58 protein-coding genes and 1 pseudogene (2 of these 59 running past the window's edge) are annotated in these 57,671 nt (G+C 36.6%); 15 read left to right on the top strand and 44 right to left on the bottom strand.

Annotated elements, in window-relative coordinates; translation table 11 throughout:
• The 14 genes from SCI76_RS26425 to SCI76_RS26360 all read right to left on the bottom strand — a co-directional run.
• On the bottom strand, positions 1-917 hold the 5' portion of the coding sequence (locus SCI76_RS26425; protein ID WP_102194808.1) for a pyrimidine-nucleoside phosphorylase. It extends 385 nt beyond the left edge of the window; 917 of the gene's 1,302 nt are visible here — the first part of the coding sequence; the start codon lies at positions 915-917; its stop codon lies beyond the left edge, outside the window.
• 182 nt (positions 918-1,099) lie between these two features.
• Positions 1,100-1,240 (bottom strand): hypothetical protein, encoded by a 141-nt coding sequence (locus SCI76_RS26420; protein ID WP_407544796.1) that lies wholly within the window; start codon positions 1,238-1,240, stop codon positions 1,100-1,102.
• Positions 1,241-1,246: 6 nt separating this feature from the next.
• Positions 1,247-1,423, bottom strand: a complete 177-nt coding sequence (locus SCI76_RS26415; protein WP_407544794.1) for a hypothetical protein — start codon at positions 1,421-1,423, stop codon at positions 1,247-1,249.
• Positions 1,424-1,428: 5 nt separating this feature from the next.
• Positions 1,429-2,379 (bottom strand): sugar-binding transcriptional regulator, encoded by a 951-nt coding sequence (locus SCI76_RS26410; RefSeq protein ID WP_407544792.1) that lies wholly within the window; start codon positions 2,377-2,379, stop codon positions 1,429-1,431.
• Positions 2,380-2,580: 201 nt separating this feature from the next.
• Positions 2,581-2,964 (bottom strand): hypothetical protein, encoded by a 384-nt coding sequence (locus tag SCI76_RS26405; RefSeq protein ID WP_221814556.1) that lies wholly within the window; start codon positions 2,962-2,964, stop codon positions 2,581-2,583.
• A 119-nt stretch (positions 2,965-3,083) separates the two neighbouring features.
• Positions 3,084-3,884, bottom strand: coding sequence for a hypothetical protein (locus SCI76_RS26400; protein WP_231504516.1), 801 nt, complete (start codon positions 3,882-3,884; stop codon positions 3,084-3,086).
• 20 nt (positions 3,885-3,904) lie between these two features.
• Entirely contained in the window at positions 3,905-7,339 is a 3,435-nt protein-coding gene (locus tag SCI76_RS26395; protein ID WP_407544790.1) for a hypothetical protein, read from the bottom strand.
• Positions 7,336-8,214: a DUF4007 family protein gene (locus SCI76_RS26390; protein WP_407544788.1), complete on the bottom strand. Its 879-nt coding sequence runs from the start codon at positions 8,212-8,214 to the stop codon at positions 7,336-7,338. Before SCI76_RS26390 ends, SCI76_RS26395 begins: the two co-directional genes overlap by 4 nt.
• Before the next feature lie 96 nt (positions 8,215-8,310).
• On the bottom strand, positions 8,311-13,419 hold the full coding sequence (locus SCI76_RS26385) for an FtsK/SpoIIIE domain-containing protein (RefSeq protein ID WP_407544786.1): 5,109 nt from the start codon (positions 13,417-13,419) through the stop codon (positions 8,311-8,313).
• Entirely contained in the window at positions 13,416-14,993 is a 1,578-nt protein-coding gene (locus SCI76_RS26380) for a hypothetical protein (RefSeq protein ID WP_221814560.1), read from the bottom strand. The genes SCI76_RS26385 and SCI76_RS26380 overlap by 4 nt, the downstream gene beginning before the upstream one ends.
• Positions 14,994-15,005: 12 nt before the next feature.
• Positions 15,006-16,691, bottom strand: coding sequence for a hypothetical protein (locus SCI76_RS26375; RefSeq protein WP_221814561.1), 1,686 nt, complete (start codon positions 16,689-16,691; stop codon positions 15,006-15,008).
• Positions 16,692-17,057: 366 nt separating this feature from the next.
• Positions 17,058-17,378, bottom strand: coding sequence for a phosphoribosyl-ATP pyrophosphohydrolase (locus SCI76_RS26370; protein ID WP_407544783.1), 321 nt, complete (start codon positions 17,376-17,378; stop codon positions 17,058-17,060).
• A gap of 365 nt (positions 17,379-17,743) precedes the next feature.
• Positions 17,744-18,055: a hypothetical protein gene (locus SCI76_RS26365; RefSeq protein ID WP_028412954.1), complete on the bottom strand. Its 312-nt coding sequence runs from the start codon at positions 18,053-18,055 to the stop codon at positions 17,744-17,746.
• A gap of 306 nt (positions 18,056-18,361) precedes the next feature.
• Positions 18,362-18,550 carry a hypothetical protein gene (locus tag SCI76_RS26360; RefSeq protein WP_016764545.1) on the bottom strand — a complete coding sequence of 63 codons (189 nt, stop codon included), beginning with the start codon at positions 18,548-18,550 and terminating at the stop codon, positions 18,362-18,364.
• A 467-nt stretch (positions 18,551-19,017) separates the two neighbouring features.
• On the opposite strand from SCI76_RS26360, the gene plsY reads away from it, so the two are divergent.
• The gene (gene plsY, locus SCI76_RS26355) at positions 19,018-19,605 is read left to right on the top strand and encodes a glycerol-3-phosphate 1-O-acyltransferase PlsY (RefSeq protein ID WP_063247784.1); all 588 of its coding nucleotides are present in this window, start codon (positions 19,018-19,020) and stop codon (positions 19,603-19,605) included.
• Between the two features lie 172 nt (positions 19,606-19,777).
• Here the strand turns inward: plsY and SCI76_RS26350 are convergent, their stop codons facing one another.
• Together SCI76_RS26350 and SCI76_RS26345 are read right to left on the bottom strand one after the other, a co-directional pair.
• Complete coding sequence (locus SCI76_RS26350) at positions 19,778-20,455, bottom strand: DUF1129 family protein (protein WP_028412952.1); 678 nt, start codon at positions 20,453-20,455, stop codon at positions 19,778-19,780.
• A complete protein-coding gene (locus tag SCI76_RS26345) occupies positions 20,445-20,783 on the bottom strand; it encodes a PadR family transcriptional regulator (protein WP_028408974.1) in 339 nt (112 codons plus the stop codon). The genes SCI76_RS26350 and SCI76_RS26345 overlap by 11 nt, the downstream gene beginning before the upstream one ends.
• Positions 20,784-21,034: 251 nt before the next feature.
• On the opposite strand from SCI76_RS26345, the gene htpX reads away from it, so the two are divergent.
• Complete coding sequence (gene htpX, locus SCI76_RS26340) at positions 21,035-21,907, top strand: protease HtpX (RefSeq protein WP_063247783.1); 873 nt, start codon at positions 21,035-21,037, stop codon at positions 21,905-21,907.
• 42 nt (positions 21,908-21,949) lie between these two features.
• Here the strand turns inward: htpX and SCI76_RS26335 are convergent, their stop codons facing one another.
• Positions 21,950-22,936: an MBL fold metallo-hydrolase gene (locus tag SCI76_RS26335; RefSeq protein ID WP_063247782.1), complete on the bottom strand. Its 987-nt coding sequence runs from the start codon at positions 22,934-22,936 to the stop codon at positions 21,950-21,952.
• A gap of 307 nt (positions 22,937-23,243) precedes the next feature.
• Between SCI76_RS26335 and SCI76_RS26330 the strand changes: the two genes are divergently transcribed.
• The gene (locus SCI76_RS26330) at positions 23,244-23,567 is read left to right on the top strand and encodes a YnfA family protein (RefSeq protein ID WP_014459650.1); all 324 of its coding nucleotides are present in this window, start codon (positions 23,244-23,246) and stop codon (positions 23,565-23,567) included.
• 63 nt (positions 23,568-23,630) lie between these two features.
• On the opposite strand, the gene SCI76_RS26325 is transcribed toward SCI76_RS26330, so the two are convergent.
• From SCI76_RS26325 to SCI76_RS26305, 5 genes are all read right to left on the bottom strand, one after another.
• The gene (locus SCI76_RS26325) at positions 23,631-23,831 is read right to left on the bottom strand and encodes a hypothetical protein (protein ID WP_081213998.1); all 201 of its coding nucleotides are present in this window, start codon (positions 23,829-23,831) and stop codon (positions 23,631-23,633) included.
• 133 nt (positions 23,832-23,964) lie between these two features.
• Complete coding sequence (locus SCI76_RS26320) at positions 23,965-25,278, bottom strand: suppressor of fused domain protein (RefSeq protein ID WP_221833004.1); 1,314 nt, start codon at positions 25,276-25,278, stop codon at positions 23,965-23,967.
• 175 nt (positions 25,279-25,453) lie between these two features.
• Complete coding sequence (locus tag SCI76_RS26315) at positions 25,454-26,737, bottom strand: ABC transporter substrate-binding protein (RefSeq protein WP_221833006.1); 1,284 nt, start codon at positions 26,735-26,737, stop codon at positions 25,454-25,456.
• Positions 26,738-26,807: 70 nt separating this feature from the next.
• On the bottom strand, positions 26,808-27,635 hold the full coding sequence (locus tag SCI76_RS26310; RefSeq protein ID WP_013057493.1) for a carbohydrate ABC transporter permease: 828 nt from the start codon (positions 27,633-27,635) through the stop codon (positions 26,808-26,810).
• A complete protein-coding gene (locus SCI76_RS26305) occupies positions 27,635-28,597 on the bottom strand; it encodes a carbohydrate ABC transporter permease (RefSeq protein WP_057244664.1) in 963 nt (320 codons plus the stop codon). Before SCI76_RS26305 ends, SCI76_RS26310 begins: the two co-directional genes overlap by 1 nt.
• Positions 28,598-28,827: 230 nt before the next feature.
• On the opposite strand from SCI76_RS26305, the gene SCI76_RS26300 reads away from it, so the two are divergent.
• Positions 28,828-29,667 (top strand): SDR family oxidoreductase, encoded by an 840-nt coding sequence (locus SCI76_RS26300; protein WP_063247779.1) that lies wholly within the window; start codon positions 28,828-28,830, stop codon positions 29,665-29,667.
• A 70-nt stretch (positions 29,668-29,737) separates the two neighbouring features.
• On the opposite strand, the gene SCI76_RS26295 is transcribed toward SCI76_RS26300, so the two are convergent.
• The 7 genes from SCI76_RS26295 to SCI76_RS26265 form a co-directional block, all read right to left on the bottom strand.
• Entirely contained in the window at positions 29,738-31,069 is a 1,332-nt protein-coding gene (locus SCI76_RS26295) for a TIGR00366 family protein (RefSeq protein WP_407544778.1), read from the bottom strand.
• Between the two features lie 127 nt (positions 31,070-31,196).
• Positions 31,197-31,682 carry a GNAT family N-acetyltransferase gene (locus tag SCI76_RS26290; protein ID WP_028412945.1) on the bottom strand — a complete coding sequence of 162 codons (486 nt, stop codon included), beginning with the start codon at positions 31,680-31,682 and terminating at the stop codon, positions 31,197-31,199.
• Positions 31,683-31,786: 104 nt separating this feature from the next.
• Positions 31,787-32,020 (bottom strand): hypothetical protein, encoded by a 234-nt coding sequence (locus SCI76_RS26285; protein WP_063247778.1) that lies wholly within the window; start codon positions 32,018-32,020, stop codon positions 31,787-31,789.
• Between the two features lie 100 nt (positions 32,021-32,120).
• Complete coding sequence (locus tag SCI76_RS26280; RefSeq protein ID WP_013057499.1) at positions 32,121-32,306, bottom strand: DUF4083 family protein; 186 nt, start codon at positions 32,304-32,306, stop codon at positions 32,121-32,123.
• A 92-nt stretch (positions 32,307-32,398) separates the two neighbouring features.
• Entirely contained in the window at positions 32,399-33,505 is a 1,107-nt protein-coding gene (locus tag SCI76_RS26275; protein ID WP_014459640.1) for a CapA family protein, read from the bottom strand.
• Between the two features lie 313 nt (positions 33,506-33,818).
• A complete protein-coding gene (locus SCI76_RS26270; protein WP_063247777.1) occupies positions 33,819-35,063 on the bottom strand; it encodes a YeeE/YedE family protein in 1,245 nt (414 codons plus the stop codon).
• Positions 35,064-35,235: 172 nt separating this feature from the next.
• Positions 35,236-36,273: an EAL domain-containing protein gene (locus SCI76_RS26265; RefSeq protein ID WP_407544774.1), complete on the bottom strand. Its 1,038-nt coding sequence runs from the start codon at positions 36,271-36,273 to the stop codon at positions 35,236-35,238.
• Positions 36,274-36,472: 199 nt separating this feature from the next.
• On the opposite strand from SCI76_RS26265, the gene SCI76_RS26260 reads away from it, so the two are divergent.
• The gene (locus SCI76_RS26260) at positions 36,473-36,805 is read left to right on the top strand and encodes a hypothetical protein (RefSeq protein ID WP_063247775.1); all 333 of its coding nucleotides are present in this window, start codon (positions 36,473-36,475) and stop codon (positions 36,803-36,805) included.
• Between the two features lie 36 nt (positions 36,806-36,841).
• Here SCI76_RS26260 and SCI76_RS26255 read toward each other — a convergent pair whose 3' ends face one another.
• Together SCI76_RS26255 and SCI76_RS26250 are read right to left on the bottom strand one after the other, a co-directional pair.
• Positions 36,842-38,014 (bottom strand): iron-containing alcohol dehydrogenase, encoded by a 1,173-nt coding sequence (locus tag SCI76_RS26255; protein ID WP_048019087.1) that lies wholly within the window; start codon positions 38,012-38,014, stop codon positions 36,842-36,844.
• Between the two features lie 85 nt (positions 38,015-38,099).
• Positions 38,100-38,990, bottom strand: a complete 891-nt coding sequence (locus SCI76_RS26250) for a LysR family transcriptional regulator (RefSeq protein WP_048019086.1) — start codon at positions 38,988-38,990, stop codon at positions 38,100-38,102.
• 218 nt (positions 38,991-39,208) lie between these two features.
• Here SCI76_RS26250 and SCI76_RS26245 point away from each other — a divergent pair, with 218 nt between their 5' ends.
• Both SCI76_RS26245 and SCI76_RS26240 read left to right on the top strand, forming a co-directional pair.
• Positions 39,209-39,355: a hypothetical protein gene (locus SCI76_RS26245; protein ID WP_013057506.1), complete on the top strand. Its 147-nt coding sequence runs from the start codon at positions 39,209-39,211 to the stop codon at positions 39,353-39,355.
• Between the two features lie 167 nt (positions 39,356-39,522).
• Complete coding sequence (locus SCI76_RS26240; protein ID WP_033579347.1) at positions 39,523-40,434, top strand: DMT family transporter; 912 nt, start codon at positions 39,523-39,525, stop codon at positions 40,432-40,434.
• Positions 40,435-40,620: 186 nt separating this feature from the next.
• On the opposite strand, the gene SCI76_RS26235 is transcribed toward SCI76_RS26240, so the two are convergent.
• From SCI76_RS26235 to SCI76_RS26225, 3 genes and pseudogenes are all read right to left on the bottom strand, one after another.
• The gene (locus SCI76_RS26235) at positions 40,621-41,358 is read right to left on the bottom strand and encodes a hypothetical protein (protein ID WP_394556320.1); all 738 of its coding nucleotides are present in this window, start codon (positions 41,356-41,358) and stop codon (positions 40,621-40,623) included.
• 27 nt (positions 41,359-41,385) lie between these two features.
• Positions 41,386-41,547, bottom strand: a pseudogene (locus tag SCI76_RS26230) (GNAT family N-acetyltransferase); the annotation flags it as partial.
• Entirely contained in the window at positions 41,544-42,776 is a 1,233-nt protein-coding gene (locus tag SCI76_RS26225) for an MFS transporter (RefSeq protein ID WP_407544771.1), read from the bottom strand. The gene SCI76_RS26225 and the pseudogene SCI76_RS26230, both read right to left, overlap by 4 nt.
• Before the next feature lie 128 nt (positions 42,777-42,904).
• On the opposite strand from SCI76_RS26225, the gene SCI76_RS26220 reads away from it, so the two are divergent.
• Together SCI76_RS26220 and SCI76_RS26215 are read left to right on the top strand one after the other, a co-directional pair.
• The gene (locus SCI76_RS26220) at positions 42,905-43,306 is read left to right on the top strand and encodes a hypothetical protein (RefSeq protein ID WP_014459632.1); all 402 of its coding nucleotides are present in this window, start codon (positions 42,905-42,907) and stop codon (positions 43,304-43,306) included.
• Between the two features lie 43 nt (positions 43,307-43,349).
• Positions 43,350-44,018, top strand: a complete 669-nt coding sequence (locus tag SCI76_RS26215; protein WP_048019082.1) for a glyoxalase — start codon at positions 43,350-43,352, stop codon at positions 44,016-44,018.
• A gap of 82 nt (positions 44,019-44,100) precedes the next feature.
• Here the strand turns inward: SCI76_RS26215 and SCI76_RS26210 are convergent, their stop codons facing one another.
• Positions 44,101-44,613, bottom strand: a complete 513-nt coding sequence (locus SCI76_RS26210) for a topology modulation protein (protein ID WP_034268848.1) — start codon at positions 44,611-44,613, stop codon at positions 44,101-44,103.
• 253 nt (positions 44,614-44,866) lie between these two features.
• Between SCI76_RS26210 and SCI76_RS26205 the strand changes: the two genes are divergently transcribed.
• Positions 44,867-45,097 carry a hypothetical protein gene (locus SCI76_RS26205; protein ID WP_033579352.1) on the top strand — a complete coding sequence of 77 codons (231 nt, stop codon included), beginning with the start codon at positions 44,867-44,869 and terminating at the stop codon, positions 45,095-45,097.
• A 42-nt stretch (positions 45,098-45,139) separates the two neighbouring features.
• On the opposite strand, the gene SCI76_RS26200 is transcribed toward SCI76_RS26205, so the two are convergent.
• The 4 genes from SCI76_RS26200 to SCI76_RS26185 all read right to left on the bottom strand — a co-directional run bounded on the left by SCI76_RS26200 (position 45,140) and on the right by SCI76_RS26185 (position 48,064).
• The gene (locus tag SCI76_RS26200) at positions 45,140-45,499 is read right to left on the bottom strand and encodes a hypothetical protein (protein ID WP_328174979.1); all 360 of its coding nucleotides are present in this window, start codon (positions 45,497-45,499) and stop codon (positions 45,140-45,142) included.
• 62 nt (positions 45,500-45,561) lie between these two features.
• The gene (locus SCI76_RS26195) at positions 45,562-46,323 is read right to left on the bottom strand and encodes a glucose 1-dehydrogenase (protein ID WP_047750660.1); all 762 of its coding nucleotides are present in this window, start codon (positions 46,321-46,323) and stop codon (positions 45,562-45,564) included.
• Positions 46,320-47,351, bottom strand: a complete 1,032-nt coding sequence (locus SCI76_RS26190; RefSeq protein ID WP_168760943.1) for a zinc-binding dehydrogenase — start codon at positions 47,349-47,351, stop codon at positions 46,320-46,322. The genes SCI76_RS26195 and SCI76_RS26190 overlap by 4 nt, the downstream gene beginning before the upstream one ends.
• Before the next feature lie 80 nt (positions 47,352-47,431).
• Positions 47,432-48,064, bottom strand: coding sequence for a GntR family transcriptional regulator (locus tag SCI76_RS26185; protein ID WP_228307259.1), 633 nt, complete (start codon positions 48,062-48,064; stop codon positions 47,432-47,434).
• 211 nt (positions 48,065-48,275) lie between these two features.
• On the opposite strand from SCI76_RS26185, the gene SCI76_RS26180 reads away from it, so the two are divergent.
• Positions 48,276-48,734: a hypothetical protein gene (locus tag SCI76_RS26180; protein WP_033579356.1), complete on the top strand. Its 459-nt coding sequence runs from the start codon at positions 48,276-48,278 to the stop codon at positions 48,732-48,734.
• Positions 48,735-48,804: 70 nt separating this feature from the next.
• On the opposite strand, the gene SCI76_RS26175 is transcribed toward SCI76_RS26180, so the two are convergent.
• Positions 48,805-48,936 carry a hypothetical protein gene (locus SCI76_RS26175; RefSeq protein ID WP_269201618.1) on the bottom strand — a complete coding sequence of 44 codons (132 nt, stop codon included), beginning with the start codon at positions 48,934-48,936 and terminating at the stop codon, positions 48,805-48,807.
• 134 nt (positions 48,937-49,070) lie between these two features.
• Positions 49,071-49,952 carry a M23 family metallopeptidase gene (locus tag SCI76_RS26170; protein ID WP_275211020.1) on the bottom strand — a complete coding sequence of 294 codons (882 nt, stop codon included), beginning with the start codon at positions 49,950-49,952 and terminating at the stop codon, positions 49,071-49,073.
• A gap of 263 nt (positions 49,953-50,215) precedes the next feature.
• Between SCI76_RS26170 and SCI76_RS26165 the strand changes: the two genes are divergently transcribed.
• On the top strand, positions 50,216-50,752 hold the full coding sequence (locus tag SCI76_RS26165) for a histidine phosphatase family protein (protein ID WP_033579359.1): 537 nt from the start codon (positions 50,216-50,218) through the stop codon (positions 50,750-50,752).
• 47 nt (positions 50,753-50,799) lie between these two features.
• Here the strand turns inward: SCI76_RS26165 and SCI76_RS26160 are convergent, their stop codons facing one another.
• Positions 50,800-52,833 carry a Na+/H+ antiporter gene (locus SCI76_RS26160; protein ID WP_063247770.1) on the bottom strand — a complete coding sequence of 678 codons (2,034 nt, stop codon included), beginning with the start codon at positions 52,831-52,833 and terminating at the stop codon, positions 50,800-50,802.
• 269 nt (positions 52,834-53,102) lie between these two features.
• Here SCI76_RS26160 and SCI76_RS26155 point away from each other — a divergent pair, with 269 nt between their 5' ends.
• The gene (locus SCI76_RS26155) at positions 53,103-54,416 is read left to right on the top strand and encodes a hemolysin family protein (RefSeq protein ID WP_033579360.1); all 1,314 of its coding nucleotides are present in this window, start codon (positions 53,103-53,105) and stop codon (positions 54,414-54,416) included.
• Here the strand turns inward: SCI76_RS26155 and SCI76_RS26150 are convergent, their stop codons facing one another.
• Positions 54,417-54,863 (bottom strand): DUF4385 domain-containing protein, encoded by a 447-nt coding sequence (locus SCI76_RS26150; protein WP_034268877.1) that lies wholly within the window; start codon positions 54,861-54,863, stop codon positions 54,417-54,419. It abuts the gene before it with no gap.
• Positions 54,864-55,036: 173 nt separating this feature from the next.
• On the opposite strand from SCI76_RS26150, the gene SCI76_RS26145 reads away from it, so the two are divergent.
• Complete coding sequence (locus SCI76_RS26145) at positions 55,037-56,356, top strand: DUF2254 domain-containing protein (protein ID WP_407544765.1); 1,320 nt, start codon at positions 55,037-55,039, stop codon at positions 56,354-56,356.
• Between the two features lie 282 nt (positions 56,357-56,638).
• Positions 56,639-56,935: a hypothetical protein gene (locus tag SCI76_RS26140; protein WP_028412920.1), complete on the top strand. Its 297-nt coding sequence runs from the start codon at positions 56,639-56,641 to the stop codon at positions 56,933-56,935.
• A gap of 64 nt (positions 56,936-56,999) precedes the next feature.
• Here the strand turns inward: SCI76_RS26140 and SCI76_RS26135 are convergent, their stop codons facing one another.
• A protein-coding gene (locus SCI76_RS26135) for an ABC transporter ATP-binding protein (protein ID WP_033579363.1) crosses the window boundary here: on the bottom strand, positions 57,000-57,671 show its 3' portion. It continues 99 nt past the right edge of the window; only the last 672 of its 771 coding nucleotides appear in the window; the start codon falls outside the window, past its right edge; it ends in the stop codon at positions 57,000-57,002.

Here is a 57,671-nt window from a genome sequence, read left to right as displayed (position 1 = left end):
AATGCTTTTCCGTTTTTAATTACTTCTTGAAGCATTGCACGCGCTTCATCTAAGCTGCTTGCTTTTTCAGCAAGTACAACCATGTGACTTCCTAATGTTAAGCAAAGCTCTGTTAAATCTTCAGGACCTTCGCCTTTTAACGTGTCGATAGCTTCTTTCACTTCAAGCGCATTACCAACCGCAAATCCTAGAGGCTGGCTCATATCTGAGATGATTGCTTTTGTGTTTCGGCCTACGCCTTTTCCGATTTCAACCATTGCTTTTGCTAATTCTTCAGCGTCTTCAAGCTTTTTCATAAATGCGCCGTTCCCCGTTTTTACATCCAAGCAAATAGCATCTGCTCCAGCTGCAATTTTCTTACTCATAATTGAGCTTGCAATTAACGGAATCGAATCAACTGTTGCTGTTACATCACGAAGCGCATAAAGTTTTTTATCCGCTGGCGTTAAGTCTCCGCTTTGACCGATAACGGCAATTTTATTTGTATTTACTAAACGAATGAATTCTTCGTTTGTAATTTCAACGTGGAAGCCAGGCACTGCTTCTAGTTTATCAATCGTACCGCCAGTGTGTCCTAAGCCGCGGCCAGACATTTTGGCAACCGGTACATCAACCGCAGCTACTAAAGGTCCTAATACAAGTGTTGTTGTATCACCTACGCCGCCTGTGCTGTGTTTGTCTACTTTAATACCTTCAATTTTTGATAAGTCGATTTGATCGCCTGATTCAACCATTGCTTGCGTTAAATTTACGCGTTCTTCCTGCGTCATTCCTTGAAAGTAAATGGCCATCGCAAATGCCGATAGCTGATAATCAGGTAAATCCCCTTTTGTATAACCTTCGATAATAAAATCGATTTCTTCTTTATTTAATTCATGTCCATTACGTTTTTTTTCAATTAAGTCAACCATTCTCATGACGTTTTCCCCCTAAAAGTATCTGCATATTGTGCATCCACTAAAACGTTTTCAACAACTTACACCCTTACTATATAATAGCTTTGAACAATTGTAAACAGATATATTTACATTTGTTCAAAAATATTTATAGCTGCTGTTTTAGTGAATAAAAAAAGACTTCCGCACTCGGAAGTCTTCCCTTATTTTTCAGCTTTTATCACAAATGACAACACGATTCGGTACTTATTCTTTACCTTTTTATAAGGAATTAATACATATGGCTGATCAGGCGGCGTAAATCGTTCAATTCCTTTTTGATTAGGATCAGGAGAAAAGTACATTCTTCCCTACCGTTTAATGATATAGCCCGTGGTTCCTTTGGCAATCACTCCGTCTTTTGAAACGTCCCCTTGAAAAGGATACCGGTTTCGCTGTGCCTGCAGAGACGACACGGAATAAGATACAATATCTTCTACTATTTCAATTCGATGAAGCTTTTGCTCTTGAAAAAACAGCGTCTTCATCTCCTTTACTCTTGTTTATCTAATAAAAAGCGCGCCGTGAACTGATCAGTAACGAGTACATTTGCAAATTTCCCTTGCAGCGCTCCGTAAATGCTGTCGATTTTCTGATCCCCGCCAGCTACTAAAATGGCGTACTCTTTCTTCTTCAGCTCCTCCAAATCAAGTCCAAGCGTCCGTTCATCCAGGCTTTCATTGCAAATTTGTCCATCCTTATCAAAAAAGCGTGAACAAATGTCTCCTACTGCTCGCGAGGAAATCATCTCTACATCTTGTTCGGAAAAGTAGCCAAGCTGAAAAAGCAGCGAATCCGTTTTAATGGGGCCCGTAGTAAACACGGCAATGTTGGCTTGCTTGCCTAAATCTAAAATGCGCTTAATATGACGGTCTGTTTCCATTGCTTTTTTGACTACCACATGATCAACAATCACAGGCAACGGAAGATGCATAGGAGGCGTATTGTATGCCTTTCCAAATAAGTACATAATTTCAGAAGCATATGTGCTCGTTTCCGAATGGCTTACGCCGCCTTTTAACTGCACAACCTGCACGTCATTCACATACTTTTGTTTTAAATCGATGGCCACTTGATAAAGAGTTGTTCCCCACGTCACCCCAATAATATCTCCATCTTTTACGATGTCATAGAGATAGTCAGCTGCTGCCACGCCTAGATGACTTTTAATAATGTGATTTTCATATTGAGGCACCGGTGTGACGATTACTTTTTTTAGATTGAATTTTTGTTCAAGCCGAGAAGACAATTTTTCACTATTGATAGATGAATCCACAATTTTAATTTGAACAATGCCTTCTTCTTTTGCTGTCTGCAGCAATCGAGAAACCGTAGGCCTTGATACACCAAGTTTTTTTGCAATTTCACTTTGATTATAATCAAGAATATAATACATCCTTGCCGCTTCAATCACCTTATTAAATTTCTCTTGATCCATCTCCATCGACTTGTTCTCCCTTACCTCATGAATTTCTTATCCCAATTTTACCAAACTTATGTCTTTAGTTTACTTGTTTGATGAACAAAATTTCAAGAGGGGATTTTATAAAAAGAAAAAAGAACTTCATCTTACAAAATAAGATAGAAAGTTCTTTCTAATTTTATATTCATTTTGATCATTCTAATATTAGAGTTCTTTCATTTTTTAATTTTTAGCATAACACTTATTATGAATTAAAAAACAAGATTTACATTCGTCTATTTCTTCATGAGTTAATGATATTACAAATTTTTCTGTAGTATATGGATTATAATATATATACTCATATTCATCTGAAACTTCAGTTTTAATCCCTGCAAATTCACCTACCACAAAGGCATGAACGCTTTTTTGCTGAGTCTTACGAACTTTATCTTGGCCCTTTTTTTGAACACGAAACTTTGCATTTTCCAACAGTATCCCTTCTCCATATCCAATAACCCTTTGGGTAGTAGCATCCTGAATAGAAAACATATTTTTATGCAAGTTTCTATACACTCTTATTTTCTGACCTATTTCAATAGTTTGCTCTTCTCTAAGATGTATCATATATTCACCTACCACTACTAAGTTCTTTATAAAGTAGCTTGTCCATATGTAGAGAAAATATATATATCTATATAAAAAAACATAAGTTGCACAAAAGCTTGCTTTTGTGCAATTTATGTTTAAGAAAATGAACACACGCATGGTACCGTTTCATCTGAAGTTTTTAAGAATTTGTCTATTCCTTCGCAATCCATCTGTTGTCTATATTGTTTTAATGTATAAGGTCCACCGTTCTTTTTCAGAATGGAAACATCTTTGTCAAAATGTTTACGGAAATTCTCTTCCATTTCTTCTTGCTCCGCGTAACGTTCGGGCCAAATTTTATACAATTGTGCATAATGTTGAAAACCTCCTCGAACACATCTTCCTCCACAGTTAGCGTGAGAGAAGCCTAGCTCATACATACGAGGTAATTTAATACCCCATTCATTCTCAATAATTGATTTAGCATCAATATCTTCACGAAAAGTATCAACCATTGGAAAACGTGTTTCGATAGGCTCTAAAGGATAATGCTTATAAAACTCCGTTAAATTATCGGAACGATGAGTTTCATGAGGACCAATTCCAAAATACAAAATTGGCTCTAGATTATGTTTATCGCGAAGCTCTTCTAAGAAAACTATCGTTTGATATACCTTCAACTCCTCCGAACACTTCGCCAAACGAGAATTCCCTAAAAAGCGGTAATCGTAGAAGACTTCTTCTGGCGTTCTCCCATCGATTCTTTCAGTAATCTCAAGACCTATATAGTCAGACACTTCATCCATAAACCGGTAATTATCTTCATCTTCCCATAACGTATTAGTAAAGAATAAAATACAATTTTCTTTTCCATAAGTTTGTACCATTTGGTAAGCTACATATGCACTAGCAGCTCCACCACTAAACATTGCAACATGGACAGGTTTTCTTTCCATAACTAGCACCACCTAATTTTCTACTCTATAATTTCTTCTAATAATTTATAAACTAAATATTCCACTTCTTCTCTTGGTACATTTCTCCCTGCATTTCTAATCATACGATTTATATTGTTGTATATAGTTTGAGACTTAGTAGACAATTCCACATTTGTAATAGATTTCACTTTATTATTGTACTTAATTTCTATTGACTTTTCATCAATTCCGCTTGAGTTGCTTACAGATTTATATTCGTTTGCTAATTGTTGATTAAATACCTCACTAGTTCTGTCGGACCAATTCTCAATTTCTACACCTGAAAAAGTTGATATGAATTCTTCGATAGGCTTTTTAGCTCCACTAGTCTTTAACAAACTTTTTACTAAGGAATTTCTTTTTTGAATAGCTGGTTCTTGCTGCATTGCCCAGTTTCTTGCATCCTCAAAGCTTTCAACTTTAATTACTTTATTTACTTCTTTCTCTATTGAATTTAGATACATTGGGAAGTGAATTTCTAAAGATTTTTTATTTCTTGTAACAAACTCAATATCCTCTTTATATAGAGCAAAAAGTTTCTTTAATGTATCCTGCGGGTTAATCTCGCTTTTTCTAATCAATTCTTTAAAGGTACGTTGTTCTTCACTCATATTATTTGAAATCTGTGTAATACGAGGTAAGCTTCTAAGCCACGTCAACATACCACTACTTAGGCGAATAACCCTTGGTTTTTTACTCACTAGCTCATTTTGATAGCTACTAAATTGTGATTCTAAATGCATAAAGAAGTTATCATATTCTTCACTAAATCGATAGTAAACATATTGATATTCGGTTGCTTCTTCAAACATTTTATAGAGGGTTTCACCGTCAATTCCAGCCACATACATATCATTTCTATAAAACATTAATTGATCCCATTTGTCTCTTAAAAGCGCTACTAATATGATAGGAATTAAAGGTTCTCTTAATCCGTAAGGGTCATTAGTCATCACTTCAATAAATTGTTGTAGATTTCCTTGAATATTATTTTCCAAATAATTCAAAAGATCTTCTCTTAAACTTGCTAGCTCCACACTTTGCAAATTATCTAAATTGTTAAGGTCAAAGTGATTATTTTTGAAAATAGTAGCATAGATCAAATACTCTGGACCTTGCCCTTCAATACCTAAATTATTTTGATCATAACTGTTCAAGATATGATCTAATACTTTATAACCTGCTTTTCTTTGCATGTTATTAACTGTTTTTCTATTAAATGAATCATTACGAACTTCAAGAGTCAATGGATATTTCGAAAACATGATGTCACTTAATAACTTTTCTAAATTAATTTCATTTGCTACATCAATCTCTTTCTGATTATATATCCAATCGCAATCATTATTATAGGCTGTATATTTACTAATGAACTCTTGAATTATATAAACTACATCTTCTCTTTTTAAAGTCAATTCACCTTTTAAATTTTTATCCTGGTTTAGGAGTTCAACATCTTTTAATAAATCGTCAATTACTTGCAGTTCGATTACTGCCTCTTTTACAATGTTAAATGAATACTTACTTATACAAAAAATACTCATGTCATCTTTAATTTCTTTAATTTTACTTACTAGTTCATTATAGTGATGACTTGATTCTAAAATTACATAATATAAAGTTGCATCTGCTTTATTAGAAGTTCGGTTTCCGATAAAATCAATGTTTTCATCTAGGATATCTTGTTCAAATACAAATTGGACTTCAGCATACCTAGTCATACTTTTTACATCATTATATTCATTAGCAAGATAAAATCGCTTCGTCAAACAATTTTCCAAAGCTTTTACCTGTTTATTTTTTGAATTATTTAAGTTCGGCATCCTACTTAAGATTAATTCATCAATAAAGAACGAACTTCCCTCTTGTAATTCCCAATATCCTAGAACACGATTATATCTTACTGCTTTTAAGGCTACTAATTGGTTTAAACTATCTATTAGTATTTCTTTTTTGATATTTAAAGCAAACATTAAGAAATCTGTATCTAACTTGAACCTTGCATGCAAGCCAGATAATTCCCATAGTGTAATCATTTTCAGGATTGAAGATTTAATTTTATCTTTTTCTAGCTCTGGTGTTTTACTGATTAGTTTCTTATATATTTTTAAAGACTCTAATCCGTCACCACTAACATCTATATCATGAATAGATGGAAAGAAATACGAAAATAAATCAGAGGGCAAATAGTAATCTTCAGTTTTCTTCAGATGATTCTTTAACCCACCTGTTTCATTACTTTCTAAGAAAGTAAATAAAGTACGCTCATTTTGTCCAAATGCACTAGACAATTGAGGTAATAAAAATAGGGTAACTGGATGTATAGGGTATACACCTTCAATCACTAGCTTTTCTAATTCTTGTTGATTAAGCTCTGGAAAAAGAGGATATTTACGCAATTGATTAACTACATCATTTAGATGTATATTCTCCGGAGATGCTCCCTTTAAATACGCATCTGCTATACGAATAAATGTAAAACTATCGCTTTCTACATAATAAGATTTAAACCTTTTCTCAATACGTTGAAACTCATTCCGGAATTCTTCTTGAAACACACGGAAATACTGACTTAAATTTCGATGAGTAATTAATAAAAGGTGTAAATTATCTTCATAATGATCCGTTAGTTCAGCTAGGTCTTGTAAATCCTGCATCGTTTCATGAACTTGGATTAACTCTAAAGTTTGTAGCATTCTTCCAAATTCATCGTATGCAATAAATAGTCCTAGATTCTTCCTTTTTAGTTCATTTAGCACAAATTTAATTTGACTAATAAAATCTGTTTGATAATCTACGAAAAATTCTGCACCGGCTGTCAATTCCGGGTAAATAGAAATAAACCAATCGATTTCTTCTTTTTCCTGATTTAAAATTGCTAATCGCCATAATTTAAAATCTTTGTCATTCTCTGCTAGCAAACGTTTAAATGCTTTAAATGTCTTATTAAATTTTTCTTCCCACAGTTCCACAACTTGTATTATTTTACCGTTTTGTCCAGGTAAAACAATATCGATTTCATTTTCATTCAAAGTACGTATAATAGCATTGAGAATAGCATGTCGAAAACGTCCTTCATTTCCATTTAATGCTACTGTTAAATATGTAGTTGGATTATCCGTTACATTGTTTAATTCTTCATATATTTCATCATGTACCTTGTTAAATTTCGATTGTAGACTTTTGAACGTTTCTCTATCAACTTGTTTGGAAACAATTCCGCCAACGATTGTAGCAATTAGAGATTTGCCTGTACCATAGGGACCCACAATCATATGAGCTTTCGAATTTGTAGAATTAGTAAATCCTTTTAACAACCCTATAAGTGATTCAGCATGAGAAGGTGTAGGTAGATATCTGTTAATAAATTCTTTTTTACCTAAATCAAATTTTATATTAACACTTGTTTTAAAAGTATCATTAGTTCTAATCATTTGGTTACACCTACCTTACGACGATATTCTTGTTGTAAAAATTCATATGGAGTAATTTCAGGAATTCTAATTAAATCTAGATTATTCGTTCGAATAAATGTTAAATTATAAATAGGATTTTGCGTTAATTCATTCAAAGCATTTACAATAGCACTTCTTTTCATGTTAAATACTTTTCCCCATAATGCGGGTTGATTAACTAAGTCATCTACACTTATATTACTTACTCCGTAAAGGGTTTTATAATCTAAGAGTACATACATTAGCGCCGATAAACCTATATCATTTACTGAGGTAGTCCGTTTATATACAATCCCCTTCTTTTCCTCTACTAACTTTGTTTTGTTGAGAGGACTTTGAATGACTTCTTCAGGATCACTAGTATTTTGCCCAGCAGTATATAGTTTTACCAAACAATCAATATCCCTCTTTAGAGATCTCTCTGAAACAGGCTTACTTTCATTCTTTTCTACCCATAAAATTAGTTCACTTAACAGATTATCTTTTGTAATGATAGTCTCATCGAAGTAGTTAAAGTACCAATACCAGGCTGTGCTAGGCTCTTTTTCCTTTACCATCTGATAGTGTAGGATCGCTGCAGTATCTTGAAGTTTAACAAACCTATCATATTCAAAAATTAAACGTCCCAATTCTGTAATTTTATGAACCTTTTTTCTATCTTCATTAAAAACCTCTTCAACAACGCCGGTGGCTACTACCCAATAGCGCAGTGATTGAACCATATTTTTACCTAAACCAATTTTTTCAAACGCTTCTTTATCATAAAAGAAGCGCTCATCTATTTCTAAATGCCTAATTGCCTTATTTAACCATCTATCCCTTAAATAAAAACTTTGATGTTGTCCGTATCCCATTCTTTCTCGCCTTTCTATATTATTACTGGAACAATCTTACCAGTAATGAAATTTATGAAAAGATAGGCATCTAGACATCGTCTAGATGCACAACTATTATTCCGTTTTATTAAAATATTTGAGTAGCATTCTACGAACTTTAGGAGTTAAGAAAGGACTTTTCCCTCTCTCAACATTCCCATGAACTTTAGCTAAGAAATCGCCTTTTCCTGCAAGCTTTTCTGCTCCTGAATCATCTAAAATGATATTCGATGCAGTTGCATCAGCTGCGCGTAAAGCTAAACGGGCACCTAAATTATTTCTAATATTAGTATTTATTATGTCAGATTTTGGGTTTTGAGTACAAATAATCAAATGAATTCCTGCTGCCCTTGCTTTTTGTCCTAATCTCATGATGGCATTTTCTACTTGTTTTTTCATATCTGCATCTTGTGTCATAAAATCAGCGAATTCATCAAAGACTACTACTATTCTAGGAAGAACAATTTCTACTTCTTCAATATATTCCTCTAGGTTGGTTACACCTTCTTGAGCAAACGTAGTATATCTGCGCTCCATTTCTTCTACCATGTGTTGAAGAATTAGAACTGCTTCACTAATTTCAGTAATGACATTCATTGTATGTTTTTTATTCTCATAAATTGTAAACTCTACTTTTTTAGGATCAATAAACATAAATTGAACTTGCTCAGGCTCATACAAGCACATAATTCCTAAAATAATAGAATTTAGTGTGACACTCTTTCCGCTCCCCGTTGTTCCTCCAGTTAAAAGATGAGGGGACAGGGAACTAGAGAAATCCATATAAATAACTTCATTCAGTGGATTAAGACCCAATGGAGCAATTAAATTTGTTTTTTTGATATCTTGCTGTATCTGCTCTCTTGTAAGCTTCATAAATTGCTCAAAATAAATTGTTTCAGGTTGTTCTCTTACAATATCTATATTCATTCCCCGGTTGTTAATAAAGACATGTGGTTCACTATTTAATCCTATCCATAGCTGTATATCTTTTGTACGTGAAATAATTTTATTTGCTGAAAGATCCGGTGGTAGTGTTAAAATTAAACGTATTACACTTGAACCAATAATCGATTCTTTTACATTAATGTGAATGTTATTATGGTTAAAGTTATATTTTAGTTTTCGAATATACGTATTTTTGAGCTCTTCACTATCGTTATCTTCCACTTCGTACTCTAGCTCTAGACCGTTAAGAGCTTTAATTTCAGGATAGCTATAGTTACTATGATTATCGAGTTCTATTGTTGCTATTGGAGTGTTAATAACTTCATTTTTTAGGTCTTTTTCTCCACTGACAATGCTAGTAGTATGAACATCTAAGTTATCCATTGTTCTTAGAACCTCTTCATTATCCGCTTTATTAACCTCAATATTTTGGACTTCTAAGTTCTCTGGTTTCCCCAAACCTTCTATTTTTTCACTATTTCCTTCAATATCTTTATTTTCAAAAGTCTGTTGTAACGTCTCATTCAAAGATTCCAATTTGGCAAGCTCTTCATATTCAGGCATATCTAATTCTTCTGCTTGCAACGTGTTTAAAATGTATGCACGAGTATATATATAATTTTTTATGTTAGAATCTAATGAATCTACATACACACCATTTTCTAATTGTTCAAAATTATATTCCGTTAAATTAGACGTATAACAATACACATCTACGCTTCCACTAATAGAAACATTTATTTTATCTAAAGAAATATGCTGTAAGTCTTTTAGAAGTTTCGCATGTTCCGGACCATAAGAATTCTTTTCGATAAAATACTGAACCAGTTCACTCCTCCAATGATTTGTGTCTAACTGTTCGTTACCAAATCTAAACAAATTATTGTATAAACTTATACCAGGTTTAACCTGCTTAAGAGCGTCGAAACGTTCCTTATCAAAGATATTATGGTTAATGAATTTAAGCTCTAGCAATTCAAATGTGATCTTTAAACCTTCGTTTTCTCTTTCAATAGTAGTCAAGACTAAATCTGGTCTTCTTTTGTTACTAGCAAACCAAGGTAAGTCATCACAAACCGACCATACCTGCAGCTTACGTTCACTGTGAGTAAGCCTTCTTTCAGTAGATAAATAAGTTGCTAGCATTTCGTGAGCATATTTCCCTCGACCAATTACCTTCAAGACAAGAGCTCCTGAAATATCTTTAACTTTATTAACAGCTTCAATGATGGCGTCTCGAGATATATTTTCGTTCTTCATTATAGATACGAGCTTACGATGCAACCGGTCATAGTATGCAAAATCATTTGTTTCTTCAGTAAGTTTACGAATATATTTAGATGATGAAACAATAAGTTTGAAACGACTGCTCTTTCCTACTTTAGGTTTATATTGAATAATATTTGCTTCACTAGACGTTTTAGTTAAAAGCGTTTTATCTAAATATCTATCTAAAATTACTGACCAATTAAAGCGTTGATGCATAAAGTCAATTAATGCACTCTGTTTTTCACTTGTAATTGATATCATATTTTTTAAAAGTTGTACCTCATTTTTTTCAGGCATTAAATTCGTTTGAACTATATATTGTAATTGATAAAAATATTGTAATGTTTTAGGTAAATGCTCACTAACATAACTTATACGTTTAACAGCTTCATCGTTATTGAGTGGCTCTTTATATATGGTTTCAAACCAGCTTGTTGAATTTATAGGAGTGACACGTTCATATCTGTATTTCACTTGTTCTCCTTGACCAAAGTAGTCCGCTAACACTACTAAATCAGCATCTACCATCTGTTTTTCAACTTGATTTGATATTTCGTTAAGGTTCCTGCCTGAAATTACGTTTATTTCAATTTTAGGGAATTTACTATTCATTTCAGACTTCGTATATTCCTCTTTTTGCTGTAGCCATTTATTTAATTGATGATGAATTTTAGCAGCAGATTCGCTGTGAATAGTTAAGCGCATTTTCTTCACTTTCGTTTTTGAAAATAAAGCATCGATACATTTCATAACTACTTCACTACTCTGACAATGTAGTAAAAGCATATCTAGCCCGTCTTTTGCATAGGGGTACACTTCTAAATAGTTTTTAACTACTTTTATTAATTCTTCAGATAGCTCCTGAGATAAGTAGTCAGTACTTTGTGCCTGCTTTGTATTTATAACAAAGGATCCTTCTCCAAAATATTCGTCATTTTCGATTAAATAAGTATCGTCTTCTAATACTGAAAAATACCTTGGTGCTAAATGACTAACTTTACTGTATGCAAATTCTAAGTACTCTTCTAACTTTTCTACTTCTAGGTTACCTTGAGTAGCATATTCACACCATTTTTGAACAAATTGGTTAAGAGTTTCAAAACGCTTAAGATATGCTATTAACCGGATAGGGTTTACGATAGTTAGCTTTCTAGAGTCAGGTATTCTAGATTCTCCCTTTTTTGTATCAAAATAATCTACGGCACCTATAATATTGATGTTTTGATAAATATGTTTAGCAACGGAAGAAGAAGTTGAAACACGAGAAAGAACTTCTTCTAATTCTTGCTCTAGTCCTTGAGGATCTAGTACAAAAAAACCTTCTTTAAATGCTTTGTTTATATGAACTAAATACTGCTCTAAATAAGCTGAAAAATAATCAAAGTGTTGCTGCATGTTTTGATCATTCATAGAGAGATAATTTTTCACACTTGACTTCATATAGTTATTAACATCTAATATTTCTAGGTCACTCTCTGCATAATTTTTGATGTAAGGTAATTTACCTTTTTCAGCATATTGCTTAAGAGTGCATAACTCGAGATTATTAAATGAGGTAATTTTAAATTTACGATTTCCTATAACTTCATTATCAATATAGTGTTTTAATTCAAATGTAATATCTGTATCCTTAGAAGTTTCGTCTACTGTAGGTAACTTCAGTTTATCAAAGGTAATCTTTGGTACTAATTTTTCTAGCCCTTCTAAATAAAGCTTCAAAGTTGTTAAAACATTTTCACTTGTTTTAGATGTAATAACTTGTAAATTAAATCTTGAGTTTATAATGTTACTATTCTCTCTTTCATCTTCAATTAGAGAAAATGTCTCTTTTAAAAGAGCTAGTGTTATATCACTGTATATAGATGGATTCATTAGTTTTTCTACAGAACGATTTAACTTCTTCACAAGCCCATTCTTAGAAGCTAATTCTTCCTCAAACTCTTCCACAAATTCTTTAATCGCTTCAGGACTATCGTTAGATATTACTTCATCTAATCCATTTTCAAAGCTTTTTAATTCTTCTTGATCGAAACGGTCTTTGTTCTCTTCTAATACTTCACCAATTTGCTCTTTTATAGTCGGAGGTCCTACTTTAAAGTCTGTGACTTTTTGGACAAAGTCAAAATCATTAAATAAAAAAGCATCTGATGTTTGGTTCAAAAACTCAATTACTTCTTTAGTTAACTCGTCTATATTTTTACTTTCCCAAATCTCGTCAGGCCAATTATTTTTTTCTTCTTGTTCTAAAAATAAGTATAGATTATTTTGTATTTTCTCATGTTGTGATTCTTTAATTTGCAAGTTAGCTAGTAGATAATTCTTTTGTAAACGGCTTTTACCTGCTCCACCTATTTTTAGCTTCATATCAATAAACAAATTAAGGTAAGGTAAATTCTTTTGAATACTATCTATGACTGAGGAACTATTGTCGTTTAATACATGAACCAAAAACTTCACAACATTTCTGAGTTGCGGCTCACAAATACTTTGATAAGTTTTAATAAAATCTTGAATATGCTTTATCTCATCCGTAGCAATCTGTCCAGATTCTGCTAAGATATTATAAATAGACATTAACCCTCTTGAAGTTAATAAATAGGATTCATCAACAGTGAATAGGTTCTCTAAACTTTGTGCTTCAGGTGTCATTTCGTTAATAACTAAAATTAGAGCCTGATGAGATTTAGTATTATTTCTAAGCCATGTACTTGTTTCGAAGTCTCTATATGCAAAATTACTAAAACCTTCTACAGGGGTTATTGTTCGAATAACTGGTTCGTAAAAATTACTCATTGAACCTATATTCAGGTTTAATTCACTTAATAAAAGCTGAATATTATTTGAAGTTAATCCAGTTATTTTAACAAATAACTTTTCTGTATGTTCATCTTTTTGCTTCTTAAAATGATCTACTAACAGCCTATTAATCCATTGTGCCAACAATTTGTCTTCGGTTATATTGCTCATATTGTCATCACACCTTCTGCCATCTCATACGGATTTCTAATCATTGCTGTAGCATCCGAATATTCTACTAGCAATCCGTTTTTTCTTAATTTCTCCCTAAGAGCCAACTCATTTTTTTGATAATGACGAATGTTGACTTTTGACCTATCATACAATGCACTTTCTCGTGCTTGCATTTCCCCTACTATGAACCCATATTTTTCATATAGCATATTTAAAAACTCACTAAATTCTATTGATTCTTTTGGTTTCACGTTGATAAAAACTAGTGTTTGTAAGAACGTATCTGTCATCAAATATCTGTAACTAGAACCCGCTTTGAAGTTACCTACTCCGCCATCTCTAGCTAAAGTTCTATTAATAGAAATTTGGTGCCTTTTTAATGTGTCAGAAATGACTTCCTTTACTACGTTATGAAGTTTGTCTTTTACATCCTCATAATTTTTACACTTTTGCAATGAGTTTATTACTCGTTTTTTGCGAGATTGAAGTTTTTGCAAACCCATTTTCTCAATAAAGATCATGGGGTCTTCTTTCCATTTACTTAACTCTCTATTGACTTCTTCTTCATGACCGATAATACTGAAAAATTGCTTTGAGAAATAGTCTTCAAATTTTTCTTTAATTAAAATCTCATTGTTTTTAAACGTACTAGTTGATATTTTTTGTACTTCTTTATTTTTACCATCTAAACAATCGAAGAAAAACTCTATTCGATCGTTGACACCTACTTTAGATCGCTCATACATATACAATAAAATATGAAAGCAAGTTAAACTTGTTAAAAGCTTGAACATATCGTAAACATCAATATCTAAATTCAATAAGTTTGACATTTCTTCAGCAAACTGGTCAAAAAGTTCGTGCTCTTCAATTGGCAAATGAGGGTATTCCTTAGACAGTTTTTCCACCTTTTTTAATGGATATCTATCTTCAGACTTATTTTCACCTTCATCTCCTAAAACACTTTGGATAGAGTCTACTATTTGACCAACAGAATTGTTTTTTTGTAATAACTGTTGAAACCTCTGCTCTATTCTATGTTTAACACCTGGGAAATTTTTAGCTCCATAAGAAACCATTAAATAATATAATTCTCCACCACGTGCAAAAAAGTTTCGTTCGTAAGAAGTATTTTCACCTTTAACACGCAACTCGAAAAAAAGTAGACTCTCGTGTAAAGGGTATAACGATCGAGCATACCAAGAGCGATCAGCTTCCTTTCCTTTTCCGTCCACAAGAGGTATTTCTAGATTTCTAAAAAAATCTCTAATAACTTCAATTTTGTTATCATCTTGAAGTTTTTCATAAAGAAATTTCTTTTTTTCTTGATCAAGTTGCGCGCTACCACGCTTACTACCTTCTTTGACACCTTCAAAGATAAATTTGCGTAAATTTTGTGATTTATTTCTAAAATAGCAATCTGCATTTAGTTGATAATCTGTTCCATATAAAACATTTAAGAACTCTAAAACGTACTCTGGTCCACGTTGACCATCTTTAAAACGGTGCCCCCAAATTTTTGCAGATAGCTGAGATGAAAATTCTTCTACATTTTTATCTGAATTCTGCATGTCTATTCACCCTTATTCTAAAATTTCTATACAATCTTGCACATACAAACCGTTTTCTTTATCTAGCCTTAGAATGTTTAATACAAAAGGGTCTGTTTCGGTTTCTTTTATTAATTCGTTACGAAATGTATCAAGAAGGATTTCCACATCTTCCTTTAAAATATTATGAGTATCGCCGTTACTTAAGCGCATGAGATATTCAAATACATATAAATTTAAAAATAGTTTAGTTTTACCCACAGTAATTTCAAAGCTAGAGGATCTGTGATCAATATCCTCTCTTTGTTTTTCTTCACTTATTTTCATCTGACTTATAGGTATACTTGAATGAATCATTAGATTTTCTGAAGTAGAGAATAATTCTCTATTACTATCTACTAATCTCTTAGAAAAAGCCCGATTAAGACCTCTAGTTAAATCCCTTTTGCTTATCGCCTGCTTCCTTTGGTCACCAAAGAGCTCGTCGAATATATTTACAAATTTAAAGGGAACTAAATTGGTTCTATTAAAAAATTCTTCTGAAGGGAATTCGAAATAAAATTTTCTTCTTAACCTTTCTATCCATTCTTCAATGAGGTTATCATTACTCTCTTTGTTATGATTACGATAAATATCTAATCTTTTCTTAAAGTATCCTAGATATAAATCTAAATCCGAATTAAATAGATCCTCATGTAAAGCTTCTAATTGGGCATTGCCACTAATATCGCCATTTAAAATAAAGTCATCTATATTAGAATCAGAATATCTTCCTGGATCTAATTCTTTAAAGAGTTTTATTGCTCTCATATCTGAAAGAGCTTCATTGGCAGCATTATTCCCATAAAAATTCTCATAATATGGTTTGTCAATTTGGTATTTTAAGGCTTCATAATCTGCATTCAACACATCTGTACAAGTTAAACCACCGGTAAGGATATAACTAATATGTATAAGCATTTCACGCATAGTTATGTGGGTGCCCAAATAGTCAAGAAACCTATATTGTTCTACCAATCTATTTTTCACAAAATCTTTGGAGGACCTTTTATGATTTAAGTTTATAATACACGCTTTTTGCTTAGAACAACTTTCACATACCGACCAGTTACTTTCTTTATTCCATTCATCTAAGACTTTTTCAACGTATAATGATGAGGTTACATCTAACAAATTGATAATACTAAAAGTAGAATTATTTTCTAAATGGGTCTTAAAACGTCTTTTAACTTCCACTTTCAACGAGGATAGATGTTCATGTTGGGATAAAAACTTAGTCAACTTACCTTCATTTGCAGCAATAAGATAGTATATTTTATCTGCATGGTTATCGTTTATACTTGCTTGTAATCTACTAAGCTCCTGTAGGATAATTTCGTCTTTCAGTTCTGATAAATCTTTAACCATTCTAATTTTCCCGTGCGGAAAATCCACCTCGAGTATTCCTGATTCAGGCCAATCTACTAAACCATCTTGGTGAAAATAATTATAAACGGAACGACATAACCTAGTCTTTCCATCCCCTGCATTTCCTGTTAATATAATGCTTTGAGGGTTATTTAAAAATAAATTACAAAGATACGTTTCTGCCTTGGTTTCAATTTTAAAAACATACGAGTCTTTACCTTTATCGTATGTATATTCATCATATATTTTAGAGTGATTAGGAGATAAAACATTAAATTGATCTAAATAGTCAACAAATGTATTTTTATTCAAAGTCATTCTCTCCTTTTGTCATTTTTATTATTCTGATACTATCTAATCTCATAATTCCAATAATTAATTGATGGCATAAAAACAGCCCAAATTGCTTCTAATCGACAATAAAAAAGCTATCCATTAAAAGACAAAATAGGTAAAAAGTAATCTTAAATTTTCCTTTTTTAGGTAATTATACCTCATTATTCTCTTATTGATTATAGCATAGATATAATAATATCTGGAATAAAATTGTTTTATTTTAACTTAAATTACCTGTAATCTCTGTAATGCAGTACCAAATAATTAAAATCAGTCCTGAAATGTAGTAGATTCTTGAACAAATGACAAAATCATCTTCATTTTTCCTTTTACTAAAATAATTTATTCTACCTCAACTAAATAAATCCGATCATCAAACTTCCCGCGCTCCTCCGCCTTCTCCTCACGCACTTTCTCCAGCTGTTCCGGCGTTGCCCCGTGCACAGCTGCTAGCGCGTGCATCACTTCCAGTAAATCTGCGAGTTCTTCAATAGCATCTTGATGGGTTTGGGCTTCTATGTATTCTTGAAGCTCTTCTTTTGCCTTTTCCTTCAGCTCATTTTGATACTCCTCTCGCTGCAGCACGCGTGATTTGAAGGTGTTTCCACTTTGCTCAATCATTGTTGGAATTTTATCTCGCACTAGCTTGTTATAAGTAGGCATTATTTTTTCCTCCATCTCTTACCTTTCTAGTAAACTAGTATCTTTCAAATTCTGCTTTGTTTCCGTTAAACACATTTAAATCAATAAACGTTTCTTTACCTTTATAGCCGCTGGCACTCATTGCATTTGGAATTACCCAGCCTATACTCCATAGTAGAAATATAAAACTTACAAGAGCGACTAATATAAATCCTACGGCAAGAAATCTTTTGTTCTTTTGATTTGCTTTGTCTATTGTGTTTACCCCCTTTTTTAGAAAATACTTCTAATATTCTAACATAAAAAGGATTTTTCAAAGCAAAAGAGCCTACCAGTCTTTATTTGGAAATATAAAAAAACCACCTAAAAATCAGGCGGCTCTTCTTTTATGCTGCGTCTTCAGATGGTTCATTATCTTTGGCTGCTTCTATCAGTAAAAAAATAGCCGTTAAGATATGCATGATCATGCCGACAATTGGAATCCACGCAATAGCAGAACAGACAATTCCCATGATATGCCCTGTCCGAACTTTGTTTGTTTTAATCGCAAATACTAAACCTACAATATGCAATGCGAGCATTAAAATAAGCGGCGTGTAGGCTAGGCCAATAACCAAGGTCCCGCCTAGAATTGGAATCCCCCAAAGAGCCTCTAATCCTCCGCTGACCCATTTCAATATACGACTTGTTTTTCCCAATGTATCCTCCCCCTTTGTCTTCAATGTATGCACAGAGGTTTTGTTTCTGAACGGTTGTATATGAAAAAAGTGGAAAAAATACGTGTACTAAAAATAAATCGATAGTCCCATATAAAGATACGTTTTTATACAGGACTAGTCTAGTAGTGGAAAATGAATGAGAGGAAAAGGCTTTGTTTTACATGTAATAACGAGGAGCTCTTCGTCGAGAGAATGAAGTAAACATCAACAAAGAAGCCGAACTCAAAATGTAAGCTCGGCTTTTTCTTATATGATAAATAGAAGTATTATAAAATGTTTTTTGTATTAGTGTTCTCGACTCTTCTCAAATTTTTCAACAGCCTCAAAATCAAGCTCGGCTGATATCCAATCGCCTTTTTCCGGGAATTCTAGATTTCGAACGACTATTTTATTCGGCCCTTTTTTTTCTAAAATTTTCGCCTGGCAGTTTTTGTACATAACTACTTCTCGTTCTTTGATATCTGTCCACAACAAGTGCAGAACCCCTTTCAATTTTAAGAAGTTAATATTTCGAAACACTGTTTTACATTTTATTATATTTTTTTGGATTTGTTAATTTTTTTGTCTTGTTTTTCATAAAAAAATGATCAAAACGCTTTTTTCTACTACAATATACCCAAAATATCTTTTAACCTTTAAATATTTATGTTATATTTTTAAAATTGTATTACAAGTTTTTTTGTTTTTGCCTTTTCGTTTCTTCTCTTTTCTTCTTTTTACATATTCATAATAGACATCTCAATCTATACTAATACGTATCAAGGCTTAAAAGTTCAAAAATATCTTAACATACTAAAAAGCATTAGGTTGTTCCACTAGAAATCCAATGGAATTTACAAAAACTCCACCGAAAAAACTAGAAGCCTTTAGCCATACAAAAAACTGCTTTTACCGCATTTATATTTTAATGAATACTAACAACACAATTTGAGGTGCCAATAATGAACGTACTAACAAACGCTATAATTATCTTATTAGCTTATTTAATTGGATCAATTCCTTTTGCTTTAGTGATTGGAAAAGGGTTTTACAAAACCGATGTTCGTAAGCACGGAAGCGGTAACTTAGGAGCTACTAATACCTTTCGCACTTTAGGAAAGAAAGCAGGTATTATAGTATTGATCGGCGATATAGCAAAAGGCTCGCTAGCCGTCTGTTTACCGCTTATGATGAATAGTCACTTGCATATGCTTGTCCCTGGATTTATTGCTATTCTTGGACATAGCTATCCGGTTTTTGCAAAGTTTAAAGGAGGAAAATCTGTAGCGACTGCCGCTGGTGTATTCCTTGCATTTTCACCATTAGCTTTCATTCTAGGGATTCTTGCTTTTTTAATTTCTCTCAAAATTTCTAAATACGTATCCTTATCTTCACCTATTGGCGCATTGGTTGCCTTTTTGGCATCAATTTATGTAGGTGATGTTGTACTAATCGTATTTGCAGCCGTTATTTTTGTTTTCATTACATGGAAGCATATTAAAAACTTCAAACGAATTAAATTGGGTACAGAACCTAAAGTTAATTTTTAAGCGTACTAAAGTTAGTAATCTTTAAATGATGTTGCCAAAAAGGTGTTCATGAGTTGAACACCTTTTTTATTATTTTAGTACGTCTTGTCCCAAGGTAGACGTAAATTATGAAATTTCTTTAAAAATGCTCTTGATTATAGAGTAAACAATACACTTTACTGCTTCCTATATCTCATTTTGTAATTTGATATTTACTATTTAACCACCTTAAAACGATGAGTGTTACGGCACCAGCAGCTAAATATAAGAAGCCTCCAAATTCTATTACATACCCAAAAGGTGGAATAAGCTTTGGTAAAAAAACCATCCCTGCAAGAGAAATAAAAATTAAGACAAAGAGTAGAAAAAAGTCCTTAATCTTATTCGTAATTTTGTAAACAGATTTTTGTATCCATTTTAAAAGCAGAAAAACATCAAGAGAAATAATAGCTGCAACAATAACAAAAGTGACGATTGCTGTTCCGATATAAACAGTCTGGCTGCTATCCTTAACATAATGTACAACGATATTTCCTATCCCGCTTACTATAGCCATCAAGCTTGCTAGCTGTAACAATAAAAAGCTTATAAAAAAAGCAGTGCTTTTTAAGGGTTCTTTAGGTAACTGTTTAATCATTTCATCACAGTACGTCTTAAGGTTCTCTCCAAACACCTCTTCAGCACGCTTCCCTTCCGCTTGTGCGTCAATAAGGTGATCTAAAAGCTCCATCAATAACTCTTCAGCCTGCTGTTCAGAAACTGACACACTCGTTCGAATGTAAACAAGCATATTATCATAGTACTCTTCATTTTCCTTGGTCAGCTCTTTTCGCTTCTTATTATTTAATTTAATTAACTCCTTAGCGTTCATCGTAAAAACTCCTATTCAACAATTTATTTACAGGGTTTTGAATGTTGATCCATTCCTCTTGGATTTCACATAATGCGCTCTCGCCAGATGCCGTAAGATGATAGTACTTTCGTTTAGGACCCGAAGGCGATGCTTTCATTTCTCCCTTTATTAATCCCTCCTTTTGAAGACGTAGTAAAATGGGGTAAATCGAACCTTCACTCACATCATTTAATCCATATTGTTGAAGCTTCTGGGATAGCTCATAGCCATAAACCGTTTCTTTTTGAATGATTGATAAGATACACCCTTCTAAAATTCCTTTTAACAATTGACTTCTCAAAGACATATCGATTTCTTCCTTTTCACTATCTTGTTATACAAGATACATTTTTAAAGTAAAGCTACCTTGCAAGACAAGATAGCTTTATATCATTCATAATAACCTATTTATGGTAAAGTATCAACCATTTATTTACTTTTTTTATTAAACCACTTAACATAGTAATCTTTTTAATAACTTTGAATAAATAAATGAAACCTTTCCTCTCAACTAACCGTATACCTATCATGCACGTATTAGTTAAAGGAGGAAGACTTGTGCTAAAACGAATTTCACTGTTTATTTTCGTTAATATTCTAGTATTAATTACAATCACAACGATTACATCTTTATTAGGTGTTCAAAGCTATATGGGAAGCGGCGGTTACGGCGGCCTGCTGGCATTTAGCGTCATTGCCGGCTTCAGCGGCGCGATTATTTCTCTTATGATGTCACGCGTGATGGCAAAGTGGATGATGGGTGTTCAAGTTATTGATGAACGTTCCCCTCAAGGTGAATATGAACGATTTGTTTTAGAAGAAACTCACCGACTTGCATCTGTGGCAGGATTAAGAAAAATGCCTCAGGTCGGAATTTATCACTCGGCGGAAGTTAATGCTTTTGCAACAGGTCCAAGTAAAAGACGCTCGCTTGTTGCCGTTTCAAGCGGAATGCTTGAACGAATGGACCGCGATGCGATCAGCGGCGTTATCGCTCACGAAATAGCGCATATTAAAAGCGGTGATATGGTCACAACTACGCTTCTGCAAGGAGTATTAAATACATTCGTTATTTTCTTCTCTCGTTTAGTAGCCAAAGCGGTGTCAAACTTTGTGCGAGAAGAGTTTGCGATGGTTGTTTATTTCCTTACATCGATTGTATTTGAGATTCTCTTTAGTATTTTAAGCAGCCCAATTATTTTCTGGCATTCAAGAAGACGTGAATTCAAAGCTGATGAGCTTGCAGCTAAACTCGGCGGCAAGGAAAAAATGATTTATGCGTTAGAATCGCTTCGTCATACTACTTCATTAGTAGATGACCGTCAAAAATCAATTGCCGCTTTTAAAATTAGCGGTAAAGAAAAATTCTCACGCTTATTTTCTACTCATCCGCCGCTTGAAAAACGCATTGAGCGCTTGCATTCACTATAAGCAAAAGAAACCAGCTTCTTTATGGAAGCTGGTTTTTTTATGTTATGACTGAGGAGCAAGTACGCGTGCAGCTTCCCACAGTAAGACGCCGTCTTTATTTTTTGTTAATTCCACGTAGCCTTCTTTTTCAAGATACGTAAGCTGGCCATACACTTCTGAGAAAATAAAGTCAGGTGCTTTTTGATACATATCCGGGAAAAATGCAGCGCTGACTTCAAGCGTTGTTTTCTTTCCTTCCCCCATCGCTTGTAACACGCGCAGCGCCCATTTATGCTGCTTTTGAATGCGTTCCATAATTAAAGAATGAATGTCACTAAGCGGTTCACCATGTCCGCTATAGATCAAATCAATGTCGTAGTTCAACGTTTTTTCTAGAGACGCTAAGTAGTCCAGTAGCGGCGTTGGCTTAGGATTTTGAATGGTTGGCTCTAAATACGGGTTTGACGGTACTTTTGGCAAAATATGATCTCCGCCAAACGCGACTTTTTCTTTTCGATTGTAAAACATCAGCTGACTTAACGAATGTCCCGGCGCTTCAATTACTTCCCACTCACTCGCATACGGAAGTGTATCGCCTTCTTTTAAATACCCGGTTAGCTTCTGCCCTTTAGGTGAATAAACTTGAATCGCAGCCGTTGCTTTACCAAGCCATTCTTCCATTACATCATCACTGACTCCAAACTCCATAAGGAAATTACGATATAGCTCATTATGCTGCTGAACAAACTCTTCATCTTGGTAAATCCAAGGCTCCACAAGCTTATGACCGTAAACAGGTATATCACTCGGCAGCCATTCTAAAAATCCAGTGTGATCCGGATGCTGATGAGTCAGAATAACTTGTTCAATATCCGTTACTTTATATCCTTCTTTACGAAGCGCCTCTTCAAAAACGCTCCACGCTTCTTTGGTTTTCATACCTGCATCAATTAACGTTACCTTGTCTGCTTTTAATAAAAACACATTCACTGGTCCAATTGGAAATGGCGTAGGCAGTTCAATGCGTATCACTTTATGATCTAAACTCATTTTACCAAACCCCTATATCTGCATTCTTTTTACTTTTTTATACTGTTAAACGTCTTATTCTTTTAATTAGTCAATTTCCTGCTAACGTCTACCTGTAAAAGTACTCTGAGGAGCAGTCATTACTTAGCTCTTTGCACTCGTACAAACAGTCACATAAACTCATACTATTAATAGTTTAGCAGGTTTGAAGACAAATTGATAAAGGAATGCTTTCCAGTGCACTTATTTAAAGCAAACGAATGGTTCATCAAACGAAAAAAGTAAGATAGAATAAAGAGACGAAATGATGATATAAGGAGTATAGGTTATGATTAAAGCGATTTTTCTTTTTATCTTAGCAGGTCTTGCTGAAATTGGCGGAGGCTATTTGATTTGGCAGTGGCTGCGCGAAGGAGCATCAAGCTGGTTAGGACTTCTGGGCGGTATTGCTTTGGTGCTATACGGCGTCATTGCTACGTGGCAGTCGTTCCCCGACTTTGGACGTGTATATGCAGCTTACGGCGGTATTTTTATTGTTTTAAGCCTGTTTTGGGCATGGTGGGTTGATAAAAAAATGCCCGATACATACGATTGGATTGGCGGACTTGTGTGTCTGATTGGCGTAGCGGTTATGCTTTGGCCAAGAAGTTAAGTAATCACACAGGAAAGAGCGCGCTTTCTCCCTTTTTGTAAGAAGAAGCAAAATAAAAATAGGCTAGGACATAACGAGTTGAATCCAATCTAAAGACGAACAAATGAGAGACATGAGCTGAACCGCTTGAGACACCGCCGTTGATTTCCGTGCAAGACTTCGCTTTCCGCGGGCGGACGCTGAGCCTCCTCGTCGCTTACGCTCCTGCGGGGTCTCATCTGTTCCGCTTTTCCCGCAGGAGTCTTCGTCTTGCCCTCCAATCAACGGCTAGAAGAATCTAAACAGGTGAAACCTACGTTTACCCTAACAAAAAAACGAACCACTCATCAACATGGTTGATAAATGGTTCGTTTTTCACTTCGTCTAACATACTTTTTTCCCAGCCTCTTTTTATTTATCACTTATTAAATCTGCCGAAAAAGCCTTTTCTTTTTTCCTTAAACGTATTAGGTCTATGTAAGTTAAATAAGTGTTCGATGCCATTTCCCATCATCTTTTCTAGCAACGCTTCTTGTCCATGCGGGAAATAGTACTCCATTTCTTCTTCGTACAAAGGGAGAAGCGTATGGAAATAGACTGGCCACTCTTCGTGGGTTTCTTTTCCGTTTTCAAGATACGGCATCATAAATGCCTCTTGGCACTGCGGCAGAGGCGGCACGACCATAACACCACAAAAGCCGCTTTCTGGTGAATACGGTTGAACCTGTAATGGCAGCTTCACTTTTTCACCTGTTAACGTTCGTTCATAGATATCCACGTAGCGATCCAGCTCTTGATTTGGAAATACCATCCACTGACCAATCCAATTCATATGGTTTACTGCAAAGCTTCCTACTTGATGCATGACTTGTGGAATCCAGCTGTAACTTTTATCTTCAAACGGATCTTGATCTGCATGCATCACCAGTTCAACGTACGCGCTGTCTAATCCAGGGGGTGTCGGCAGGCGAAGCGTACTATAACCATGTGTTGCGACCGTATAAAACGGCACTGATTCTGTAGGAGCCATTTCATAAAAACCTGCCTCTGTCACCTCAGCTGATTCTGCTTCGACACGGCGGATAATCGGCCCATAATATGCTTGTAAGTGAGCTTCCACATCCTCATCGAGCGATTCCCGAACAAATGGATTTAACTCTTCAACTGATGCTTCTTCTTCTTGTGATGACCATACTTCATAGAAAGTAAAACCGGTTAGCCCGTTCTCAAACACTACCTCTCGAAATGCATCAGAAACATAAATTTCTGGAGAGATGATAGGAAAATCTCCTAGACTATGTTCGGTATACTTTATTCGAAAAATTGGCTGTCTCTTTACCTTATCCTCTATAAAGGATAGCTTGTCAAATCCTCCAAAATCATCAGGTATTGATTCTGAATAGTTCACACATTCGTTTATCACATTAACAATATTAACAGCGTAGCACTTGTATTCAGGGTGAGTAAGAGGGACAAATTCTACAAACTCAGAAATTAGTTTTTCTAAGCTCTGAACAGCATATCCATCGATAATTGGAGGAGTTGCAAAACCTTTATAAGTTAAAAGGTTATTTAACTCTCCTTTTTCATATGTTTCAACTGGAAGATTTGTTTTACTATGTAGATACTCTCCTTGCTGCAGCAGATTTTTAAATAGTGTTTCGTCATCTTCCTTGTTAGCAGCGGCTATTTGCTCACTTTCTAAACTTGTACTTAATTTCCATATTTTCATAAACAACACCTCTAGTTTCTATATAGGAAGTGTATCCATTATAAAATTTCCACTGTTCTATCCGAATAGGAATATATAACCTTTTATGCACAATTAATTCTACCATAAAGATAGAAACCTAGAAGTATTAGGCTTTTGATTGCAAAAAAAGACAACCCAAAGGTTGTCTTTTCCATTACTTCAACTCAGCCCATCTTTTATCTAATGATTTTAATAGCTCATCTTCAGATGTTTGGCCGCCGATGTATTCTTGTACATCTGCTCCAAATTTTTGCGTTACGCCTTCAGGGAATTTTGTCCATTCCCAAGGAAGCGTTTTTTGCTCCTTAGAATATTTAAGAAGTTCTTCACCTAAAGGTCCGATGTCTTTTGCTTCAATTGACTTAAAGGCTGGAATGTACTTGAAGTCTTCTACTAGCGCTTTTTGACCTTCTTTAGATGTAACCATCCAGTTTAAGAAGTCTTTTGCTGCTTTTTTATCTGCCGCTGGTGCTTGTTTGTGAATAACCCAGTTGCTTGGAACGTCGATTGCAAGCTTGTCAGATGCAGCTGCATCGTCGCTTAGCGGCATAGGTAGAATCCCTACATCCATGTTCGGCGTAATTTTATCAAGCATTGGCTGAATCCAGTTTCCTTGCTGAATCATCGCTGCTTCACCGTTCGCAAATTTCGTTACTTGCGTGTTATAGTCCGTCGTTAACGGATTTTTGTTTCCATATTTCACTGTTAAATCAAGCAGCTTTACATACTGTTTGAACTGCTCGTTTCCTGCAATTTTCGTACTGCCGTCATTTAATCCTTTAATAAATGCATCCGGATCTTTTTGACTGGCAAATGGAATGTTTAAGCCGTGGTTTCCAAGCACCCACCACTCGCCGTAGCCGATAGAAAATGGCGTAATACCGGCAGCTTTTAGCTTTTTAGCCGCTGCTTCTAATTCCGAATATGTTTTTGGAAGTTCTTTGATGCCTGCTTTTTTGAACAGTTTTTTGTTATATGTAAATCCATAGCCTTCAAGGCTGATCGGCTGTCCATATACTTTACCGTCCATCGTCATTGGAGTAAGTGTGTTTTCGTACACGTCATCAATCCAAGGCTGATCCGATAAATCTTCTAATTTATTTTTCCACGTTTTTGCCTCTTGATATCCGCCGTTTGTGAAAAGGTCAGGTGCATTGCCCGACGCAAACTGCGCTTTTAAAGCTGCTGCACCGTCAGCTCCTCCACCAACCGTTTGGATATTGAACTTCACATTTGGATGTTCTTTTGTATATTGATCAGTTAGAGCTTTTAGCTGGTCTGCAATTTCTACTTTTCCTTGAAATACATCTACTACTACTTGATCTCCGCCGCTTTTTTTATTACCAGATGCGCTTTCGTTTGAACATGCGGTTGAAAATAACAGCGTAGCCGATAAAACACCTACTGCTAAAGGCCATTTTTTCATTTTGAATGCCATTTTCTGTTCCTCCCTATTTGCTGCTGGTTTTGATGCCTCAGCCTCAAAACCAGCCCTGTTGCCGCTTCTATTATTTAATTGAACCGCTTGTAATTCCTTTAACAATGTGTTTTTGCATTGCAAAGAAGAAGATTAATAGCGGGATAATACTGATTACAAGTGCTGCTAGTGCTAAATCCCACTGCTTTGTATACTGACCAAAGAAGAAGAATGTCGCAAGCGGAATCGTTCTTAGCTCAGGATCTTGCAAAACAAGAGACGGAAGTAAGAAGTCATTCCAAATCCATAGGCTGTTTAAGATGACGACAGTTACTGTAATTGGCTTTAATAATGGGAACACAATTCTCCAAAATACGCCTAGACGTGAGCATCCGTCGATGATTGCCGCTTCTTCTAGCTCAACTGGAATTCCTTTAATAAATCCGTGGTATAAGAAAATCGTCATACCTGAACCGAAGCCTAAGTACATGATCACAATACCCCAAATGCTGTTTAACAGATTTAAGTTTCCTGCTACTTTTACAAGTGGAATCATGATGGATTGAAATGGAATAACCATTGCCGCTACGAATGCCATAAAGATAATGCTGCTGATTTTTTTCTTTGTTCGAACCAGCATGTAAGCTGCCATTGAACAGAAGATGACTAGAACTGCGTTACTGATGACTGTAATGATTAGCGAGTTGCTAAGCACTTTTAAGTAGTTCATTTGGTTAAATGCATTAACAAAGTTTTGAAACTGAATCGTTGTTGGCAGTGCCGATGTGTTTGATAAAATTTCTGCAAATGACTTCAGTGAGTTTGAAAGCACGTAATAAAAGGGAACCAAGAACACCAGTCCAAGCAGGACCGCTAAAATTTCAACAATAAAGGTTTTGCTCGTATATTTGTTTCCCATTACGATTCAACCTCCTTCTTCTTCGTGTATGTTACTTGAATAATCGTAATCGCTGCTACGACGATGAAGAAAATTAAGGCTTTTGCTTCACCTAGACCGTATCTGTTATTCACAAATGCTTCTGTATAAATGTTAAGCGCTAACATTTCTGTTGATTTGAATGGACCACCGTTTGTTAATGATAAGTTGACATCAAATACTTTAAATGACCATGAAATCGTTAAGAATAAACAAACCGTTACTGCCGGCGCTACCATTGGAATTGTAATGTGACGAAGAATTTGCCATCTGCTTGCTCCGTCAATTTTTGCTGCTTCAATAAGCTCTTGCGGTACGTTTTGCAGTGCTGCTGTGTAAATAAGCATGATATAACCTGCTCCTTGCCATACACTTACAATCACGATGCCCCAAAATGCTGTTTTTGCGTCTCCCAACCAAGGAAGTTCAAAAAGTGAGATTCCCGTGATTTGTCCGATAGATGCAAATCCTTTTACGAAAATGAACTGCCATACAAATCCTAGTAAAAGTCCGCCAATTAAATTCGGCATAAAGAAAACCGTACGTAAAATGTTTCGTGTTTTTAACATTTGAGTTACAAGGATTGCTAACACGAACCCAACCACATTCGTTAAGATAATCGCAACGACCGTATATTTTGTTGTGATCCAAAACGACTGCTGAAACTGCTTATCTTCGGTGAACAAGTACTTGAAGTTATCAAGTCCCACCCAGTTAATCGTGCCGTTTACTCCGTTCCAGTCTGTAAATGAGTAATAAATCCCTGTAAAAAATGGTATAAGTACAATCACACAAAACGCTAAAAGTGCGGGCCCTACAAATAGAGCAAATAAACCTACATTTTTCAAATTTTTACGTTTTTTCGTATTAATGGATGGTTCTCTTTTAAGTTCTTGCTTTAAAGGAACATATTCTGTCTCCTGTAATTTACTTTGGCTATTCATCTTACTAGCACCTCCCTATGTCTTATTTTAGCGAAATCCGCTATTTATGAAACCGCTTTAATTGACGAGTAGGGTGTAAAATATTGACCTTTGTGCAACATTTTCTCCCCTGTGCACATTTTACATACTTTTCTAAAGCATGAAAGAAATAAAAGAAAAAGCTAGAAGTGGACGACATATCTTCTTATCTTATACACTAGAAAAAAGATGTAGTTGGGAGGAACATACGCATGACAGCAAAACGAGCGCTAATTACAGGTGCCAATTCAGGAATGGGCCTGGCCACAACGATTGAACTAGCCAAAAAAGGATTCGAAGTCATTATGGTATGCCGAAATGAAGAAAGAGGAAATGCCGCTTTAGAAGAAGCGAAACGCCAAAGCGGATCGGATTCCATATCTCTTATGACCTGTGACCTAGGTTCTCTTGACAGTATCCGGGCTTTCAGTGAAGACTTTACGTCTCGCTACAGTGTACTTGATGTGCTGATTAATAACGCGGGCGTCGTGACAATTAAGCGGGAAACAACACAAGACGGATTTGAAATGATGCTTGGTGTCAATCATTTGGGTCACTTTTTATTAACTAATTTACTTTTAGATCCGCTGAAAAAAGCTCAACAGGGACGCATTATAAACGTTGGCTCCGGTGCTCATAAAGCGGGAAAAATAGACCTCACCAACCCTCATTTAACAACGGGATTCGGAATATGGCGAGGATACTCTCAGTCTAAATTAGCAAATAACTTATTTACGGTTCATTTAAGTAAAAAGTTAAAAGACACCTCTGTAACCGTAAATTGCCTTCACCCCGGAGCCGTGTCTACCGCTATCGGCGTTAATCGTCAAACGGGTTTTGGAAAAAGCGTTCACGCCGTGCTTCGCCCTTTCTTTTTAACGCCTCTTCAAGGTGCCGAAACAGCTATTTATTTAGCAGACAGTCCTGAAGTGACGCATATTAGCGGCGCTTATTTTTATAAAAAACGCGTGACTCCTCCTTCTTCAAGAGCAAAAAATGAACGGCTTGCAGAAGAATTTTGGGACTGGAGTGCGCGCGAAGTTGGTTTATAAAGTAGATAGATACGCTTGGGAAAGAAAAAAGTAATGAAAAAAGGTCAGCTTTTCAGCTGACCTTTTCGTATTAAAAAAACGTTAGTCCTATAGCAAAAATAAAGCCTGATACAATTAAGGTCGTCACGCAGTAGCCCATTATATCGCGTGCTCCGAGCCCTGCGATAGCTAGTGCAGGTAGTGCCCAAAACGGCTGCGCCATATTCATCCATGCTTCTCCGTAAGCAATGGCCATCGCAGCGACTCCCGGATCTACGCCGAGCTGTTCAGCTGCCGGCATAATAAAAGGTCCTTGTACAACCCAGTGTCCTCCTCCTGACGGAACAAAAAAGTTCACAACGCCAGAACTTAAAAACGCAAGAAACGGAAATGTCGTTTCATTTGAAATCGAGATAAATGCGTTCGTTAGCTTCCCGCCTAAGCCTGATAGCTCCATCATGCCTTGAATACCTGCGTAGAATGGAAACTGAATCACAATCCCAGCGGTTCCTTTCGCAGCATTGGAAACGGCATTCATATAGGATAAAGGCGTGCGGTGAAGTAAAATACCCGTCGTAAAAAACAATAAATTCACTGTGTTGATATCCATTTTAAAACCGTTTGTAGCAAAATAATAAATTAAATATGAATACCCAAGAAGTGCAATTGTTAGACTTAAAAACCTACTGTTCTCCATGCGTACAGCAAATGTTGGCTTAGAAGAAGTTGTCTCAACAACTGTAGCCGGCGCCATTTCATCTTCTGCCAATAGTCTTGGATCGATTTCTACCACTTCTTTTCCCGTCGGCATCATCAGTCTTGTCATAATAGGAAGGACAATTAATAATCCGAGGGTAATAGATAAGTTGTAGCCTGTAAAAATCGTGTCTGACAGCGGAATAAGTCCAGCCGTTTTTTCCATTGGGTTTCCAGGTGTAGCAGCGACAAGAGGAATCGAACCTGACAAGCCTCCGTGCCATGTTAAAAACCCTATGTAAGCACAGGCAATTAAAAACCGATAATCAGATCCCGGCACGCGTTTCGCTACTTCTTTCGCAAACAGCGCACCTACAATTAAGCCAAACCCCCAGTTAATCATACAAGCCATGGCTGCGCCTAGCGTGACCAGAATAACCCCTTGCGCCGGAGTTTTGGCTAACAGTGCTATGTTTACAAGCCACTTCTTTACAAGCGGCGAGCTGGCAAGCGCATGTCCTGTGACAAGCACTAAGCTCATTTGCATCGCAAATGCAAGAAGGTTCCAAAAGCCGCTTCCCCAAAACTGAACCATTTCAATCGGCCCGTGAGGAGTAAAAACAATACCTGATACAAATAAAATCAGCGTCAGGATTAAAGCAAATACAAACGGATCAGGTAAAAAACGCTGCACAAGCGCCGTAAAAAAATTAGATAACGCTTTCATTTTACTCCTCCTTTACAGGAATACTCCTGTGAATAAATGTCGACAAGCATCTTTAATTATACATAATTTGTTGAAAATTGTTAATATTTAGTTTAAATAAAAAACCCTTCTGTTTTCCAGAAAGGTTTTACACACTAAACGTTTGAATAAGAGTTGGCTCTCCGTCAAGTTCAATTTTCTTTTCTTGAAAGGAAATATGTAAGCTTTCATAAATATGTTTCCAAAATGAAATAGCCCGCTTATTGCCTGCAAGCTCAATAATCATATACGTTCCTTTTCGATGAGAGAAAATGTCTTTTACCGTTTCAGAAGCAATGCCCTGCTTTCGGTATTTGTTTAAGATAAAAAAATCATTGATGCAGTAATCTGCTTCTTGCTGAAGTGCGGGCTGTTCAAGAAGTAAAAAAAAGCCCGTCAGCTTATCATCTACTTTAATAAAGTATGGCGAGAGGCCTTCTACTTTCCAAAACAAGGGCAGCTCTTCAAAATGAAAAGCTCCATCTTCGCGAATATCTAAAGAAGGTGTATACGCAGATAAATCATGGAGATAAAGAGAATACAAATTTTGCAAAACGCCCGCTTGGCTTTTAGGTACTTTTTCAATCGTAAGCATTCTTAGTTCATCTCCTTCTTTTCCTATCATAAGGGTTTTTTGTGAAAGTTTACAGTAAAAATGTTTGAGGCAAAGTGAAGATAGATAGTCAAAAAGCTCTTTTTTCATTTTGTAGATGTATGAAACGCAATAAAAAAACGATCATCTCCGGTACTGTACGCTCCGTCTGATAATCGTTTTTTATGTTTTGTGTGCTGATGCTGAAGTTTTTCCTTCTTTGTTTTGGTTTTGCGCGTTTCCATGTCTGCAAATATAAACAGGCTGCGGTTTAATTCTGGATTTCGTTTTCCTTCACGCGTCATTTTATCACGCATTTTTTTTGCTTTTGACTTTGCCATGTAACTTCCTCCCTATATAAACGATGTATACATATCTTACTGCTTTTTTATAAAATGTCAAGTTTAGAAGCACTGATGTGTTAACAGTGCTTCTGTATAGTCATGACTCTTTATTTTTCAGCATATCATCTAATTTTTGCTCCATTCTCTGAAGCCTTTTTTCATTTGCCCCCTGCTTTTGAATCAACCTTTTTAAGCCTATAATAAATGCAATTATTACTCCTGCTATTCCTATCAGGATCAGCAGCATAAGAATTTGAAAAATAATATCACCTATATTAACCATAGTTCCACCTTTTATCTATTTTTTTACATTATATCATTTTTTTAGTTATTTCTGCTTTATTTTATAAAAAAAAGCTCTCAGTGCTGAGAGCTTCATTTACTATCTTCATCGTAGACCGTCCACTTTTCCTGTTTGATTTGATTGGAAACATCAATCAGTTTATTTTTTACCCGGTCCTTTTCTGCTCCTGTTAAAGGCGTAGGTCGGTAGTCGTTTCGCGCCGTTGTGGAAGAAATGCGGAATGGAATCACATTGATGTCTTTGTTTGTCGTTAGCTTTCCATCTTTAATCGTAAACGTCTGCTGAAATACAAATGTATCCTTATCACTTGGATTTTTGTTTCCGCCAAACATAAAGTTTCCTAAGCTATAGACAATAAATTTATTTTTGTATTCTTCAATTCCTTGAACAACGTGAGGGTGATGACCTAAAATCAAATCTGCTCCGTTATCAATTGTATACTTCGCCAGTGCCTGCTGCGCTGTATCAGGAACATAGTGTCGTTCAGATCCCCAGTGGAAATGCACAATAATAATTTTAGCGCCTTTTTCTTTTAAAGACTTAATTCCGTCTTTAATCTGACTTCTTACTTCTTTTGTGTCATCCCAGCCCGGATATCCAAGCAATCCTACTTTGACTCCCTTTACCGTTGTAATATATGTATCTTCATAGCCAAAATAGCCTATTCCGCTTTTCTTTAAGTTTTCTCGTGTATCATCATATCCTTGCTGTAAATAATCATGCGTATGATTATTAGCCAAGTTAACGGTTTCAATACTTCCTTGTTTTAAAATATTTACAAACGAAGGATCACCTTTAAAACGAAATGTTTTACTTGCTTTTTCCGTCGCAGTTGTCAGCGTTGTTTCTAAATTAACCGTTGTTAAGTCATCTTGCTCAAAGATCGATTTTACATTTTGCGTAAAATACGGCAGGCCATTTCTTGCTGCTACGTCGTTAAAAGTAGAATCGTACCCAAAGCTTTCATCGTTTCCTAAGGTAAAATCTCCTGCTGCGCTAACTTTAATGGTTGTATTAATTGCGTCTTTTTTCTCTTTTTTACTCGCTTCTTCTTTAGACTTTACTGTTTCTTCTTTTTTCTGCGGCTCAGAAGAGGTTTGTTCTCCTGCTCCTCCGCACGCTCCCAATAAAAAACACAAACTTCCATAAATAACAGCTTTTTTTAAATACTTGTTCATGTAACGTTAAAACCCCTTTTTACGTTTTAATAACTGTGTCTGGACTTGGTGTTTACTGCTTATTTCGCCAAATACATACAATTCTCCTGTTTTATCGGCAAAATAAGTGAAATTTTTATAAAAAAAGGAAGTTTTTATATTCTTTTTGGGTTAGAACAAGAGATTTTAGCTAAGAGAAAAGTAGCGCAAACGCTGCGGAGAAAACTGATGAGCTGTACTAAACTTCAAGTGATTCACAAAATAGCAGAGCGATTCCAAACGTCACCTAAAATAAAAACCTCCTTTGCTCATGCAAAGAAGGTTTTATTTAAACTTAACAAATCGAATCATTAGATTTAGGATTTTTGAGTCCAAATAACGGGCGGATAAATAGTGCTAAGCCTGTGCCTAGCATCGCCATAACCATCCATACCCATCCATGAAGACTAAATGAAGCAATGCCGCCAAAGTAAGCGCCAATATTACAGCCAAAAGCAAGACGCGCACCATATCCCATTAAAAGGCCTCCAACAACAGCTGCTCCTGCAACGCCAGGTTTAATCTTTCCTGGTTTGAACGTTCCTTGAGCCGTCGCTGAAATGAAAGCGCCTAGTATGATCCCAAAATTCAATACGCTGGTAGAGTCTGCTAGCACACTTTGCGTTAGCGCTTCTCCATTTGCACCTTGGAAAAATCCCCAGCTTGATACATCTATTCCAGCTGCCATCATTGCTTTTCCGCCCCATAAAGCAAAGGCAGAAGTAATACCCCAAGGATTTCCTCTCACAGCCAGCGTTAATGCATTTAATACAGCCAGTACAATCGCTGCAGTGAATAGAGGCCAAGAGCCGCGAATGATCTTTTTCCACCCTTTTGTCGTAGGAAGCTGCTTCATCATAGGCGGATTTTTCTTTTTGGCAATTTGAATCGTAATCCAGTAAATCGCTGCAAACGCGATAAGCTGTACAATCCAAGCACCAAAATAACCAAGGCCTGTCGATTCAGCTAATGAAATAGGAGGAAGCGAAGGTTGTTTTTGCCAAAATGGCAAATGATACGCCCCGAACATAGAGCCTACAATAAAGGCTAAAAGCGTTAAAATCATGGAAGAAGAGCCACCGCCTAACGAATACAGCGTTCCTGAGGCACATCCATTTCCTAGCTGCATGCCAATTCCAAACATAAACGAACCAACTATCACGCTGACTCCTACAGGTGAAACATATCCTTTTGGCGTTACCCCTGTAAAGCTAAAGCCTGTACTTAAAATAATAGCAAACAGCGTTGACGCAATCGCTAGCATAAGCATATGCGCTTGCAAGCCTTGAACGTTGCCGACAGATACGAGTCGGCGAAATGCTGATGTAAAGCCAAAACGTGCGTACAGAAGCGTCATTCCTAGTGCTAGACCGATAATAAATAACACACCTTGCTTCCAATCAGTCGTTAGCACAATCGCTAGAAGTAAAATAACCGCTGCTATAACCCCTCCTGCAAATAACGGCTTTTGCATAGGGCTTAATTCTGTTACAACAGTAGTTGGCTTTGATTTATATGATGAGTGCAACGTTTGTGCCAAATCATCCACTCCTTTTCTGATAGAAATACTAAGAATTAATATTTATCATCTTATAGCACTTCCCTTTCTCTGTAAACTATTTAGCAAAATGAAAGTGAATTGTTTATTTTTTGAGTATTCTTACTTTCGTTCATACAAAAAGCAGAAGTTTCTGTTCTTCTGCTTTTGGCTGCTAAACGTAAATAGAATGAATCTCTTTTAAAGGTTTAGGATTAGGCTTTGCAAAATAATACCCTTGAAACAAATCATAACCCATCTCTATCAGGCATTTTAAATCTTCTTCTGTTTCTACACCTTCTGCAAGAGCCTGCGCCCCCATTTTATGGGTGATAGCTAACATCTCTTGGGCCACTTTTTTCTGTTTCTCATTCTTACTGACTCCGTTTGTGAATTCAAATGCCAATTTCACGACGTCAGGCTCCACTTCTAAAAGCCGATTCAGCGTATTATAGCCAACTCCTACGTCATCTAAAGCATATTTAAATCCGTGGGAGCGATAATAATTCAAAATGTTTTTCAAATGCTCAATATCTTGAACATCCTCCGTTTCAATCACTTCAAACACAATTTGCTCGGGCTTTATATTCAATTCTTTAATTAATGTAAATGTAGATGCTAAGCAATGCTCAGGGTTATATATTGCTGTAGGAATAAAGTTAATAAAAATCAGCTGATGATCAATAATACTAGCATTTTTTACAGCTTCTAAGCGGCAGGCTCGGTCAAGAGCGAAGGTTTTATTTCTTATTTGAGCAGCTTCAAACATTTTAAAAGGAGGTATAATACTTCCGTTTTCTTCTAATCCTCTTGATAAAATTTCGTGGCCAACGATATGCACGCGTTCATTATCAACCGATACAATCGGCTGATAATACGAGCAAATTCGCTTGTCTTCAATCAGCTCATCAATCCACAAGGCATCTTTCATTTTTTGGAAAGCGGTGATTGGCTCCATACGCCGCAGGTTTTCAAACGGGCTCCGCTGCTTGGCTTCTACAGCCCACACATGCCGAGGGTCTAGATGCTGATGAACATAATCCATAAAATCCCAAAAGATATCTTCCCTCATCCAGATCATATCTTCTCCAAGAGTCTTCCATTGGTTTTGAGAAATATCTTTAAAGTATTTTTCCAATTTCTTTGCATCCCTTGATTGCTGAAAAGAAACCGTATATCCTGTCCTAATTGGCAGACACGCGTCGCATCCCATAGCTCATCTTCTCCCTCATTTATCATCAGTTTTTTGTATGTATACACGGATAGTTCTTAGGAACTATACCACTTTTAAGAAACTTGCAAACCCTATTTTTCCGCTAAAATAGAATGTACCAAAAAGTTTTGGTAAAATGATAGACGTGTTTTATTGTCTACATCATAAGACGCACTTGATAAAAGGAAGTGAACCATACATGAGCAAAAACCGTTTTACGAAGTGGTTTTTATTTTCTTTACTACTCTTTGCCTTAAGTACTGGAGCAATGTATTATACGCTCTATATATCGTACTGGGCGTATTCTATTAAGCTGTTTTTAATTGTGGTGCCGCTCTTTACATTATTATCGGTTGCTTTTGGTTCGTTGGTAATCGTTCATGAGCGCAAAAGCAAACGCGTATTTCAGCTACAAAATGAAGGAGGCATTCCCAAAAATACGTTTATTCAAGGCTTTTCCGAAATAACGGTAGGAGCAGGCTGCATCTTGCTGTGCTTTTTTCTCTTTCTTTATCTTCTAATGGATTATTAAGTACATATAAAAAAGACGAGCAGGCAGCTCGTCTTTTTATTTGGATCTTTCTAGAATATCTCGAACGCTTGCATAATCAAGCTCTTTATAAGTACCAACACCTGGTTTTACAAAGGTCTTTTCAACAATCGCATCAAATTCAGAGTCATCAATATCATAGTCACGCAAGCTGTTCGGGGCTCCTAAGTCATTCCAGAAAGTGCGAAGCGCTTTTGCACCTTCCATTGCTGTTTCTTCATCGCTTTTTCCTTCTGGGTTGATGCCAAATACGTTTACAGCCAGTTGTTTTACACGAGAAGGATCTTCTTTTAGCACATGCTCCAGCCAATTAGGGAACAAGATAGCAAGGCCGCCTCCGTGGGGAATATCATACACGGCCGACAGAGCATGTTCAATACGATGAGTAGCCCAGTCTCCCCCGTCCGTTCCGTTTGCTAAGCTTCCGTTAAAAGCCGTCGTGCTGATATACATCATTGTTTCGCGATACTGATAAGAAGTCAGGTTTGTAAGAAGCTTAGGACCTTCTTGTACAGCTGTTCTTAGCAATGATTCAATAAAGCCGTCGATCATCGGCGTATTTTCTGTGCGGTGAAAATAGTGTTCAAGCGCATGGGACATACTATCAACAATTCCATAGACTGTTTGGTCGCGCGGCACTGAAAACGTGTACGCCGGATCTAAGATAGAAAAGACGGGAAATACATGAGAAGACGTCCAACCTAGCTTTTCTTTTGTTTCCCAATTTGTAATAACAGAAGTTGAATTCATTTCAGATCCTGTTGCCGCAAGTGTTAAGACCGTTCCAAAAGGAAGAGCACCTGTAATGTCTACTTTACGTGTAATTAAGTCCCATGTATTTCCTTCATACACGGCTCCAGCTGCGATAGCTTTTGTACAATCGATCACGCTTCCTCCCCCAACGGCTAAGAGAAAATCAATGTTTTCTTTTTTACATATGTCAACGCCTTTAGCTACCGTAGTCAAACGAGGGTTCGGTTCTACACCAGACAGCTCGTGAACAACTGCGTTAATAGACTGAAGTTCAGCTTTCACTTCGTCGTATACGCCATTTTGTTTGATGCTTCCTCCTCCGTATACTAACAGAACGTTTACTTGTTTATGATAAGAAGCAAGCTCTTGCGATAGCTTCGTAATTTGATTTTTTCCAAAGTATAATTTGGTAGGATTGTGCTGCAAAAATATATTCATGTTCTACACCTCTAGTTTTCTTTTCTTGTAAAAAGTGTATCACGAAAGCAGCTTCATCATTATTGAAGATTCTCTATATCTATTATCAATATTTTTGATAACCTTCTTGTACAAGTGAAATGAAGTGTTGAATGGGTGCCGTCAGCCATTTTTTCTTTTTGAATATGAGCTGTGAATAAAGATAAAATTCTTCATGGTCAAACGGGATTTTAATCAGTTTTCCATTTTCAATCTCTTGTTTTACCGCTATTTCTGGCACAAGAGCAATACCTAAATTATCCGCTACGCACTGTTTAATTGCTTCAAGACTGCTAAATGAAATCACCGATTGCATATGAATACCCCTGCTGCGCATCATCTCTTCTAAAAGCGTACGATAAGGGCAGCCGCTCTCGGTTAAAATGATGGTTTCACCTTCAAACTCTTCCATTACAACGTTGTTTTTTTCACTAAAAAAATGCGAAGGCGAAGCAATCATAACCATGTTTTCTTTTCGAATAGGAATCACTTCTAAACTTGAAGAGGTTTGAAGGCAATCAAGCAAAACGGCTACGTCATACTTTCCGTCAATAATCCCTTGTGTTAAATTTGGACATAAACCCGCTTCTAGCATAATCTTTAGAGAAGGGTGCTGCTTTTTTAATTCACGAATATACGGTGTAATAAAATAAGCGGCCAGCGACTCCACAGTTCCTATTGAAACTGTTCCTCTAGCATCTTCATTCGTAGTAAGGCGCTCTTTTGCTTCATTTAATAACTCGGTTACTTGATTCACATAATAAAGCAATTCTTCACCAGGCTGAGTCAGCTTCATTTTTTGTCCTGTTCGTTCAAATAGTTTTTGACCGTAATGATCCTCTAATTTTTTTATATGAGTGGTAACGCTTGACTGAGCATACCCTAATTCCTCGCCCGTTCGTGTATAGCTCCCCCACTTCGCTACTTCTTTAAATGTATATAAATAGTTAATATCCATGTGCTGCTCCTTATGTACTACTGTTTTGTTTCGTTATCCATATGCTAAAGCTGTTCTTAATCAGAACCTATACGTAAATAGAATCACAGTACAGTATAAGCGAACTTGTTTTGCCAAGCAATTTTATCAACCTTAAAAATTCTTTTTATATTAGGCAATTACGTCGTTTTTTGTTCATAGAATGAAAAACAAACTTATGAAAAGAAAGGGTGTATCTCGTGACAGCCTACAAAGAAGTGCTATATAAAGGAAAACGCTTTGTACTGATTCACGTATATGATTCAGGGTACTGTGAAATTCGACCGATTGATCATGCTTTTAAAGTCGAACTTGTGCGATTAGATGAGATAGAACAATGTGGATAACAGTCATGAACGCAGCCATTGCAGCTGCGTTTTTGTTTGTATTATAAACAAGTGGATGAGATAAAAATACCTGAATTGGCTGGCCTTTTACATAATTTCTTCCTGTATACTTTGTAACTAAGGATATCCGCACTTATTTAATTTATATATTTACCCGAGGTGATGACATGAAAAAAGGCTGGCTGGAATGGATATTATTATCCGTTGCGTTAATTTGGGGAGCCAATTATACAATCGGAAAATTTGGAGTTGCTCATATGTCTTCTATCCAATTTAGCGCGCTGCGTTTTATAATGGTTGCTCCTATTCTTTTACTTATTACAGGAATCGTAGAGCGAGGCATTCGGATCGAAAAGAAAGACTGGGGACGTTTAATAGCGGTCAGCATAGTAGGCGTTACACTCTATCAAACGCTGTTTATGGTATCTGTTAAATATACGACAGCTACAAATGCTTCTTTACTTATTTCGATGTCTCCTATTTTCACAGGAATCTTAGCTATCTTATATAAGCATGAAGCTTTTTCGTTAAAAACACAGCTAGGCTCTGTGCTTGCTTTTTTCGGTGCTGCGTTTGTACTGCTGTTTGGTCACTCTAGTCATGCGCTGTCGCAGCTTGCATGGTTCGGAAATATCATGGGGATTGTAGCGGCCGTTGCGTGGGGCTGGTACCCGATTTTAGCAAAACCTTTAGTCGTAAAATATTCTGCTTTGCGCGTGACTGCCTGGTCTGCTTTGATCGGAGCTATTCCTCTTACTGTCTACTGTCTTTTCACCTATCAAACGCTTATCTGGCCAACAGATATAGGCAGCTGGAGCTCTTTGGCATACTCTGTTTTGTTCGTGACGGTGTACGGGCTGGTAATGTGGTATGTAGGAATTGGAAAAATTGGGTCTACAAAAGTAATGGTTTACATGTATGTTATTCCTTTGTTCGCCGTTGTCTTTGCTGCTGTAGCCATTGGAGAAACCATCAATTCCATGCAGCTGCTTGGAGGACTTATTATTTTTAGCGGTTTGTATATTGTTAAAAAAAGCCCTGCTCCTAAAACAGCTCTCAAACTTAAAAAAGCAAACTAAAAAGAGTAACGGGTTCGGTTGATGCAAAAAAACAAGCTAAAAGCCATGTAATTAAAAGCCTAATTAGCATCTATTTTAATAGTGAATTAGCAATATGAATGGTAACGAATAACGCTCAGATTTTGTCTGAGCGTTATTCGTATATTATTTTAATGTCCTAATTGAATTAAGCCCCCGTTGGTTTTATTAATAAACATTTAGTATGTTGATTAATTTTATGATTTTTTTATCCTCACCTGGGTCAACGTGAACCAGCTTTGTATTTTGAATAATATCCTCTGTGTAATTTTTCATAAAACCCTTATCTACCTGAGCAGAACTAGGCCAATGTGAAGGAACGTTGTACACGTTAATTGTACCATTTCCGTTACTACTATAAGTCACTGAACCATCAACAGAACGAGAACCCTCTAATGTAACAACGTCTTTTGGATAGCTAGCACTAGTATCGTCATAAATATTGACTAATTCTCCGGCTGAAATGTGGCGAACATTTAGCTCATCTATCTCTTGATTTGGTCCTAGCTGTAACCAAATTCGAGCATATTCAATTTGTTTGCTCGAATAATTAGATAGTGTTTTTTTGTCTTCCTTCTTACTAACCTTTGAATTACTATTTCCAGACGAAATGCTATCGGAATTTTCATCAACAGCTTTTTCTGAAGAGGCGTCATTTTTATCAGCTTTGTCTGATTGCTTCGACTCACTGCTTGAGGAACTTTCATCTGTTTTACTCGCAGCTTCTTTTGTTGAGGGGCTTCCATCCGTTTTGCCTGTAGCTTCTTTTACTGAGGAATTTATATTCATTTCACTTGTGGTTTCTTCTATGGATTTTTCGTCCTTGTTTCCAGCACACCCTACTAACGTTCCCACCAGCATAAATATAGCAGCATGAAAATAAACACGCTCGGTTCGTTTTTTCATTCGTCAAATCATTCCTTTCGTTTAACCGTAAACTCCCCACAGTCTTTCGCCTGTTTTATTAAATACGTTTTGCCCGTTTTTATACTCCGCTATTAGCTTGGTAAGAAAGAAAAAGCCTTCCTCCTGGCTTTCGATTAACAGCTCTTTTATATCATGCTCCATAAGATACGTTAGCGTGATGATCTTCATATATTCTCTCCCCGTTCAACAGGTGATGTTGTTTCCACAGACTGCTTGTTATGAACTAATACTGCAATACCTATGAGAGACGTTACTAGCAATAGGAAGCTTGCAAATAGATATACAATCCTCACCCCAAAGAAGTCCGCTACTGTACCTACAAACGCGATAGAAAGAATAAACGCACCCTGTACAAGAGTTGATTTTGCCGCTATTACTTTAGAAAGAACCCCACTGCTGCAGGCATTTTGATAAATGGTTTCCTGCGCTGCGTCTCGAAGCTGATAGGCAGGACCCATCATTACCAAAAGTGCTAAAGCTAAATACGGGTTCGTTACTAAGCCGTAAAAACCGGTTAAAACAGCATAACTAATTGAGCCCGCGAACATAAGAAGCAAAAGCCTTCCTTTTACCATAGAAGACATTCGGTACACAATAATTCCTCCGACTATGCTTCCAAAATAATACGCACCGTTTATATATCCCCACCATACTTCTCCTTTTCCAAGTACTTCTTTCACAAAAGAAAGAGTAATAGCCCCAATCCAAATCGTTCCAACGAGTGATTCAGTTATGTCCATTATAACGAGTGCTCTGATGCGTTTATGTACCCATAAAAAGCGCCATCCTTCCATTAGCTTTGCCACGCTTCGCTTTTCTGGCTGCTTGTATCTATGAGCTTCTTTTATAAACAGCAAGCAAACAAACGAGAACAATAAAAGACCTGCCGTTATACATAAAGAATAAGTGAATCCTGTTAAAGACAAAACGAAACCACCAAGGGACCACCCTGCAAATAGAAAGGTTTGGTCAATTGTTGAAAGCAAACTATTCGCCTGCATTCTTTGACTATCACTTACTAAGCTGCGGACAACCGACGTTTTAAAAATAGTAAAAAAACCGTTAAAAAAAGAAATGATCCCAACAATGACAAAACACATCGCTAGTACTGTGACTGTAAATTCTTGTGTGAGTAGCATATACAATCCAGCGAGCATTCCTATTTGCATAACCTGTACAGCCCGCATAATATGAATAGATTTATATGTATCCGCTAGTAAAGGTACGCTAAGACCACTAAGGAGGCGAGCAAGTAAGCTCGTCACCGTAATCATTGATGCAAGAGCTGTTGAACCGGTGTTTTGATTTATATAGGAAGTGAGGGCCATTGTATAAAGAACAAAACCTAAATTTGTGGTTACTTGACTTGCTGGTAAAAAATAAAAACGCTGAGTCAATTTTTTCTCCTTTCCGTTAGGCGTAACATACAAAGGGATAATATTTTTTGTTAATTTTTCCCTTTTTAAACTATAACACTATTTGACGAAATCCAAAACTATCTATAATTTAGTAGATGGAGGTTTTTATGTTTAAATATAGTTTTCTTATTGTTCTTATTGCTTTTTTACTTATTAACTTTAACGGCCAGGAAAATCAAATTGTAGGTGGGAGAATAAAAAAAGAGCGAAGTGAGGTTTTCTTTGGAGAATATGACAGCTTTACAGGCCGCTACTCTCGGAGCATTAAACTCAAAAAAGGCGTAACCTATGCTTTTACGCTATCTAAAAACACTAAAAGTGGAGACCTTTCTCTATATGTAGAAGATCCAAGACGTACACGTTTCTTTGAAATGACTAATAACTCTCTTTATTTAACACCTGAAAAAACGAAAAGATATCGCGTTAACTTTATAGGCTCGGAGCATAAAGGCTCTTTTCAGCTTCACTGGAAAAGCAGCGTTCAAAGGGATAATGAAACATCTGTTTAATGCCATGTGATTTAGACAACGTTTAAACAAGGAGGAATGGTTTATGATGATTAATCAAGCTGTCCTGTACACTCATCTATTGGACGAAATGAAGGATTTTTATGTAAACTCTCTCGATTTCCCTTTAACCGCCGTTTCGGCTGATTCTTTTTCCATTAAAGTTGGTGAAAGTGAGCTAACTTTTAAAGAAACTTCTCTACATACAAAGCCCTTTTACCATTTTGCTTTTAATGTTCCAGCAAACCGCTTTATGGAAGCAAAGAAATGGGCTACTCAGAGAGTCTTCCTCAATACAGAAGAGAAGAAAGATGAAATTTATTTTGAAGCATTTGATGCTCATTCGTTTTATTTTGAAGATCCTGCTCATAATATTGTTGAATACATTTCCAGATATTCAGACTGCCCACCATCCAACGACCCCTTTTCTCCTAAGTCGCTTTTAAGCATAGGAGAAATCAACTTGACAACGCCTCATGTCCGCTCTGTAGGGACACAGCTTATTAACTCCGGTATCACCGTGCGCAACAACAGGCCGTTAAACGAGACCTTTAACTTTTTAGGAAGCGGCAGTGCATTTTTTCTTGTAGGGGCGCCTAAAAGACGGTGGTTTTTTTCGGACCGAGACTCTGAAGTTCATCCATTAACGGTGAAGGTCAATCATTCTTTAACAGTTGCGCTGGACGAAAAAGGAATGCTGAAGATTACACAATAAATGATTGTTTTTTTAATATAGCCATGTAACAAGCGAACTTGTTACGTGGCTGTTTTTGTTCAAAATTCAGCTCGTACTCCACCTATAGGTTTTGTATATAGTTTTCGATGTCCTTTCTATTCATCAGCATAAAAACCTTGCAATCCTCATCATTTTTAAGCTTTTTAAACCGGTTTCTCATCTTTTTTTGCCGTTCTCGATACGTCGTAAGAATAAATGTAAAAAATGACCAATCTACTTTCTCAGGGCAGCCTTTTGCCATATCTTCACGCGTTTTTCTTGCATATACAATCCTCCTCTTTATCACTCGGTACACACAAACGATTAGAGGCAGCTCTAAATAAATGATGGTATCTGCACGCTTCACTCGAATATCATACGAATTGCTGTAGTTCCCATCGATAATCCAGCTGTCTTTTTTTACAATGTGCTCCTGCAATTCTCTAAAACTATCCTTGTCTCTTTCCGTCCAGCCCGGCTGCCAATACAGGCTGTCTAGATGATGTACTTCTAGATCAAGCTTTTCCCCTAATTTCTTGGCAAATGTGGACTTTCCTACTCCTGGAGAAACGCCCATTACTAGCACTCTTTTCATCTCATCACCTTACCTTTTTAAAAACTAAAGCTAATTGAAGAGAAGGCAACTGTTTATACTGACTCGGTGTACTAAAAGCAGACTGCTGTATAAAGCAGCTTCATGTTAGCAGTTTTATTCGCATAATTTTCAGATAACATATAAACATTCATCATAAATTTCTGTATTCCTTCTTGCTTTGTAGTAAATAGGTTGCTTTTATTAATCGTTTCCTTTACCTTAAATGTGAGTATATAAAAGTAAGGTGAAAAAAATGAATGCATCTATGCTAAAGAGATTTTTACGAAACCTCGGGATTTTTATTTATATTGTCATCGCAGCTATTAATATTTACTTAACGAGAAATGACTTGAGTGATATGCTTACTCGCCTTGTGCTGCTGACTATTTTACTTCCTTTGTTTTTTAGTTTTGTGTATGCGTTAGGAAAATCACATTTTAAAAGACAAGAAGAGCTCGCTCAACAAGAGAAGAAAAAAGAGTAAAAAAAGCCTTTTATAGAGGGGATTCCCCTTTCTAAAAGGCTTTTACTTTTTTTCATATAACTGAACATTAACTACATCAGGATTAACGTGATACTGCTTGGCAAGTTGATTTACGACTTGCTGAATCTCCTTCTTCTTATAGGAAGAAAGTTGTTCGGCGGGCAGAAGAACCAGAACTTGAGCTTCCGCATAGTCATTCAGCACTCTAACCTCTTGAAAACCATACTGCGTCAAAGCTGATTTTAACTCTTTTTCAAAGTCGGTGCTTTCTTTTGGGACAGCTATGGAGAACTGATTGTAAGAAACTAGCGAAGCCTCTTTCTCTTCAGGCTTTGTATACACCGCCCAAGCAGTTGTCAGCACTGTGACAGCAATACCAACATTCAATACCCACACTTTCATACCATGAACGCCCCTTTTAATCGAGTTTGTTCATGATATGAAAAAATTTATTGGTTCATGCGTTATCTTCCTAGCCATCCTCCGTCTACGGCAAGCAAGTGTCCGTGAATATAAGCAGACGCATCAGATGCTAAAAAGACGACCGCTCCTTTAAAATCATCTGCTTGTCCCCATCTTCCTGCGGGAATACGTTCAATAATTTGTCTGCTGCGCGTTTCATCGTTAATAAGTGCTTCATTCATATCAGTAGCAATGTACCCTGGTACAATTCCATTAACATTTACGCCTTTTGCTGCCCATTCATTAGATAAAGCCTTTGTAAGCTGAGCAACTCCGCCTTTTGCTGCGGCATAAGCTGGAACGGTAATACCTCCTTGGTAAGAAAGCAAAGATGCCATATTAATGATTTTTCCGCTTCCTTGTTTAAGCATTTGGCGGCCCGCCTGCTGACATAACAGCCATACGGTTTTTAAATTAACGTTCATAACAGCGTCCCAATCTTCTTCTGCAAAGTCTACAGCGGGTGAGCGTCTTTGAATGCCCGCGTTGTTCACTAAAATATCGAGCTTGCCAAAATAAGCAACAACCGATGAGATCGCTTCGCTTACTTCAGAAGCGTTTTCTAGATCACAATTAACAATAAAACATTTTCTTCCCAGACGTTCAATTTCTTCTTTTACTCCAAGAAATTCCTTTGATCTTTGCAGCAGAGCGATATCCGAACCTGCTTCTGCCAAAGCAATCGCCATTGATCTTCCAATTCCTCTTGTTGCTCCTGTAATCGCTGCTACTTTACCATCTAAAGAAAAAAAATCTACTGTCATTGTTCATTCTCCTCTCCGTTTGGTGCAAATAAAACCTTAAGTGATTCATCAGGCCGCTGCATAAACTCAAACCCCGCTTGAATATCTTCAAGCTGCAGTTTATGAGAAATTAAAGAATCTGCTGCTATTTCACCGTTTGCCAGTAAATCAATAGCCGTCTGAAAATCTTCCCTTGTATAACATCTCGTTGTAGTTAATGAAATTTCTTTAAAGTGCATTGCTGCTAAATCTACTTCTGGAGCGTTTTTGTATACGCTCACCACCACAATCTCTCCTTGAATACGGCTTGTTTCAACCATTTGTTTTGCTGTAATTTGATTTCCGGCTACTTCAAATACAACGTCTGCACCGACGTCATTCGTAAGCAAACGCACTTCTTTTACTACGTCTCTTTTCGCTGCATCAATTGGTATAAAGCCAAGTTCTTTCGCTTTAGTTAAGCGATAAGAACTAATATCTGAAATCATTACTTTTTTTGCTCCTGCTCGTTTCGCAATCATCCCGATTAGCAGTCCAATAGGTCCTGCCCCTAAAATGACAGCTTGGTCTCCTACTTTCAAACGCGAGCGTCGCACTGTATGTACGGCAACCGCTACAGGTTCTGCAAGAGCTGCATGCTCGCTAGACAGTTTCTCTGGCAAGAGGTGAAGGCGGTTCACAGGAACAGCCACGTACTGCGCAAAACCTCCATCTTGATCGATGCCGATTAGTTTTAATTTTTTACAAACGTGAACCTGTCCTTTTACACAGGCTTCGCACGTTCCGCAGCTAAGCGTAGGCTCAACTGCTACGCGGTCACCTAAAGAAAATTCCGTTTCTCCTCGGATCTCCTCTATCACTCCGCTGAATTCATGTCCCATAGTGAGTGGCGCCTGTGCTCTAGGGTGTTTTCCAAAATAAATCATCAGATCCGTTCCGCAAATTCCAGCATGAGATACCTTTACAAGCGCTTCTCCTTTTTTTATAACCGGTTTCGCTTTTTGCTGCATAACGGCTTTTGTTTCTGAAACGTAGACACCTGCTTTCATTTCTCCATCCCCTTTTGTATACTTGTCGACAATTTGAAGAGAAAAATATTCAAAATTATTCCGAAAATTTTATCCCTTTTTTATGCTTCATTCAAAAGTGAAGCTGTTATCGTATTTCGCGTGTCTTCAAAGTGACGTTTCACTTCATCTTGAATGCGTTCTGTATTTTGAGACTTTAATGCCTTAATCATTTCATGATGCTGCTTAATCAGTGGGAGCACAGCTGCTTTATCATCTCGAAATCTTTTTTCAGTCGTAATTAAAAGAGCAGCTAAAATAATTTCACGGATGCTTTCCCACAATTTTAATATCCGCTTGTGGTCTGCTTCGATAATCACGAGCTCATGAAACCGCAAATCTTGATAAGCAAACTCTACATAGTCATCGTATTTAGCTGCCATCTTCATTTGATCAATGCTTTGCTCCAGCTTTTTAATAAGCGAATCATGGTTGACTTCAGATAAACGTTCTAAGACAAAGTGTTCTAAAAGCAGACGAACATCGTACAGCTCGTTTAAATCCCTAGTTGTTAAACCAATAACAACTGCTCCCATTCGCTGTAAATCAATGAGCCCTTCGTTTGAAAGGATCCGCAGCGCTTCTCTTATAGGAGATCGACTCATTCCAAACTCTGCCGAGAGCTGATTTTCTGATAGTATGGTTCCTTTTTTCAGCTCGCCGCTCATAATTTGAATTCTTAATTTGCTTACCACTTGTTCTCCCAGCGAGGCTCCGCGAAGCCATCTTTCCGGGTAGGTTACCTTTTTAATGTGTCATCACTTCCTTAACCAACTTGTATACAAGTATTCAAGATTTAGTATATAGATAAGAAATCTGACTGTAAACGTTTTCTTTGCAAAATGTATATTTTTACAATTCTTTCTTACACTAAGAACTACTGATAAATAAAAGGTGGGAAGATGGATGAATCAAATTATATTATGGGGAATTCTTGTTATTCCATGGTTTTTACTGCTGCTGCTTGATAAACAGCGGGTTAAACGATTTTTTACTGTAGGGTTGTTTGCTGCATTAATGATGACAATCGCCTATCAAGTAGCGGAAAAAATGCACTGGTGGACGGTTCAAGAAAACGTATTTTTTCTTACTAGCATGGGAGCAACGATTTATTGCCTTCATATTGTGATTACGATCTTTGTCTTTTACCTTACGTATCCCGGGTTTATCTTGTACATAATGGTTAACATTATTTTGGATTTGATTCATGGTTATGTTATAGTTCCTTTTCTCGCTAAAATTGGGCTTTATAATCTGTATGAAATTAGTCATTTTGGACTTTTCCTTGTCATGACTACCGTAGCCATTATCCTTTACTTGTTTCAGCGGCTTCTTGACTTTATATTTGAAGAAAATCATGCATAAAAAGAGTCTGGGACATAACGAAATGAAGCCCACCTAAAGACGAATAAATGAGATACATGAGCTGAACCGCTTATGACACCGCAGTTGATTTCCGTGCAAGGCTTCGCTTTCCGCGGGCGGCCGCTGAGTCTCCTCGTCGCTTGCGCTCCTGCGGGGTCTTCTGTCCCGCTTTTCCCGCAGGAGTCTTCGCCTTGCCCTTCAATCAACTGCTAGAAGGAACGAAACCCATGAAGCTATATTCACCATAACCAAAAGAACGAACCACTCATCAAACATGTTGATCAATGGTTCGTTTTTCACTTGGGCTAAAATACTTTTGTCCTAGTCTCTTTTTAATCAATAGAAAAATGGAATAACCGTATCTCCGCGAATCGGTTCAACAGCTGCATGAAACTGAATTCGCAAACTTTTTGACGTTTCGATGTCAGAGGCATCCATGACGTGAAAATGAATGTGAGGTTCGGATGAATTCCCGGAATTTCCACACCTTCCGAGCAGCGTTCCTTTACGAACCACGTCTCCTTTTTTCACAGAAACCGACCCTTGCTTCAAATGTGCAAGCACACTGTATTCTTTCCCTTCATGTTCAATGATAACGTGATTTCCTAAAGGATTTTTTTTATTCGTGTGTCCAATTTCATTATCTTCTTGGCCATCAGCTGCTGCGATAACGACTCCTTCAAGCGGAGCTACAACCTTTTTTCCATAAGCATAGTAATCTTCGTTTTTCATTCCATCATTTTTATAGCTTTGCTTTCCTTTTCGCACGACTAAATCATATGCATACCTTTGGCTTTCGACTGGATGGTGATAGTTCAACAACTCATGCTTTCCACCCCAATAGACAAACCATTCACTTTGAATCGGCATCGTATATTTGTTTGTACTCCATTTCTCTCTCTCTGAAAATGATTCTATAGGAGCAAGCACAAGTGCTTGTATAATATTATGTTCATCAAACATAACGCTGATGGCTTTTCTCTGCGTAGAATTTATCCAAATAAACTGCTCAATTTGAGGGGTTAAATAAAGATTTGTTTCTAGTCTGTAGAACTGTTCTCCTTGATTAAACAATTTGCTCTGCTCCAAAAATTGCTGAAGGGAAACTTGACGTTTAAATTCTTCGCTTACACAATCATAAAGCTTCTTAAAATCCCCTTCTGTAAATAAAGTTCCAAACTCTTCTCTGATATTCACTTTTCTCTCTGTATCCATCATTGTAATCCACCCTTTTATATGTATTTCAATTTGTTTGAATTATCTATAAGTAATACGTTTTATCTTATAAAAAGGTTTCATTTTCCAATTATTCTATCTCAAAATCTTCTCCTATACCTTATTTACAATTTTCTCAATCCATTTTATACTTATTTTACAAATATTTGAAAGGAGGTGCAGCATGATGAAAATAACGTTAAATAAAAAAATCAAGCTGCGCCGAGTAAGTATTTTTGGCGCTTAAATTTTAAGGAGATTTCACAATGAAAGTAGCATTAGTACGTCATTACAAAGTAAACAAAGGGCTTCCAGAAAACCACCGCTTATCCACCGATGAACTAGTGGCTTGGTTTCAGGAATATGATGAATCAGATATTACGTATGGAGAGACTGATTTAAATAATATTGAATGGAAACGCTGTTTTTCAAGCGATATGCCGCGAGCACACAAAACGGCAAAGCATATTTATAAACAAGAGATCACTCTTCTTCCGGAACTTAGAGAAATACCCATGCCTATTATTCCAGTAAAATTTAAACTTCCTTTTATCCTCTGGGCATTACTGTTTCGCATGTCCGGACTCATCAACAAACAAGCTCGTACAGATATGGCTGAGACTAAGAGAAAAGTAGCAGCAGTGCTAGATCGCGCTATTTCCGAGTCAGAAGACGATTTGCTGATTGTCAGCCACGGAGGAATTATGAAGTTTATGCGTAAAGAACTTATAAAACGCGGCTTTAAAGGGCCTCGATTTGATATTGCTGTTAACGGAAAGCTTTATCTTTTTGAAAAGCAATAGAATGAAACTTATTAGAAAAAGTCGCAGAGACTACTCTCTGCGACTTTTTAATAACCATTTTCTTCAATTGTTAATGCTTCACGCAAAGCGATATCTTTTCGAATATTATGAGCGATTTCACGTGTGATTTCTCCTTTTTCATAAAGTTCTTGCACCGTTTCCCGCTCGGTATGAAACGCTTTATAACATAAATCTCTCGTTGCTTTTTTACGTTTACCTGAATTATACTCCGTACTCTCTTTTCTAAGTCTTGCCATGGATCTATGGTATTCACTAATGATAGCAAGTGAAATCATTCGATTTTCTTCGTTCATATTTTCTTTAATGACCTTTATCGCTTCTTCAATCATTTGAATACGTACTTTGTTCACTTTACTTCTTCTGCGCAGGCTTTGTTTTCTTAAAGCCTGCTTATTCGGTGAAAAAATTCGGACTAGTAATAATAAAACTTTTTTAAACCTCATCCAGCTCACCAATAATTTGTACCTTACACGATTGGTTACAGCCATTTCAAGCTTGTGCGTATGTTCCAAACAAATATACGCTGTCTCACGGTCTATTTTTTCCTCTTTTAATAGCTTTTCCACCAATTTCCCCTTGGCCTGAAGAGCCAGCAATCGAATTTCTTCTTCATACTGTTTGTTTTCAGAGGCTTCTAAAGGATGCGTTTTAACGATGATGTTATTAATCGTTGTATTATACGTTGAAATTAACGAAAGCGCTGCTCCACGATTTTCCTCGGTCATTTCTCTTTTTAACCGCTGAATAGCAGCTTTGTGCACTTTAATGCGTGCTTTAACCTCTTTTGTATTGCGCTCAGGCTTCTTCGGCGCCTTTTCTGTTTTCGCAATAACAGGTAAAAGAATGCTTGCCGCAACTAAGGTTAACAATATAACGCCTGCTGCTAGAAAAATAATCAGAGAGCGTTCCGGGAAATCACTGCCGTTATCAAGCGTATAAGGAATCGAAAACGCTCCGGCTAACGTAACAGCTCCTCGTACACCTGAAACCGTAATAATACCAATAGACCGAGGCTCAGGTTTTAGATGCTTGTTGTTTTTGTAATACCAGCCTACTGACCATGATACCATCACCCAAATAAATCGTAGTACAAGCAAAAAGACAGTAATAATCAAAATATAAAGAAGCACTTGTCCATTATTAAAGTTTGGATCTTGAATAATTGCTTTCGCCACTTTTGGTATTTGCAGACCAAGCAGCACAAAAACCAAGCCATTTAACAAATATAAAATAACCGTCCAAGTACTTTTTGATACCACTTTAAGCTGCTGGTTAGGTGATTCCTCTCGGTCGCGCTCAATCGCATGCACAATGCCGCCTGCTACAACTGCCAAGATTCCCGATAGATGAAAGTGTTCAGCAATGTAGAAGACAACAAATGGAGTTAGAATTTGTATTAACATATGAATCGTAATATCTTCCATTCCTAAACGTCGAACAAGTACACGCAGTCTGATAATCAGAAAAGCGATAAATGCTCCTACAAACAAACCTCCCAACGCTACCCAAAGGAACTGAAATGTAGCATCTATGATTGAAAAAACGCCCGTTACGGTAGCAGCTACTGCTACTTGAAACGCTACAAGACCAGAGGCATCATTCATCAGTCCTTCCCCTTCAAGCAAATGCATAATTCGCTTAGGCAGCTTTACTCGGCTCGCCATAGCTCCAACTGCCACTACATCTGTTGGGGACAAAATAGCGGCTAGTGCAAATGCCGCCGGTAACGGAATGGAAGGGATAAGCCAATTGATTAGATATCCCCCTACTGCCACCGTTACAAAAACCAGTCCCAGCGCTAGTAATAAAATAGGTGTACGAAGCTTCCAAAGAGCAGCTCTTGACACGTTTTTCCCATCATTAAATAATAGCGGGGCAATAAATAATATAAAAAATAATTCAGGTTCCAAATGGACATCTCCGCCAAATGGCAAGATAGCAAGCCCTGCTCCCAAAGCTATTTGAACTAACGGAACAGGAATAAATGGCACAAAATGATTAATGATATTAGATAGACCAATCAAAGCCAATAAGACTAATATCGTCAGAAAAAATTCCATAAAAACAATCGACTCCTACTTCTATTTACATCTCTTTAAAGCTATCACGTTGTCTCTTTTCGTTCATTTTATAATGTTTAGTTTACGCTTTTTCTGCCAAAAAATGTTGCGGGTTATTAAAAAGTGTTCTTTCTTTTCGATAAGTTTATTTCTACGGAGATTAAGGGAACAGTATACATGATATTCTTTATTTACCATATAAATCAGCTCAGCAAACTTTTATAAAGGAGGTGTTCCCTTATCCGTTTCAACGGGGTAAGGAGATAAATTTGGAAACAGTAAATGTCATCTTATTCATCGTATTAATCATATTAACAGCCTTTTTTGTTGCAACGGAATTTGCCGTCATTAGGGTACGGTCGACTAGAATCGATCAGTTAATTGAAGAAGGAAACCGGAACGCTTTAGCAGCAAAAAAAGTAGTATCAAATTTAGATGGTTATCTTTCAGCCACACAGCTGGGCATTACGGTTACCGCATTGGGTCTAGGCTGGATAGGTGAACCTACGGTAGGTCATTTATTAGAGCCGCTTATTGACATGCTTCCTTTTGCTACATCACTTTCGCATGTCATATCTTTTGTTCTTGCTTTTTCGATTGTCACATTTTTAAATGTGGTAGCTGGAGAACTTGCGCCCAAAACGGTGGCGATTCAAAAAGCCGAACAAGTGACGCTGTTATTTTCCCGTCCTCTTATTCTTTTTTCTAAGTTACTTTATCCGTTTATTTGGCTTTTAAACCACTCAGCAAGAGGCGTTGTCGGATTATTCGGCCTGAAGCCAGCTTCTGAAAATGAAGTAGCTCATAGTGAAGAAGAACTTAGAATTATTTTATCTGAAAGCTATGAGAGCGGTGAAATTAATCAATCGGAATTTAAGTTCATGAATAATATCTTTGAATTTGATAATCGTACGGCTAAAGAAATCATGGTGCCTCGTACAGAAATTGTTAGCGTATCAGCAGATGAAACGATAGAAGAATTCTTAAAAATGGCTAGAGTAGAGCAATATACTCGCTATCCAGTAGTTATAGATGGAAACAAAGATCAAGTGGTGGGATTAGTTAATATTAAAGAAATATTAGCGGATTACATAAAAGAAGATGATATCAAACCACGTACCGTGCAAACGTATATGAAACCCATCATTCAAGTCATTGATTCCATCGCCATTTACGACTTATTGCTTAAAATTCAAAGGGACAGAATTCACATGGCCATCTTAATAGACGAGTATGGAGGAACAACGGGGCTTGTAACGGTTGAAGACATTTTAGAAGAAATTGTTGGTGAAATTCGTGATGAATTTGATGATGATGAAATACCGGACGTACACAAAATTAATGAAAATCACTATGTACTAGATGCGAAGGTGTTGATTGAAGAAGTAAATGATTTACTCGGAACAACTATTGAACAAGAAGACGTTGATACCATTGGCGGCTGGATGCTGACCGAAAAGTTTGATCTTGCTAAAGGTGATAGCATCAAAAACGAAGGTTTTTCATTTAAAGTCATTGATATTGAACATCACCATATTAAACGAATCGAAATAACAAAGGAAAAAAGTACGGATCCCAGCTGATTATCCGTACTTTTTTTGATGCTCTTTTTTCATTTGCAAGTACTCTTTATTCTCTCGTACCTCTTTCCATTTTTCCATAAAAATTGATGCCGATTCTGCTTTTTGTTCATCAATTTGCCGTTCGTTACGCTCGCCGTCTTTGTTGTATTTCTTTCCGCCTTTGTAGTTCGCGTAGCGCCTCGATCGCGTGTATCCCATTTGGAGAAATTTCCGGGCCATGTCCATTCCAACAAAATCGCTTTTTTCTTTGTAGGTTAAAAAAAGCTGATAGATGGCGTCGGCGGATTCCTCAGCAATGTCAGGTGTACGAAAACGCCAGTGAGGAAGAATTTCACTTTTATATGGCTCAACAAGGAGAACTCCTTGTTCTCCTTTTCCTACTCTATACTTTTCAGGATGTTTTCTAAAATCGATATGTTCAAAGTCAAGTGAATAATCAAATGCCACGGCTCTTCCCTCCTTTTTGATCTCTACCCTTTACAAATGAATGATAAAACTTTTCTTAAAGAAGTTTTTCACATGCAGGTGAGGGTAATAATAGGTGGATAAGTATGGTTAACTCTTTTCTTCATACTAAAAGAAGTCCGAACTTATTAAACCATGATACGGGAGAGTTCGTTATGTCAATAAAGCTACAGCAAAATCGAATAAAAGCTAATTTTTGGATTACTCCTTCTATATACGGAATTATTGCTTTTGTTTTAGCCACTATTAGTACATTTTTAGATCGATATTTGACAGCTCACAAACAGTGGTTAAAGTTAGTTCCTTCCGTGTTTCTAACGGATAAAGAGCTTGCTCATACTATTTTAAGTTCAGTATCAAATTCCTTATTAACGATGACGACAATTACGTTTTCTTCTGTGTTAGTGGTACTGACTACGTTTGTAGGTGAGTTTTCTCCTAGAACGATTCAGAACTTTAATACAGATGCCAAAACTCAGCGCGTGCTTGGCACTTTTATCGGTGGATACGTATACGTGCTTGTACTGCTCATTCAAGTTCGCAGCAACCAAGTCAGCAATACTTTTATTGTTCCTTCATTAGCCATCGTGGTAGCATTCATTTGCTTAGGGATGTTTGTGTTTTTGATTCACCACGTCATCAACTGGATTAAAGTCGGAAATTTAATTTCAAACATTGCCAAAAAAACGATGCTTACCATTGAAGAGAGACGGCTAGAACAACAAAAGCACCCCGAATCAAAGAATGAAATACAGGTTGATTTTGATAGTGAAAACACACTGCAAATTAAAAGTAATAGACAAGGATATATTCAATATATCGAACTCAACCATTTAACAGCACTAGCATCTAAATTAAATGTCATTGTTAAACTCGAAAAAGCACCCGGAGAGTATGTAGAAGCAGACACACCGTTATTAACTGTAATCACTCACAATCAATCGTTAGAACGTGAAAAATTTCTTCATTGCTTGTTTATTACAAATGACCAAGAATCGATCCAAGATGTAAAATTAGGTATTCAAAAACTAAGTGAAATTGCATTAAGAGCTATTTCACCAGCTATTAATGACCCTGAAACAGCTATTAACTGCATTGAACAGCTCACGCAAGTGTTTATCAAACTCGGACAAAGCTATTCTTCCTCTCCTTATTATTGCGATGAAGAAGGACGTATTCGAGTGCTGCTAGAAAAACCTTCTTTTACGGATTATTTGTACAAAGCGTTCTATCAAATTCGCCATTATGGAAAAGAAGATGTTTCCGTGATGTCTGCTGTCATTAAGGCATTAACTGTAATCGCTGAAACAAATCGCTCTGCCATCAAAAACGACGTGTGGGTTTTTTCTTCCTATATCGTAGAAGGACTGCAAAAGGAAGAGTGGCTTAAAATGGACAAAGAGTTTCTTAATCAGCTTCTCAAAAACCTTGCAAAAGCTTGTGAAAAAAAATGCAGATCTATGTTGATAGAATAAAAACCAAAAAAAGCCGCTCATCAACTGAGCGGCTTTTTCTTACGATGTGAGGAACTTCTAATCTATGGGATAACAAACGGGCTAGAGTCGTTTTTCCACTTCCAACGGATCCAACGATATGTATGTTTTTACATGAAGCGCTTTGAATACTTCATCTCCTCCTACTTCAAACCTGTTCTTCTATACATATTGTATCATTCAAGTTCTTTTTCTCTAATGCAAACCAAAACGTTTTATGCTAGTATTTTATGGTACTTGACTGACAAAAGGAGTGAAAACACAGTGCCTAAAACCCTTTTTGGAAAACTTACGCTGTTTTGGATTGGACTATTTTTATTAATTACAGGTCTATTTTTTTATTATAAATATACAAACCAAGGGTTTACAGCTGCAGATTTATTCTTTCGCGCCTCTCCTCCTTTAGCTACTATTGGCTTTCTTTTAAGCGCAGCCGGACTATATGAAGAACGAGGAAAAAACAAGCTAATTCCTCTTGTTGTACTCACCATTAGTTTTATCATGCTCTGCCAAGCAGGCTATCACTTTATCCATATGCATACTCCACCGCCGCGTCCCTGACTTTGTCTCATTCTCATTTATAAAAAAGCTCTCGTTTAGTATATTAAACGAAGAGCTTTATTTTCTATTCAAATAAACGCACAAGCTTTTTTGTATAGGGATGCCTGTTTTTATCAAATAGCTGTGCACGGTCAAATTGATCGATAACCTCGCCTTGCTGCATAACCATCATGCGACTGCTCATAAATTTTACTGCTGCTAAATCATGCGAAATAAAAAGATAAGACAGCTGAAAAGTCTCCTGCAAATCTTTTAATAAATTTAAAATCTTTGCTTGTACCGTAACATCAAGACTCGCTGTTGGTTCGTCTAACAGTACCAGAGACGGACCTACGCTAATGGCACGCGCAATCGCTACACGCTGAAGCTGTCCTCCGCTGAGTTCATGGGGATAATTCAACGCATATTCTGCGTTAATTCCGACTTTTTCTAACAAATAAAAAGCGATTTCTTTTTCATTTCTGCTCACATGAGATAAAAATGAAGGAACGGTTCGCTGCTGCCGCAAAGGCTCGAGCAAAGAATCGATGATTTTTACTTTTGGATTAAAAGAAGCCGCGGGGTTTTGAAATACCACTTGCATGCCTAGACGAGCTTGCTGCAGTTTTTTCCCTTTTAACCGGTGAAGAGGTTTCTCTGCAAACCATACTTCTCCCTGCTGAGTCTCTGTTAACCTTAGCACGCTTTTTACAAGCGTACTTTTTCCGCTTCCACTTTCTCCGACAATCCCTACACA

Origin of the sequence: Priestia sp. HNGD-A6, from assembly GCF_045784335.1 — a bacterium.
GTDB lineage: Bacteria > Bacillota > Bacilli > Bacillales > Bacillaceae_H > Priestia > Priestia zanthoxyli.
This window is presented reverse-complemented; position numbering and strand designations above follow the sequence as displayed.

What these genes read in the sequence shown, in the direction of transcription:
- SCI76_RS26395 (WP_407544790.1), bottom strand. Translation starts at nt 7,339, where the DNA reads ATGATTAGAACTAATGATACTTTTAAAACAAGTGTTAATATAAAATTT.
- SCI76_RS26275 (WP_014459640.1), bottom strand. Translation starts at nt 33,505, where the DNA reads ATGAACAAGTATTTAAAAAAAGCTGTTATTTATGGAAGTTTGTGTTTT.
- SCI76_RS26195 (WP_047750660.1), bottom strand. Translation starts at nt 46,323, where the DNA reads ATGACAGTAGATTTTTTTTCTTTAGATGGTAAAGTAGCAGCGATTACA.
- SCI76_RS26200 (WP_328174979.1), bottom strand. Translation starts at nt 45,499, where the DNA reads ATGAAAGTGTGGGTATTGAATGTTGGTATTGCTGTCACAGTGCTGACA.
- SCI76_RS26180 (WP_033579356.1), top strand. Translation starts at nt 48,276, where the DNA reads ATGAATCAAATTATATTATGGGGAATTCTTGTTATTCCATGGTTTTTA.
- SCI76_RS26330 (WP_014459650.1), top strand. Translation starts at nt 23,244, where the DNA reads ATGATTAAAGCGATTTTTCTTTTTATCTTAGCAGGTCTTGCTGAAATT.
- SCI76_RS26285 (WP_063247778.1), bottom strand. Translation starts at nt 32,020, where the DNA reads ATGGCAAAGTCAAAAGCAAAAAAAATGCGTGATAAAATGACGCGTGAA.
- SCI76_RS26370 (WP_407544783.1), bottom strand. Translation starts at nt 17,378, where the DNA reads ATGCCTACTTATAACAAGCTAGTGCGAGATAAAATTCCAACAATGATT.
- SCI76_RS26205 (WP_033579352.1), top strand. Translation starts at nt 44,867, where the DNA reads ATGAATGCATCTATGCTAAAGAGATTTTTACGAAACCTCGGGATTTTT.
- SCI76_RS26295 (WP_407544778.1), bottom strand. Translation starts at nt 31,069, where the DNA reads ATGAAAGCGTTATCTAATTTTTTTACGGCGCTTGTGCAGCGTTTTTTA.
- SCI76_RS26190 (WP_168760943.1), bottom strand. Translation starts at nt 47,351, where the DNA reads ATGAAAGCAGGTGTCTACGTTTCAGAAACAAAAGCCGTTATGCAGCAA.
- SCI76_RS26250 (WP_048019086.1), bottom strand. Translation starts at nt 38,990, where the DNA reads ATGGATATTAACTATTTATATACATTTAAAGAAGTAGCGAAGTGGGGG.
- SCI76_RS26415 (WP_407544794.1), bottom strand. Translation starts at nt 1,423, where the DNA reads ATGAAGACGCTGTTTTTTCAAGAGCAAAAGCTTCATCGAATTGAAATA.
- SCI76_RS26335 (WP_063247782.1), bottom strand. Translation starts at nt 22,936, where the DNA reads ATGAGTTTAGATCATAAAGTGATACGCATTGAACTGCCTACGCCATTT.
- SCI76_RS26410 (WP_407544792.1), bottom strand. Translation starts at nt 2,379, where the DNA reads ATGGAGATGGATCAAGAGAAATTTAATAAGGTGATTGAAGCGGCAAGG.
- SCI76_RS26145 (WP_407544765.1), top strand. Translation starts at nt 55,037, where the DNA reads ATGTCAATAAAGCTACAGCAAAATCGAATAAAAGCTAATTTTTGGATT.
- SCI76_RS26420 (WP_407544796.1), bottom strand. Translation starts at nt 1,240, where the DNA reads ATGTACTTTTCTCCTGATCCTAATCAAAAAGGAATTGAACGATTTACG.
- SCI76_RS26400 (WP_231504516.1), bottom strand. Translation starts at nt 3,884, where the DNA reads ATGGAAAGAAAACCTGTCCATGTTGCAATGTTTAGTGGTGGAGCTGCT.
- SCI76_RS26315 (WP_221833006.1), bottom strand. Translation starts at nt 26,737, where the DNA reads ATGGCATTCAAAATGAAAAAATGGCCTTTAGCAGTAGGTGTTTTATCG.
- SCI76_RS26280 (WP_013057499.1), bottom strand. Translation starts at nt 32,306, where the DNA reads ATGGTTAATATAGGTGATATTATTTTTCAAATTCTTATGCTGCTGATC.
- SCI76_RS26310 (WP_013057493.1), bottom strand. Translation starts at nt 27,635, where the DNA reads ATGGGAAACAAATATACGAGCAAAACCTTTATTGTTGAAATTTTAGCG.
- SCI76_RS26300 (WP_063247779.1), top strand. Translation starts at nt 28,828, where the DNA reads ATGACAGCAAAACGAGCGCTAATTACAGGTGCCAATTCAGGAATGGGC.
- SCI76_RS26170 (WP_275211020.1), bottom strand. Translation starts at nt 49,952, where the DNA reads ATGATGGATACAGAGAGAAAAGTGAATATCAGAGAAGAGTTTGGAACT.
- SCI76_RS26305 (WP_057244664.1), bottom strand. Translation starts at nt 28,597, where the DNA reads ATGAATAGCCAAAGTAAATTACAGGAGACAGAATATGTTCCTTTAAAG.
- SCI76_RS26290 (WP_028412945.1), bottom strand. Translation starts at nt 31,682, where the DNA reads ATGCTTACGATTGAAAAAGTACCTAAAAGCCAAGCGGGCGTTTTGCAA.
- SCI76_RS26380 (WP_221814560.1), bottom strand. Translation starts at nt 14,993, where the DNA reads ATGCAGAATTCAGATAAAAATGTAGAAGAATTTTCATCTCAGCTATCT.
- SCI76_RS26210 (WP_034268848.1), bottom strand. Translation starts at nt 44,613, where the DNA reads ATGAAAAGAGTGCTAGTAATGGGCGTTTCTCCAGGAGTAGGAAAGTCC.
- SCI76_RS26220 (WP_014459632.1), top strand. Translation starts at nt 42,905, where the DNA reads ATGTTTAAATATAGTTTTCTTATTGTTCTTATTGCTTTTTTACTTATT.
- SCI76_RS26160 (WP_063247770.1), bottom strand. Translation starts at nt 52,833, where the DNA reads ATGGAATTTTTTCTGACGATATTAGTCTTATTGGCTTTGATTGGTCTA.
- SCI76_RS26405 (WP_221814556.1), bottom strand. Translation starts at nt 2,964, where the DNA reads ATGATACATCTTAGAGAAGAGCAAACTATTGAAATAGGTCAGAAAATA.
- SCI76_RS26240 (WP_033579347.1), top strand. Translation starts at nt 39,523, where the DNA reads ATGAAAAAAGGCTGGCTGGAATGGATATTATTATCCGTTGCGTTAATT.
- SCI76_RS26260 (WP_063247775.1), top strand. Translation starts at nt 36,473, where the DNA reads ATGAGCAAAAACCGTTTTACGAAGTGGTTTTTATTTTCTTTACTACTC.
- SCI76_RS26385 (WP_407544786.1), bottom strand. Translation starts at nt 13,419, where the DNA reads ATGAGCAATATAACCGAAGACAAATTGTTGGCACAATGGATTAATAGG.
- SCI76_RS26350 (WP_028412952.1), bottom strand. Translation starts at nt 20,455, where the DNA reads ATGAACGCTAAGGAGTTAATTAAATTAAATAATAAGAAGCGAAAAGAG.
- SCI76_RS26165 (WP_033579359.1), top strand. Translation starts at nt 50,216, where the DNA reads ATGAAAGTAGCATTAGTACGTCATTACAAAGTAAACAAAGGGCTTCCA.
- SCI76_RS26215 (WP_048019082.1), top strand. Translation starts at nt 43,350, where the DNA reads ATGATGATTAATCAAGCTGTCCTGTACACTCATCTATTGGACGAAATG.
- SCI76_RS26255 (WP_048019087.1), bottom strand. Translation starts at nt 38,014, where the DNA reads ATGAATATATTTTTGCAGCACAATCCTACCAAATTATACTTTGGAAAA.
- plsY (WP_063247784.1), top strand. Translation starts at nt 19,018, where the DNA reads ATGAACGTACTAACAAACGCTATAATTATCTTATTAGCTTATTTAATT.
- SCI76_RS26390 (WP_407544788.1), bottom strand. Translation starts at nt 8,214, where the DNA reads ATGGGATACGGACAACATCAAAGTTTTTATTTAAGGGATAGATGGTTA.
- SCI76_RS26320 (WP_221833004.1), bottom strand. Translation starts at nt 25,278, where the DNA reads ATGAAAATATGGAAATTAAGTACAAGTTTAGAAAGTGAGCAAATAGCC.
- SCI76_RS26345 (WP_028408974.1), bottom strand. Translation starts at nt 20,783, where the DNA reads ATGTCTTTGAGAAGTCAATTGTTAAAAGGAATTTTAGAAGGGTGTATC.
- SCI76_RS26235 (WP_394556320.1), bottom strand. Translation starts at nt 41,358, where the DNA reads ATGAAAAAACGAACCGAGCGTGTTTATTTTCATGCTGCTATATTTATG.
- SCI76_RS26265 (WP_407544774.1), bottom strand. Translation starts at nt 36,273, where the DNA reads ATGGGATGCGACGCGTGTCTGCCAATTAGGACAGGATATACGGTTTCT.